Source organism: Streptomyces griseoflavus (genome assembly GCF_014649995.1).
Lineage (GTDB): Bacteria > Actinomycetota > Actinomycetes > Streptomycetales > Streptomycetaceae > Streptomyces > Streptomyces griseoflavus.
Window position 1 is genome coordinate 22817 of the sequence record NZ_BMUC01000019.1, and the last position, 57136, is coordinate 79952.

Annotated in this window: 48 protein-coding genes and 1 tRNA gene (1 of these 49 only partly in view); 22 read left to right on the forward strand and 27 right to left on the reverse strand. The window is 72.1% G+C overall.

Annotation, left to right across the window (positions count from 1 at the left end; all coding sequences use genetic code 11):
- A partial coding sequence (gene manB, locus IE172_RS29825) for a mannose-1-phosphate guanylyltransferase (RefSeq protein ID WP_229886565.1) occupies positions 1-1025 on the reverse strand: 1025 nt, incomplete at its 3' end.
- 95 nt (positions 1026-1120) lie between these two features.
- Entirely contained in the window at positions 1121-2545 is a 1425-nt protein-coding gene (locus tag IE172_RS29830) for a peptidoglycan recognition protein family protein (protein ID WP_190100451.1), read from the reverse strand.
- Positions 2546-2674: 129 nt separating this feature from the next.
- Here IE172_RS29830 and IE172_RS29835 point away from each other — a divergent pair, with 129 nt between their 5' ends.
- From IE172_RS29835 to IE172_RS29850, 4 genes are all read left to right on the forward strand, one after another.
- Positions 2675-3436, forward strand: coding sequence for a TIGR03089 family protein (locus IE172_RS29835; protein ID WP_190100452.1), 762 nt, complete (start codon positions 2675-2677; stop codon positions 3434-3436).
- A 139-nt stretch (positions 3437-3575) separates the two neighbouring features.
- The gene (locus tag IE172_RS29840) at positions 3576-4799 is read left to right on the forward strand and encodes an LCP family protein (RefSeq protein WP_190100453.1); all 1224 of its coding nucleotides are present in this window, start codon (positions 3576-3578) and stop codon (positions 4797-4799) included.
- 242 nt (positions 4800-5041) lie between these two features.
- On the forward strand, positions 5042-6838 hold the full coding sequence (locus tag IE172_RS29845) for an LCP family protein (protein WP_190100454.1): 1797 nt from the start codon (positions 5042-5044) through the stop codon (positions 6836-6838).
- Between the two features lie 352 nt (positions 6839-7190).
- A complete protein-coding gene (locus IE172_RS29850) occupies positions 7191-8765 on the forward strand; it encodes an LCP family protein (protein WP_190100455.1) in 1575 nt (524 codons plus the stop codon).
- A gap of 55 nt (positions 8766-8820) precedes the next feature.
- Here IE172_RS29850 and IE172_RS29855 read toward each other — a convergent pair whose 3' ends face one another.
- On the reverse strand, positions 8821-9858 hold the full coding sequence (locus IE172_RS29855) for a glycosyltransferase family 2 protein (protein ID WP_190100456.1): 1038 nt from the start codon (positions 9856-9858) through the stop codon (positions 8821-8823).
- Positions 9859-9985: 127 nt separating this feature from the next.
- On the opposite strand from IE172_RS29855, the gene IE172_RS29860 reads away from it, so the two are divergent.
- The gene (locus IE172_RS29860; RefSeq protein ID WP_190100457.1) at positions 9986-11461 is read left to right on the forward strand and encodes an LCP family protein; all 1476 of its coding nucleotides are present in this window, start codon (positions 9986-9988) and stop codon (positions 11459-11461) included.
- A 7-nt stretch (positions 11462-11468) separates the two neighbouring features.
- Here the strand turns inward: IE172_RS29860 and IE172_RS29865 are convergent, their stop codons facing one another.
- Positions 11469-12026 carry an acyl-CoA thioesterase gene (locus IE172_RS29865; protein WP_190100458.1) on the reverse strand — a complete coding sequence of 186 codons (558 nt, stop codon included), beginning with the start codon at positions 12024-12026 and terminating at the stop codon, positions 11469-11471.
- Positions 12027-12144: 118 nt separating this feature from the next.
- Here IE172_RS29865 and IE172_RS29870 point away from each other — a divergent pair, with 118 nt between their 5' ends.
- A complete protein-coding gene (locus tag IE172_RS29870; protein WP_190100459.1) occupies positions 12145-13416 on the forward strand; it encodes an LCP family protein in 1272 nt (423 codons plus the stop codon).
- A gap of 65 nt (positions 13417-13481) precedes the next feature.
- On the opposite strand, the gene IE172_RS29875 is transcribed toward IE172_RS29870, so the two are convergent.
- Positions 13482-13844, reverse strand: coding sequence for a four-helix bundle copper-binding protein (locus IE172_RS29875; protein ID WP_190100460.1), 363 nt, complete (start codon positions 13842-13844; stop codon positions 13482-13484).
- A gap of 234 nt (positions 13845-14078) precedes the next feature.
- Between IE172_RS29875 and IE172_RS29880 the strand changes: the two genes are divergently transcribed.
- Together IE172_RS29880 and IE172_RS29885 are read left to right on the forward strand one after the other, a co-directional pair.
- Positions 14079-15242 (forward strand): phospholipase D-like domain-containing protein, encoded by a 1164-nt coding sequence (locus IE172_RS29880; protein ID WP_190100461.1) that lies wholly within the window; start codon positions 14079-14081, stop codon positions 15240-15242.
- Between the two features lie 66 nt (positions 15243-15308).
- Positions 15309-15953 (forward strand): dihydrofolate reductase family protein, encoded by a 645-nt coding sequence (locus IE172_RS29885; RefSeq protein ID WP_190100462.1) that lies wholly within the window; start codon positions 15309-15311, stop codon positions 15951-15953.
- A 67-nt stretch (positions 15954-16020) separates the two neighbouring features.
- On the opposite strand, the gene IE172_RS29890 is transcribed toward IE172_RS29885, so the two are convergent.
- Positions 16021-17178: an acyl-CoA dehydrogenase gene (locus tag IE172_RS29890; RefSeq protein ID WP_190100463.1), complete on the reverse strand. Its 1158-nt coding sequence runs from the start codon at positions 17176-17178 to the stop codon at positions 16021-16023.
- 181 nt (positions 17179-17359) lie between these two features.
- On the opposite strand from IE172_RS29890, the gene IE172_RS29895 reads away from it, so the two are divergent.
- On the forward strand, positions 17360-18703 hold the full coding sequence (locus IE172_RS29895; RefSeq protein WP_190100464.1) for a UDP-glucose dehydrogenase family protein: 1344 nt from the start codon (positions 17360-17362) through the stop codon (positions 18701-18703).
- Positions 18704-18962: 259 nt separating this feature from the next.
- Here the strand turns inward: IE172_RS29895 and IE172_RS29900 are convergent, their stop codons facing one another.
- Positions 18963-19469: a CGNR zinc finger domain-containing protein gene (locus IE172_RS29900; RefSeq protein WP_190100465.1), complete on the reverse strand. Its 507-nt coding sequence runs from the start codon at positions 19467-19469 to the stop codon at positions 18963-18965.
- A 123-nt stretch (positions 19470-19592) separates the two neighbouring features.
- Here IE172_RS29900 and IE172_RS29905 point away from each other — a divergent pair, with 123 nt between their 5' ends.
- Both IE172_RS29905 and IE172_RS29910 read left to right on the forward strand, forming a co-directional pair.
- Positions 19593-19952, forward strand: a complete 360-nt coding sequence (locus IE172_RS29905) for a VOC family protein (RefSeq protein ID WP_190100466.1) — start codon at positions 19593-19595, stop codon at positions 19950-19952.
- A gap of 24 nt (positions 19953-19976) precedes the next feature.
- Positions 19977-20369, forward strand: a complete 393-nt coding sequence (locus IE172_RS29910) for a VOC family protein (RefSeq protein WP_190100467.1) — start codon at positions 19977-19979, stop codon at positions 20367-20369.
- Between the two features lie 21 nt (positions 20370-20390).
- On the opposite strand, the gene IE172_RS29915 is transcribed toward IE172_RS29910, so the two are convergent.
- The 4 genes from IE172_RS29915 to IE172_RS29930 all read right to left on the reverse strand — a co-directional run bounded on the left by IE172_RS29915 (position 20391) and on the right by IE172_RS29930 (position 24490).
- Positions 20391-21518 carry a dipeptidase gene (locus tag IE172_RS29915; protein WP_190100468.1) on the reverse strand — a complete coding sequence of 376 codons (1128 nt, stop codon included), beginning with the start codon at positions 21516-21518 and terminating at the stop codon, positions 20391-20393.
- Positions 21519-21636: 118 nt separating this feature from the next.
- Positions 21637-22815: a dipeptidase gene (locus tag IE172_RS29920; protein WP_190100469.1), complete on the reverse strand. Its 1179-nt coding sequence runs from the start codon at positions 22813-22815 to the stop codon at positions 21637-21639.
- A 14-nt stretch (positions 22816-22829) separates the two neighbouring features.
- The gene (gene purE, locus IE172_RS29925; protein ID WP_190100470.1) at positions 22830-23354 is read right to left on the reverse strand and encodes a 5-(carboxyamino)imidazole ribonucleotide mutase; all 525 of its coding nucleotides are present in this window, start codon (positions 23352-23354) and stop codon (positions 22830-22832) included.
- Positions 23351-24490 carry a 5-(carboxyamino)imidazole ribonucleotide synthase gene (locus IE172_RS29930; protein WP_190100471.1) on the reverse strand — a complete coding sequence of 380 codons (1140 nt, stop codon included), beginning with the start codon at positions 24488-24490 and terminating at the stop codon, positions 23351-23353. The genes purE and IE172_RS29930 overlap by 4 nt, the downstream gene beginning before the upstream one ends.
- Before the next feature lie 154 nt (positions 24491-24644).
- Between IE172_RS29930 and IE172_RS29935 the strand changes: the two genes are divergently transcribed.
- Positions 24645-25136 carry a GtrA family protein gene (locus tag IE172_RS29935; RefSeq protein WP_190100540.1) on the forward strand — a complete coding sequence of 164 codons (492 nt, stop codon included), beginning with the start codon at positions 24645-24647 and terminating at the stop codon, positions 25134-25136.
- Between the two features lie 28 nt (positions 25137-25164).
- Here IE172_RS29935 and IE172_RS29940 read toward each other — a convergent pair whose 3' ends face one another.
- Together IE172_RS29940 and IE172_RS29945 are read right to left on the reverse strand one after the other, a co-directional pair.
- Positions 25165-26439 carry a sensor histidine kinase gene (locus IE172_RS29940; RefSeq protein ID WP_190100472.1) on the reverse strand — a complete coding sequence of 425 codons (1275 nt, stop codon included), beginning with the start codon at positions 26437-26439 and terminating at the stop codon, positions 25165-25167.
- Positions 26440-26486: 47 nt separating this feature from the next.
- A complete protein-coding gene (locus tag IE172_RS29945) occupies positions 26487-27164 on the reverse strand; it encodes a response regulator transcription factor (RefSeq protein WP_190100473.1) in 678 nt (225 codons plus the stop codon).
- Positions 27165-27678: 514 nt separating this feature from the next.
- Between IE172_RS29945 and IE172_RS29950 the strand changes: the two genes are divergently transcribed.
- Entirely contained in the window at positions 27679-29175 is a 1497-nt protein-coding gene (locus IE172_RS29950; RefSeq protein ID WP_190100474.1) for an oligopeptide:H+ symporter, read from the forward strand.
- A 229-nt stretch (positions 29176-29404) separates the two neighbouring features.
- Here IE172_RS29950 and IE172_RS29955 read toward each other — a convergent pair whose 3' ends face one another.
- Both IE172_RS29955 and IE172_RS29960 read right to left on the reverse strand, forming a co-directional pair.
- Positions 29405-29962, reverse strand: a complete 558-nt coding sequence (locus IE172_RS29955; RefSeq protein ID WP_190100475.1) for an ATP-binding protein — start codon at positions 29960-29962, stop codon at positions 29405-29407.
- A gap of 242 nt (positions 29963-30204) precedes the next feature.
- Positions 30205-30582, reverse strand: a complete 378-nt coding sequence (locus IE172_RS29960) for an STAS domain-containing protein (RefSeq protein ID WP_189560621.1) — start codon at positions 30580-30582, stop codon at positions 30205-30207.
- Between the two features lie 259 nt (positions 30583-30841).
- On the opposite strand from IE172_RS29960, the gene IE172_RS29965 reads away from it, so the two are divergent.
- A complete protein-coding gene (locus tag IE172_RS29965) occupies positions 30842-31756 on the forward strand; it encodes an RNA polymerase sigma factor SigF (RefSeq protein WP_190100541.1) in 915 nt (304 codons plus the stop codon).
- Between the two features lie 92 nt (positions 31757-31848).
- Here IE172_RS29965 and hutI read toward each other — a convergent pair whose 3' ends face one another.
- The 4 genes from hutI to hutU all read right to left on the reverse strand — a co-directional run bounded on the left by hutI (position 31849) and on the right by hutU (position 37374).
- Positions 31849-33027: an imidazolonepropionase gene (hutI, locus tag IE172_RS29970; RefSeq protein WP_190100476.1), complete on the reverse strand. Its 1179-nt coding sequence runs from the start codon at positions 33025-33027 to the stop codon at positions 31849-31851.
- Between the two features lie 20 nt (positions 33028-33047).
- The gene (locus IE172_RS29975; RefSeq protein ID WP_190100477.1) at positions 33048-34430 is read right to left on the reverse strand and encodes a formimidoylglutamate deiminase; all 1383 of its coding nucleotides are present in this window, start codon (positions 34428-34430) and stop codon (positions 33048-33050) included.
- Complete coding sequence (locus IE172_RS29980) at positions 34427-35629, reverse strand: allantoate amidohydrolase (protein WP_190100542.1); 1203 nt, start codon at positions 35627-35629, stop codon at positions 34427-34429. Before IE172_RS29980 ends, IE172_RS29975 begins: the two co-directional genes overlap by 4 nt.
- 74 nt (positions 35630-35703) lie before the next feature.
- Complete coding sequence (gene hutU / locus IE172_RS29985; RefSeq protein WP_190100478.1) at positions 35704-37374, reverse strand: urocanate hydratase; 1671 nt, start codon at positions 37372-37374, stop codon at positions 35704-35706.
- A 133-nt stretch (positions 37375-37507) separates the two neighbouring features.
- On the opposite strand from hutU, the gene IE172_RS29990 reads away from it, so the two are divergent.
- Positions 37508-38929: a type III PLP-dependent enzyme domain-containing protein gene (locus IE172_RS29990; RefSeq protein WP_190100479.1), complete on the forward strand. Its 1422-nt coding sequence runs from the start codon at positions 37508-37510 to the stop codon at positions 38927-38929.
- A 105-nt stretch (positions 38930-39034) separates the two neighbouring features.
- Here IE172_RS29990 and IE172_RS29995 read toward each other — a convergent pair whose 3' ends face one another.
- Both IE172_RS29995 and IE172_RS30000 read right to left on the reverse strand, forming a co-directional pair.
- Entirely contained in the window at positions 39035-39619 is a 585-nt protein-coding gene (locus IE172_RS29995) for a hypothetical protein (RefSeq protein ID WP_190100480.1), read from the reverse strand.
- Between the two features lie 100 nt (positions 39620-39719).
- Positions 39720-40562 carry a MurR/RpiR family transcriptional regulator gene (locus IE172_RS30000; protein ID WP_190100481.1) on the reverse strand — a complete coding sequence of 281 codons (843 nt, stop codon included), beginning with the start codon at positions 40560-40562 and terminating at the stop codon, positions 39720-39722.
- Between the two features lie 287 nt (positions 40563-40849).
- On the opposite strand from IE172_RS30000, the gene IE172_RS30005 reads away from it, so the two are divergent.
- Positions 40850-42592: an LCP family protein gene (locus tag IE172_RS30005; RefSeq protein ID WP_190100482.1), complete on the forward strand. Its 1743-nt coding sequence runs from the start codon at positions 40850-40852 to the stop codon at positions 42590-42592.
- An 85-nt stretch (positions 42593-42677) separates the two neighbouring features.
- Complete coding sequence (locus IE172_RS30010) at positions 42678-43100, forward strand: hypothetical protein (RefSeq protein WP_190100543.1); 423 nt, start codon at positions 42678-42680, stop codon at positions 43098-43100.
- Positions 43101-43445: 345 nt separating this feature from the next.
- Here IE172_RS30010 and IE172_RS30015 read toward each other — a convergent pair whose 3' ends face one another.
- Positions 43446-44834 (reverse strand): cystathionine beta-synthase, encoded by a 1389-nt coding sequence (locus tag IE172_RS30015; protein ID WP_190100483.1) that lies wholly within the window; start codon positions 44832-44834, stop codon positions 43446-43448.
- 163 nt (positions 44835-44997) lie between these two features.
- On the opposite strand from IE172_RS30015, the gene IE172_RS30020 reads away from it, so the two are divergent.
- The 3 genes from IE172_RS30020 (at position 44998) to IE172_RS30030 (ending at position 48565) form a co-directional block, all read left to right on the forward strand.
- Positions 44998-46026 carry an SGNH/GDSL hydrolase family protein gene (locus IE172_RS30020; RefSeq protein ID WP_190100484.1) on the forward strand — a complete coding sequence of 343 codons (1029 nt, stop codon included), beginning with the start codon at positions 44998-45000 and terminating at the stop codon, positions 46024-46026.
- Positions 46027-46271: 245 nt separating this feature from the next.
- Positions 46272-47492 (forward strand): acetyl-CoA C-acetyltransferase, encoded by a 1221-nt coding sequence (locus tag IE172_RS30025; protein WP_190100485.1) that lies wholly within the window; start codon positions 46272-46274, stop codon positions 47490-47492.
- A 290-nt stretch (positions 47493-47782) separates the two neighbouring features.
- Entirely contained in the window at positions 47783-48565 is a 783-nt protein-coding gene (locus IE172_RS30030) for a hypothetical protein (RefSeq protein WP_190100486.1), read from the forward strand.
- 49 nt (positions 48566-48614) lie between these two features.
- On the opposite strand, the gene IE172_RS30035 is transcribed toward IE172_RS30030, so the two are convergent.
- From IE172_RS30035 to IE172_RS30045, 3 genes are all read right to left on the reverse strand, one after another.
- Positions 48615-48926, reverse strand: coding sequence for a hypothetical protein (locus IE172_RS30035; RefSeq protein WP_190100487.1), 312 nt, complete (start codon positions 48924-48926; stop codon positions 48615-48617).
- A 246-nt stretch (positions 48927-49172) separates the two neighbouring features.
- Positions 49173-50063: a Bax inhibitor-1/YccA family protein gene (locus tag IE172_RS30040; protein WP_190100488.1), complete on the reverse strand. Its 891-nt coding sequence runs from the start codon at positions 50061-50063 to the stop codon at positions 49173-49175.
- Positions 50064-50461: 398 nt separating this feature from the next.
- Positions 50462-50548, reverse strand: a tRNA-Leu gene (locus IE172_RS30045).
- Between the two features lie 390 nt (positions 50549-50938).
- Between IE172_RS30045 and IE172_RS30050 the strand changes: the two genes are divergently transcribed.
- Positions 50939-51736, forward strand: coding sequence for an ABC transporter ATP-binding protein (locus tag IE172_RS30050; RefSeq protein WP_190100489.1), 798 nt, complete (start codon positions 50939-50941; stop codon positions 51734-51736).
- A gap of 96 nt (positions 51737-51832) precedes the next feature.
- The gene (locus tag IE172_RS30055; RefSeq protein ID WP_190100490.1) at positions 51833-54361 is read left to right on the forward strand and encodes an ABC transporter permease; all 2529 of its coding nucleotides are present in this window, start codon (positions 51833-51835) and stop codon (positions 54359-54361) included.
- 66 nt (positions 54362-54427) lie between these two features.
- On the opposite strand, the gene IE172_RS30060 is transcribed toward IE172_RS30055, so the two are convergent.
- Together IE172_RS30060 and IE172_RS30065 are read right to left on the reverse strand one after the other, a co-directional pair.
- The gene (locus IE172_RS30060) at positions 54428-55726 is read right to left on the reverse strand and encodes a class I SAM-dependent methyltransferase (protein WP_190100491.1); all 1299 of its coding nucleotides are present in this window, start codon (positions 55724-55726) and stop codon (positions 54428-54430) included.
- A 241-nt stretch (positions 55727-55967) separates the two neighbouring features.
- Positions 55968-57136, reverse strand: partial view of an NAD(P)/FAD-dependent oxidoreductase gene (locus IE172_RS30065; RefSeq protein WP_190100492.1) — the 3' portion only. Its footprint extends 217 nt past the window's final position; the window shows 1169 of its 1386 coding nt (coding positions 218-1386); the start codon falls outside the window, past its right edge; the stop codon is at positions 55968-55970.

Below are 57136 nucleotides of genomic sequence, written 5' to 3' on the forward strand. Positions count from 1 at the left end.
CGGACACCCTCCCGGAGTTCGTTGTGGGCGCCGATGGTGGCGCCGTCCCCTATGACCGTGCCGGTGAGGACCGACCGCTCCCCCACCCTCGCCCGCGTGCCGATCAGCGAGTCGGTGACGACCGCGCCGGGTTCGATGACCGCCCCGGGCAGGATCGTGCTGCCGAAGACGCGCGCGCCCTCCGCCACGAACGCGCCCTCGCCCACCACCGTCCCGCCCGCGAGCTTCGCGTCCGGTGCCACGGTCGCCGTGGGCAGCACCAGCCGGTCACCGCAGCGCCCGGGCACCGCCGGGGACGGGGCGCGCCCGAGCACCAGGTCCGCCGAGCCCCGTACGAACGCCGCCGGGGTGCCGAGGTCCAGCCAGTACGTCGAGTCGACCATCCCCTGCAGGTGCGCCCCGGCCGCCAGCAGCCCCGGGAACGTCTCCCTCTCCACCGACACCACCCGCCCCGCCGGGATCGTGTCGATCACCGAGCGCCGGAAGACGTACGCCCCCGCGTTGATCTGGTCGGTGACGATCTCCTCCGGCGTCTGCGGCTTCTCCAGGAAGGCGAGCACCCTCCCCGTGTCGTCCGTCGGGACCAGCCCGTACGCCCTGGGGTCCGTCACCTGGGTGAGGTGGAGCGAGACGTCCGCGCCGGTCGTCTCGTGGGTGCGCACCAGCGCCCGGATGTCCAGCCCCGTGAGGATGTCCCCGTTGAAGACGAGCACCGGTTCGTCCGGGCCCGAGTGCAGCCGGGACGCGACGTTGCGGATCGCGCCGCCGGTGCCGAGCGGCTCCTCCTCCGTCACGTACTCGATGTGCAGCCCGAGCGCCGCCCCGTCACCGAAGTGGGGTTCGAAGACCTCGGCCAGGTAGGAGGTGGCCAGGACGATGTGCTCGACGCCGGCCGCTCTCGCTCTCGCGAGCTGGTGCGTCAGGAAAGGCACCCCGGCCGCCGGGACCATGGGCTTGGGCGTGTGCACCGTGAGCGGGCGCAGCCTCGTGCCCTTGCCGCCGACCAGGAGGATCGCTTCTGTCACCTGTCGTCTCTGCTTCCTGCCGGGACCGGCCGAACTGTCTTTCGGCCGGCCAGTGTATGCAGACCCTTCCCCGGCAGGAGGAGACGCCCGTGGCCTCAGCGTCCCTGGTAGCGGGCCGCCGTGGACCGCACGGACTTGAGCTTGCTGTAGAGCTTCCCCCCTGGGCACGAGGTGTTGAACCCGTCCCGGTGACCGGAGATCACGTTCATTCGTACCTTCTTGCCTTTGCCGTAGAGGTTGCCACCGCCGGACGTCAGGTATGTCTTGCTGCCCGGATTCATGCCGTGGAGGCCGAGCTTCCACGCGGTGAGCCGGGACACCGCCTTCACGGCCTTGCTCGACGGCTTCTTGGACCCGTACGAGCCGATCACCGCGATGCCGGTGGTGTTGCTGTTGAAGCCCATGGTGTGGGCGCCCTTCACCGCCTTGGCCACTCCCCCGGCCCGGCCCTCGTAGATCCTCCCGCACTTGTCGACGAGGAAGTTGTAGCCGATGTCGCGCCAGCCCAGGCTCTTGACGTGGTAGCGGTAGAAGCCGCGGATCAGTGAAGGCGCCTGTGCGCAGGTGTAGTTGTTGCCGGACGCGGTGTGGTGCACGAAGGCGGCCTTGACCTTGCCGGTGTACGGGAAGCTCTTGTCCCGCAGGCTCTCGTCCGCTCCCCAGCCGCGCCGGGTGACGATGGCGGGGCGCGGCCCGATGTACTGCTTGGCCTGCTGTTCCCCGGTCAGTTCGCCCTTGCGCAGGGTGAGGAGTTCCTGCCGGGTCCGTTCGCCGTCCAGCTCGGGGATCTCGGTGGCGCCGAGGCGTACGAGTCCGGCGTTGGCGGCGGAGGCGGCGGTCGCCTCGGCGGTCATGGGCCCGGTACGCCCTTCCACGGCGTCACCGGGCGGCGCGGCGGCGCTGTCGTCGGCCTCCTCGTCCGAGCCCGTGTCCGCGTCGGTCTCCGTGTCCGTGTCCGTGTCCGCTTCCCCGGGGTCGACGAGTTCGAGCCGCAGCCCGGACGGCGCCGCCGGGCCGTCACCGGGTTCGCCGGGCTCCGGCCGCACCCGCACCTCCACCCCGTCGGACTCCCCCACCCACAGCGGCGCGGTGGCGCCCCGCACCCGGCCCGAGTCGGCTTCCGCGGAGCCGGGATCGGCCGCGTGGTCGCTGTAGTGGGTCTCGACGTCCTGCCAGGCGGACCAGCCACCGGTGGCGGCCGCGCGGGTGCGGACCTGGACGCTGTGGTGCAGTCGGGCGGCCGGGTCGTCCCAGACGACGCCGAGGAGGGAGAAGTGCCGTACGGCGCGGGGGGCGAGGCCGAGGACCGCGGCGCCGGAGGCGCGGTCGTGGGTGAGGGGCCGCAGGGGCAGCGACTGGGTGCTGCCGGGCACGTCGGACGGGTTGGTCACCGCCGCGCGCGTGGCCGCTTCTGCCGTCGGGGCCGGTCTCGCGGAACCCGCGACGGCGGGCGGGGCGAGCGGGAGGGCGAGGGCGGCGGCGCAGGTGACACCGATTGAGGAAGCAAGAATTCCACGCATGCCCCTGATCTTGGACATAGTCATACAAATCTGTCCATCGCGGAGTTGACGGGCTGTCGGGGCCGGTTCCCCCGAACCGGTGTCCCGCGCGGACGGTGCGCACGGACGGGGCCGCGTACCCTTTGGCGGGTGAACGCCACCGACCGCACCCCTGCCGACCTGCTGAGTTCCGCGCTCGCCGCGGACCCGGGACGCCCCCTGGTGACCTTCTACGACGACGCCACGGGCGAACGCGTCGAACTGTCCGTGGCCACCTTCGCCAATTGGGTGGCCAAGACGGCGAACCTCCTCCAGGACGAGCTGTCCGTCGAGCCCGGCGACCGGGTGGCCCTGCTGCTGCCCGCGCACTGGCAGACGGCGGTCTGGCTGCTGGCGTGCGCGTCGGTGGGCGTGATCGCGGACGTGGCCGGGGACCCTGCGGCGGCGGACGTGGCGGTGAGCGGTCCCGAGCCGGAGTCGCTGGACGCCGCGCGCGCCTGCCCGGGCCCCCGGATCGCGCTGGCGCTGAGGCCGCTCGGCGGGCGTTTCCCGCAGCCGCCGGAGGGCTTCGCCGACTACGCGGTGGAGGTGCCGGGGCAGGGCGACCGGTTCGTGCCGTACGCGCCCGTCGACCCGGAGGAGCCGGCGCTGATCGTGGCGGGGCGGGAGTTCACCGGGGCGGAGGTGGTCGAGCGGGCCCGGGCCGAGGCGCCGGAGCTCGGTCTGACCGGTCCCGGCTCCCGGCTCCTGTCGGGGCTGCCGTTCGACACCTGGGAGGGTCTGCGCACGGGCCTGTACGGTCCGCTGGCGACCGGCGGCTCGGTGGTCCTGTGCCGGAACCTGGACCGCCTGGGGGACGAGGCCCTGGACAAGCGGGTGGAGAGCGAGCGGGTGACGGTCATCGCCCGCTAGGGGCCGCCGCCCCCCTCCCCCGTTCGGCGTATCAGCACCCCCCACCCCCCGCTCCCCCGGGCCATCGTCGTAGGCAGCGGCACGCACCACGCACCCCATGCCGTCCTGGTCCCGTACGCAGTGAGGGGTGGACCCGGCCATGAGCGACACCGCAGGCACTCCCTCCGGACAGCCGGAGGCAGGGGGCGCCCGCGGCCCCGGGCGCGCCCTGGGCCCGGGGTCGGGCTCCTCACCCACCGGGCGCGGCCGCGTCCGGCGCCGCCGCCGGCGCTGGGCGCGCGGCACGGGGCTCCTGGCCGCCGTCGTCCTGGTGGCCGCCGCGGCAGCCGGGTGGGCGGTGTACATGAAGCTGGACGGCAACATCACTCCGGACGAGGCGGCGGCGGCCGAGCTGAAGCGGTTCGAGGAGGACCGGCCCACCGCGCTCGTCAAGGGCGCCCGGAACATCCTGCTGATCGGATCGGACTCGCGGGCGGGGGAGGAGAACGGCCGCTACGGACGGGACCCGGGGACCGAGCGGTCGGACACGGCGATCCTGCTGCACCTGTCGGCGGGCCGGCGCAGCGCCACCGCGGTGTCGATACCCCGGGACCTGATGGTGGAGGTGCCGGACTGCCGGCGCCCGGACGGGTCCCGCTCCGCACCGGTGTTCGCCCAGTTCAACTCCGCTTTCGAACTGGGCGGTTCCGCGTGCTCGATCCGCACGGTCGAGAAACTCACGGACATCCGCGTCGACCATCACGTGGTCGTGGACTTCGCCGGTTTCAAGGACATGGTGGACGCGGTGGACGGCGTCGAGGTGTGTCTGCGCGAGCCGATAGACGACAAGGACGCGGAACTGAACCTCCCGGCGGGCCGGGTGACCCTGGACGGCGAGCAGGCACTCGGCTACGTACGGGCCCGCAAGACCCTCGGCGACGGCAGCGACACCAGCCGGATGGAGCGGCAGCAGCGGTTCCTCGGCGCGCTCGTCAGCAAGGTGCGCAGCAATGGCGTGCTGCTGAATCCGGTGAAGCTCTACCCCGTGCTCGACGCGGCCACCTCGTCGCTCACCACCGACCCGGAGCTGGCCAGCCTGCGGGGTCTGTACGAACTCGTGCGCGGGCTGCGCGAGATCCCCACGGAGGACGTGCAATTCCTCACCCTGCCGCGGGAGTCGTACACCGGGGACGTCAACCGTGACCAACTCGCGCAGCCCGCGGCGGAAGAGCTGTTCGAGCGGCTGCGCACGGACGCACCCATCGCGGTCCATACGGAACGTGACGAAAGGGCCACGGAAAAGGAATCCGGGGAGCCGTCGGAGAACCCCTCCCCCGCTCCCACCTACTCCGGCAACACCGCCGCCGAGGACACCTGTACGTAAAGGCCGGGCCAAGTCAACTCGCGGGCTACGAACCTTTGTCCAGGGAAATGGGCGGATTGCCCCTTCTGGGGACGTGGAATTCGTCACCGACGTCGCCCGATACCGATCAGGACCGTTAGTGTGAGCGCTCCGGTGCGTCCGTTCCTTCAGGTCCCTCCTGAGTTCCCGCACTGTGTGACCGAGACCCGAGCGCCTGGGAGGGGAAAGGCGCCGCGTGGCCCCGACGGAGGATTCGAGCGACCGTGGACGCGCACAGCCGTGGGCGGGGAGAGAACGTCGATCCCGCAGACCAGTGGGTACTGAATCCGGATACCGGTGAATACGAACTGCGACTGGGTCATTCCTCACCGCAGTCACCGATTCCGGGCCCGCGCGGGCCGCGCCCACCGGGCCCGGGGAAATCCGGCGCGGGAAATCCGCGCGGCCGTTCGGCGGCACCGGGCCGTGCGCCCGGGCAGCCCGGCCGCGGCACCGGACCGGGACGGGAGACACCGGAGCCGGAGGCCCCCGGCCGTGAGGTGCCGCCGCAGCGCCGGCGCCGGAGCACACCGGAGGAGCCGCCGGGACGGCGCGGCCGCCGGCCGGTGAAGCGGAAGGGGAAGGCCAGGAAGGTCCTGCTGTGGGGCAGCGGCACCCTGGCGTTCCTGGTGCTCGCCACCGGCGTGGGCGGCTACCTGTACCTGGAGCACCTGAACGACAACATCACCTCCGTCTCCGACGACGGCGCGGGCACCGGTGGCTTCAGCAAGGACAAGGCGATCAACATCCTGCTGATCGGCACCGACAAGCGCACCGGGTCGGGCAACGAGGGCTACGGCGACAAGGGCAGCGCGGGGCACGCGGACACCACGATCCTGCTGCACGTCTCCAAGGACCGCTCCAACGCCACCGCGTTGAGCATCCCCCGCGACCTGATAGTCGACGTCCCGGACTGCCCGACGGAGCAGGAGGACGGCAGCCAGAAGGTGATCCCCGGCTCCCCCGGCGTCCGTTTCAACACCAGCCTCGGCCAGGGCGGCCGCACGCCCAGCTGCACCATGCGGACCGTGACCGAGCTGACCGGGATCACGCCGGACAACTTCATGGTGGCCGACTTCAACGCCGTCAAGACGCTGACCTCCGCGGTCGGCGGTGTCGAGGTGTGTCTGGCCAAGGACATCGACGACCCGGACTCGCACCTGAAGCTGCCCAAGGGCACGCACACCATCGAGGGCGAGGACGCGCTGGCGTTCGTGCGCACCCGTCACTCGGTGGGCCTGGGCGGCGACCTGAGCCGGATCGGGCTGCAACAGCAGTTCCTGAGCGCGCTGATGCGCAAGCTGAAGTCGAACGACACGCTCACCAGCCCCTCGAAGATGATCAAGCTGGCCGAGGCGGGCACCGAGGCGCTCACCGTCGACTCCCAGCTGGACAACATCAACAAGCTCAAGGACCTCGGTCTGGAGCTGGGCAAGCTCAACGTCAAGAACCTGACCTTCACGACCGTGCCGGTGGTGGACAACCCGGCGGAGAAGGTGAAGGCGACCGTCGTGCTCGACTCCGCGCAGGCGCCCCAGGTCTTCGACCTGATCCGCAACGACGTGTCGTTCACCGAGGTCAAGCAGCAGAAGAAGAAGGAAGCGGCGGCGGTCGCCGCCCGGCTGGAGGGCGAGAAGGCGCCGGCCTCCGAGGTCCGGGTGCGGATCCTCAACGGCGGTGCGGTCGGCGGCAGCGCGCAGGCGACCCTCAGCTGGCTCCAGGTGCAGCAGGGCGTCACCAAGTCGGAGAACGCGGGCAACGCCCCCGCGCCGCTGGCCAGGACGACCCTCGAGTACGCCCCGGACCAGGCCGACCAGGCGCGCCGGCTGGCCGAGATCATGGGACTGTCGGGGTCGGCGCTGAAGCCCGGGGAGAGCGTCACCAACGCGCAGGGCGTGCCCGCGATGACCCTGACCCTGGGCAAGGACTTCAAGGGCGCCGGGGTGTCGCTGACGCCACCGGACAAAGCGCCGGACGACATCAAGAAGTCCACGGCGGACAAGGTGGAGTGCGCCCAGTAGTGACGGACGGGCCCGCCCCCGGGGCGGGCCCGTTTCCCGTGCGGGCCCCGTTTCCCGTGCGGGCACAGCAGGCGCCGCCGGAGGCCGGGGACCGGCCGGAGGACGCCGACGGCGCTGAACGGCTCCGGGACGGGCATCCGCACGGGCATGGACCGGCCCTGCCGCCGGTGACGGACCGCCGCGGCCGGACGGACGGCTTCCGGACACCGGAACCCGCGGACACCGCTCGGTTATTCGCGGAAGTCGCCGCACATCCTGGGGCAACTGACGGGCCCTTCGTGCGTCTAACAGGACGCAGGACGGGCCTGTCGGCCGAAACGAGAGGGTTCCAGGGGTGGGAAGGACGGGGGACGTGACGCAGAACGCCGCGCCGGAGACGCTCCGTGACGAGGAGCGCGAGCCGGGACCTGAGGAGGGCCCGCCCACCGGTGACGGCGGCCCCCGCCCGCGGCGCGCACGCCGGCTGCTGAAGTGGTCCGCCGCGGTCCTCGCCCTGCTGATACTCGGCGCTGCCGGGGCGGGATACCTCTACTACCGGCAGCTGAACGGCAACATCAAGAAGGAAGCCCTCAACCTGGGCGACAGCAAGGTCGCCGAGCCGACGCCGAACGCGGCCGGACAGACCCCGCTGAACATCCTGCTCATCGGCAGCGACGCGCGGGACAGCGAGGAGAACCAGCAACTGGGCGGCGCCCGGGAGACGTTCGGCTCCGCCCCGCTCGCCGACGTGCAGATGCTGCTGCACCTGTCCGCCGACCGCACCAACATGTCCGTGATCAGCATGCCGCGCGACACCCTCGTCGAGATCCCCAAGTGCACCGACCCGGACGACGGGACGGTCTACCCGGCGAGCCGGGGACGCGCGATGACCAACCAGAGTCTCGGTCACGGCGGTCCGGGCTGCACCGTGGCCACCTGGCAGGAGCTCACCGGCATCCACATCGACCACTTCGTGATGGTCGACTTCGCGGGCGTGGTGGCCATGGCGGACGCGGTCGGCGGTGTCCCGGTGTGCGTCGACGCCAACATCCACTCGCGCGACGGCCAGGGACACGGCTCCGGGCTGAAACTGGAGAAGGGCACCCACCCCGTCAAGGGTGAGCAGGCCCTGCAGTGGCTGCGCACGCGCTACGGCTTCGAGGACGGCAGCGACCTGGCCCGCGCCCGGGCCCAGCACATGTACATGAACTCGATGGTCCGCCAGTTGCGGGAGAACGCCACCCTGAGCAACCCGGGCAAGCTGCGCGGACTGGCCGAGAAGGCCACCGAGGCGCTCACCGTCGACCCCGGGCTCGACACCGTGAAGAAGCTGTACGACCTCAGCAACGAGCTGCGCAAGGTGGAGCCGGAGCGCATCACCATGACCACGATGCCCAACCGGTACGTGGGCGCCCGCGTGGAGCCCACCGAGGACGCCGAGAAGCTGTTCCGTCTGGTGCGCGAGGACATCGCCCTCGACGGCAAGGACGCGGCACCCCCGAAGGACGTGGAGAAGCCCCCGTCCGACCCGGCCGCCGCCGACGCCGACATCGCCGTACAGGTCCGCAACGGCACCCGCACCGACACCCTGGCGCCCGCCCGCGGCCGGGCCGGCACGGTCAGCGGGCTGCTGAAGGAGAAGGGCTTCACCGCCGCGACCGCGGACACCGCCGGCGCCCTCAGCGAGGAGCGGACGCTCGTGCGCTACCCGAGCGCCGACCTGGAGGGCGACGCACGGCGCGTGGCCGAGGCCCTCGGTGTCCCGGCGGGCCAGGTGAAGCGGTCCACCGAGGTGTCGGGCGTCACCCTCGTGGTGGGCGCCGACTGGCGCGAGGGCACGCGGTACGAGGCGCCCGAGGACGACGACACCACCCCCGAGTCGGCGAAGGCCCTCAACGGGGCCGACGACCAGGCGTGCATGCACGTCAACCCCGCCTTCACCTGGTAAGAACGCGCAGGGGCCCCCTCCCGGCCGGGAGGGGGCCCCTGCGCGTCGCGGTGGGTCAGGCGGCCGGCGCGTCCGCGCGGACGGCGGGACGCCGGGAGGCGATGACCTTCTTCGCCAGCGAGCGCGGGCTGGTCAGGAAGCCCCAGCCCCACGACATGTGCATGGTGGCCAGCGCCACCGGAATCTGCAGCCGGGCCTTCGGCGGCAGCCCCTTGCCGGCCGGTATGGACCCCGCCACGATGGCCGCGAGGTAACCACCGGGCACCACGAGGCCCCACGGCGTGAGCAGCCCGCCGACCAGGATCCCCGCCGCGATCGCGCACACCGCGGCCGGCGGGGCGAGGTAGCGCAGGTTGATCGAACCGGAGTGGTAGCGGGCCACCACGTGCCGCCAACGGCCGTAGTCCTTGTACTGCTTGGCCAGCGCCCGCACGCTCGGCCGCGGCCGGTAGGACACCTTCAGCTCCGGCGAGAACCAGATCAGCCCGCCGGCCTCACGGATGCGGAAGTTCAGCTCCCAGTCCTGGGCGCGGATGAACTCCACGTTGTAGCCGCCCTGCTGCTCCAGCGCCTCGCGCCGGAACACCCCGAGGTACACCGTGTCGGCGGGGCCCGCCTGTCCCCCGGTGTGGAAGGCGGCGTTGCCCACGCCGATCCGCGACGTCATCGCGGCGGCGACGGCGTGCTCCCAGTCGTTCTCGCCCTCGGCGTGCATGATGCCGCCGACGTTCTGCGCGCCGGTCTCCTCCAGGAGGCGTACGGCGGTGGTGATGTAGTTCGGGGAGAGCATCCCGTGCCCGTCGACGCGGACCACGACCGGATGGCGCGAGGCCTTGATCGCCGCGTTGAGGGCGGCCGGGGTGCGGCCGGTCGGATTGGGCACGGTGTGCACCCGCGGGTCCTCGGCGACGAGTTCGGCGGCGATCTCGTCCGTGCGGTCCGTGGACGGACCGAGGGCGATCACGACCTCCATCTCGCCGGCGTACTCCTGGGCGAGGATCGCGCGGACGGCGCCGCGCAGATGCCGCTCCTCGTTGAGGACGGGCATGATCACGGAAACGGCGGGGAGCCGCACGTCGGGATTGGCGTTCATAGGAGGCTCACGTTACCGCGAACGGGGGACACCGGGCGCGCGCCGGGGGGCTGTGCGCCGGGCCGCAGATCGTATCGGCCTACGGTGCTCACGATCCCACGCACGGCCGTCGTCCGGAGGTGCCCCCTTGCCCACGCCGTCGCGGTCCCCCCGGCCCCGCACCGCACCCCACAACCCCCCGCGGCAGCCCCGCCGGGGCCCGCGGCCGCCCGTGCCCCCGCGCCGGAAGCCGCGCTGGGCGCTGCGCACGGTCACCACGCTGTCGGTCGTGGTGCTGGCCTCCGCCGGGATCGGCCACGCGGTGCTCAGCGGCCTCGACGAGGACATCGCCCGGGTCGACCCGTTCCGCGACATGAAGAACCGGCCCGAGGCCGGCCACGGCATGAACATCCTGCTCGTCGGCACCGACGGCCGCGAGAAGGTCGGCCGTCAGGAGAGGGAGAAGTACCGGCTCGGCGGGGCGCCCTGCCACTGCACCGACACGATCATGATCGTGCACATCTCGGAGGACCGCGACCGGGCCAGCGTCGTCAGCCTGCCCCGCGACTCCTACGCCGAGGCACCCCCGCACACCGACCGGGTGAGCGGCCGACAGCACAAGGGGCACCCCGTCAAGCTGAACGCGGCGTACGCCGAGGGCGGGCCGCAGCTGACCGTGCGCACGGTGGAGAAGATGACCCGGGTGAAGATCGACCACTACCTGGAGGTCGACTTCACCAGCTTCATGAAGACCGTCGACGTGGTCGGCGGGGTGGAGATCTGCACCGACCAGCGGCTGAAGGACAGCCACACCGGCCTCGACCTGCCGGCCGGCCGGCACACCCTCCAGGGCGGCCAGGCCCTGAGCTACGTCCGCGCCCGGCACGTCGACGGAGCCTCCGACCTCGGCCGGATGAAGCGCCAGCAGCAGTTCATGGCCGCGCTGGTGCACCGCGCGACCTCCTCCGGGATCCTGCTGAACCCGATGAAGTTCCGGGACGTGACCCGCGCGGTGCTCGGCTCGGTCCGCGCCGACAAGGGCTTCGGCACCGGTGAACTGCTGGACCTGGGGCGGGCGATGCGGGACTTCTCGCCCTCCTCCTCGGAGTTCACGACGGTGCCGATCGCGAAGATGGGGCACGTCGTCGAGGGCGTCGGCTCGACGCTGAAGTGGGACACCGGGAAGGCGGAGCACATCTTCGACGCGCTCCGCCGGGACCAGCCGCTCGCCGCGCGCCCCACGCCCGACGCGGCGCGGCGGGTGCCGGTCGACCCGCGGCGGATCCGCGTGCAGGTCGAGAACGGCACCCGGACCCCGGGGCTGGGCCGGCGCGTGGACGCGGCGCTCGCGGCGACCGGCTTCGGCACCACCCGCACCCCGGCCAACGCGGCCCGGCAGGACGTGGAACGCACCGTCGTCGCCTACGACCCCCGCTGGGACCGCTCCGCCAAGTCCCTCGCGGCGGCCCTGCCCGGCAGCGAGCTGCGCGCGGTGAAGGGCCAGGGCCCCACCCTCAAGGTGATCGCGGGCGCCGACTTCGTCAAGGTGCACAAGGTGCGCGCCCAGGATCCGGGCCAGGGCGAGCTGGGCGTGGTGCGGGGCGACGAGGTGAGCTGCTCCTGACCGGGTACTAGTCCTCGAACCCCTCCGCGGCCCGCTTCGCCCGCAGTTCCATGATCGCGCGGCGGCGGGCCAGCCGGTGCGTGCGGCGGATCTGCGCCTCCTGGTAACGGCGCTTGTCCTGCTCGGTCTCGGGTATCACCTGCGGCACCTGCCGCGGCTTGCCGTCGGCGTCGACGGCCGCGAACACCAGGTAGGCCGACCCGACCTGGGTGGCGGGCGTGGACTCGTTCCACCGCTCCGCCAGGACCCGCACCCCGACCTCCATCGAGGTCCGGCCGGTCCAGTTGACCTGCGCCTTCACATGCACCAGGTCACCGACCCTGACCGGCTCCAGGAAGGCCATCTCGTCCATGGAGGCGGTGACGGCCGGACCGCCGGAGTGCCGTCCCGCGACGGCGCCCGCCGCGTCGTCCACCAATTTCATGATCACCCCTCCGTGCACGGTGCCGAGGAGGTTGGTGTCGCCGTGGGTCATGATGTGGCTGAGGGTCGTACGGGACGCCGCGATGGATTTGCCCGGGATGCCCGGACGCTCCGTTGCTGCGGCTGGAGCCTGGTCTGTCATGGCCTCTACCTTATGCCGCCGTGGGGTGCGCCCTGTTTTGTGTCGGCTTCGCAACAGCGCCGCTCCGATTTTCCGACGCCCCTGTCTGGCACACCGTCCGGCCTGCACACTGTCTGCCATGAATGATTGGCCCGAGGCATGGTCCGACGAGAACCGCGGCAGCCGTTACGGACGCGGGAGCGCGAGCGCGCAGCCCGAGAGCGCCCGTGTCATGCGGCAGGTCCGCCGCGGCCCGGCGGCCCCTCCCGGGCAGGGCGGGTACGCCGGCGTCCCGCAGCAGCCCTCGTACGTCGACGGCCGCGGGCACGGCGGCGCGGACGGCTACGACAGCGGCTACAACACCGGCCAGGTCTACGGCACGCCCGGCGGTGGCGGTCCCGGCGGTGACGGCCACGGTCCGCAGCGCCCCGCGCCCGACTGGCGCCGCCGCATCAAGTGGACGGCCATCACGGTCGCCACGGTGCTGGTCGTCACGACCGTCGGCACGTACTTCTGGGCCGACTCCAAGCTCAACCGCGAGGTCGACCTGTCGAAGGTGATCGAGCGGCCCGAGAAGGGCGAGGGCACCAACTACCTGATCGTCGGCTCCGACAGCCGCGCGGGCATGTCCGACGAGGACAAGAAGAGGCTGCGCACCGGATCCGCCGAGGGCAAGCGCACGGACTCGGTGATGATCCTGCACACCGGGGACAACGGCCCGACCCTCATCTCGCTGCCCCGTGACTCGAACGTGGAGATCCCCTCCTTCAAGGGCTCGGAGTCGGGGAAGACCTACCCGGGCACCGGCCGGCAGGTGAAGCTGAACGCCGCCTACGCCGAGGACGGCCCCGAACTGCTGGTCCGCACGGTCGAGTTCAACACCGGCCTGCACATCGACCACTACGTGGAGATCGGCTTCGCCGGCTTCGCGAGCATCGTCGACGCGGTCGGCGGGGTGGAGATGGACATCCCGCAGGACATCAAGGACACCAAGTCCGGCGCCGACCTCAAGAAGGGCAGGCAGACCCTGAACGGCGAGGAGGCCCTCGCCTTCGTCCGCACCCGGTACGCGCTCAAGGGCTCGGACCTGGACCGTACGAAGAACCAGCAGAAGTTCCTCTCCGCGCTCGCCAACCAGGTGGCCACGCCGGGCACGGTCCTCAACCCGTTCAAGCTCTACCCGACGATGGGCGCGGGCCTGGACTCCCTGGTCGTCGACGAGGAGATGGGCCTGTTCGACCTGGCCGGCATGTTCTGGGCGATGAAGGGCGTCAGCGGCGGCGACGGCACGTCCATGAACATGCCCATCGCGGGCTCCAGCGGCGGCAACCTGCTCTGGGACAAGGCGAAGGTGAAGCAGCTGGTGAACCAGCTCAACAACGACGAGAAGGTCACCGTCAAGGGCGACTGACGCCCGTACGCGGCCGAGGGCACCCCCGCCGCGGGGGTGCCCTCGACCGTGTGCGGGCCGGGCCCTCACATCGTGCTGCCGGCCATGGCACGGCACATCTCGGAGCAGCGGCGACAGGACTCCGCGCAGCGCGTCATCCCGTCGTCGTCGGGCATCGACATACACGCCTCGGCGCACATGTCGCAGGCCTGCGCGCACATCATGCACATCTCGTTCGCCAGCGGCGAGCGGCGCATCATCATGTCGGCGCACATGCGGGTCATCTCGGAACAGTCGATGAGCGCCCGCATGATCGGCATCCGGGCCTCGCCGCCCGCCTGCAGGCAGGAGCTCATGGTCTCCTCGCACACGCTGTGGCAGGACATGCAGGCGGCGACGCAGTCCTGCGTCTCCCTGCTCATCGGTTCCATGGTGGGCTGCTGGGTCATGGTTCCTCCCGGGGCGAAGGCGGGGGCCGGCGCTCGCCCCCCGCTCCTTTCGTCCTACGCCCCCCGACCCATGAGCACCACAGGAACGGCGGGCCCCCCGGGTCCCCGCCCCGGCGGGCGCCCGGGACAGGTCGTCTGCTTGGAACGACCGGCAACGGCAACAAGAGGTGAGGCGCCCCGGTCGGACCGGCCACGCCAGGAGGGCTCGACGAGCGGCACAGGGAGAGAAGAGACGTGACACCACAGACGGAGAGAAAGCGGCTGCGCAGACGGCTGGAGCGGCTCATCGGCATCGCCGCCACCGAGGGGAACGAGCTCGTCCCCCTGCGCAACGGTGACCAGATCTTCCCCGAGATGCTGGCCGCCGTCCGCGCCGCGGAGCACACGGTCGACATGATGACCTTCGTGTACTGGCGCGGCGACATCGCGCGCGAGTTCGCCGACGCGCTGTCCGAGCGGGCCCGCGCGGGCGTCCGCGTACGGCTGCTGCTGGACGGGTTCGGCGCCAAGGAGATCGAGCCGGACCTGCTGAAGGCCATGAAGGGGGCGGGCGTGCAGGTGGCCTGGTTCCGCAAGCCCACACGGCTGTCACCGATGCGGCAGAACCACCGCTGTCACCGCAAGGTCCTGGTCACCGACGAGCACACCGCCTTCACCGGGGGCGTCGGCATCGCCGAGGAGTGGTGCGGTGACGCCCGCCACCCGGGCGAGTGGCGCGACACCCACGTCAAGGTCAGGGGGCCCGCCGTGGACGGCATAGCCGCCGCCTTCGCGCAGAACTGGGCCGAGTGCCACGACGACCTGTACGACGACCACGACCGCTTCACCTCCCAGGAACAGCCGGGCAACGCCACGGTGCAGGTGGTGCGGGGGTCGGCCAGCTTCGGCTGGCAGGACATGCAGACGCTGCTGCGCGTGGTGATCACCTCGGCGCAGGAGCGTTTCCGGCTCTCCACCGCCTACTTCGCGCCCGACCCCTACTTCATCGGCCTGCTGGCCGACGCCGCGCGCCGGGGGGTGCGGGTGGAGATCCTGCTGCCGGGCCCGCACACCGACCAGCGGGCCTGCCTGCTGGCCGGGCGGCAGCACTACCAGACCCTGGTCGACGCGGGTGTGGAGGTGCGGGAGTACCAGCCGACCATGCTCCACACGAAGATCATCACGGTGGACGGCGTCTGCTCCCTGATCGGCTCCACCAACTTCAACCGCCGCTCCCTCGAGCACGACGAGGAGGTCATGCTGGCCGTGCTCGACGAGGACTTCACCGCGCAGCTCGACGCCGACTTCGACGCCGACCGCAAGGTGAGCGAGCCGATCGACCCGGCCCGCTGGAAGCGCCGCCCCCTGACCGCGCGGCTCGCCGAGGCGGCGGTGACTCCGATCCGGCGTTTCCTGTGACGGCACGCCGATGAGTCCGGCCGGCCGGGGGAGTCTTCCCCTGTCACCGACGGTTCAGGAGGAAGCGTGCCCCAGCTGCTGAGAGTGCAGAACTTCACCGTCTCGAGCGACGGGATCGGCGCCGGTGAGGACCAGAGCCTCGAGCGTCCGTTCGGCCACGTCGATCCCGGCCGGCTGATGGGCTGGGCCGGCGCCACCGCGAGCTGGCCCAACCGCACCGAACCGGGAGGAACGCGGGGGCTCGACGACTACTTCACCCGGGACTTCACCCACAACATCGGCGCCGAGATCATGGGGCGCAACAAGTTCGGGCCGCAGCGCGGGCCCTGGCAGGACCACGAGTGGCGGGGCTGGTGGGGGGACGAGCCCCCCTTCCGCACCCCGGTGTTCGTGATGACCCACCACGAGCGTCCGTCCTTCACGCTCTCCGACACCACGTTCCACTTCGTCGACGGCGAGCCGGCCGCCGTCCTGGAACGGGCGCGGGAGGCGGCCGGGGGCAAGGACGTACGCCTCGGCGGCGGGGTCACCACCGTCCGGGAGTTCCTCGACGCCGGTCTGGTGGACACCCTGCACGTGGCGGTGGCGCCGGTGGAGCTCGGTTCCGGACTGCGGCTCTGGGAGTCCCCCGAGGAGCTGCTCGACCGCTTCCACCTGGAGGTCGTCCCCAGTCCGAGCGGGGTCGTCCACCACCTGTTCTGGAGAAGGTGAGCCGCGGACGCGCCCGGGCAGCGGCAGGGGGCGCCCGGTGACCGGGCGCCCCCTGCCGCGTCCGCCGTTACGGCAGGTTGCGGGCCATCACGATCCGCTGGACCTGGTTGGTGCCCTCGTAGATCTGCGTGATCTTCGCGTCGCGCATCATCCGCTCGACCGGGTAGTCGCGGGTGTAGCCGTAGCCGCCGAGGAGCTGGACGGCGTCCGTGGTGACCTCCATGGCGACGTCGGAGGCGAAGCACTTGGCGGCGGCGCCCTGGAAGGTGAGATCCGCGTCGCCGCGCTCGGACTTGGCCGCGGCGGCGTAGGTCAGCTGGCGGGCGGCTTCGATCTTCATGGCCATGTCGGCGAGCATGAACTGGATGCCCTGGAAGTCGGCGATCGGCTTGCCGAACTGCTTGCGCTCGGTGACGTAGCCCTTGGCGTAGTCGAGGGCGCCCTGGGCGATGCCGAGGGCCTGGGCGGCGATGGTGATGCGGGTGTGGTCCAGCGTCTTCATCGCGGTGGCGAAGCCGGTGCCCTCCTCGCCGATCATCCGGTCGGCGGGGATGCGCACGTTGTCCAGGTAGACCTCGCGGGTGGGCGAGCCCTTGATGCCGAGCTTCTTCTCGGGGGCACCGAAGGAGACACCCTCGTCGGACTTCTCGACGACGAAGGCGGAGATGCCCTTGGAGCGCTTGGTGGGGTCGGTGACGGCCATCACCGTGTAGAACTCGGACTCGCCGGCGTTGGTGATCCAGCGCTTCACGCCGTTGAGGACGTAGGCGTCGCCGTCGCGGACCGCCTTGGTCTTCATGCCGGCCGCGTCGGAGCCGGCGTCCGGCTCGGAGAGGCAGTAGGAGAACATGCCGTCGCCCTTGGCGAGCGGGGTCATGTACTTCCTCTTCAGCGCCTCCGAGCCGGAGAGGATGACCGGCAGCGAGCCCAGCTTGTTCACGGCGGGGATGAGGGAGGAGGACGCGCAGACGCGGGCCACCTCCTCGATCACGATCACCGTGGCCAGGGCGTCCGCGCCGGCGCCGCCGTACTCCTCGGGTACGTGGACGGCGTGCAGGTCGTTCGCGGTCAGCGCGTCCAGGGCCTCCCGGGGGAAGCGGGCCTCCTCGTCCACCGCGGCGGCGTAGGGCGCGATCTTCGCCTCGGCCAGCGAGCGGACGGCGTCGCGGAGCATGTCGTGCTCCTCGGACGGGCGGTACAGGTCGAAGTCAGCCGATCCGGCCAAGGTCTCTCACGCTCCAAAACGCTGCGATGCTGGGCACGCTAACTACCGTTAAGTAACTCAAACTTTATGCCTTCCCCGACGGTGGTGGATAGGTGAGCTTGACGACAGCCGGAAGGTGCCCCTCCCCCGCCCCCGGCTATGCTCGGGCGCGCACTGCATGCCGTTTACCCCTGGAGCACCCATGGCCCTCAAGATCACCGTGATCGGCACCGGTTATCTCGGAGCGACGCACGCGGCGGCCATGGCGGAGCTGGGGTTCGAGGTGCTGGGCCTCGACGTCGTACCGGAGAAGATCGACAAGCTCCGGCGCGGTGAGGTCCCGATGTACGAACCGGGGCTGGAGGAACTGCTGCGCCGGCACGTCGCCGGGATCGAGGGCTCGACCGGGCGGCTGCGGTTCACCATGGACTGGGCCGAGGTGGGCGAGTTCGGCGACGTCCACTTCGTGTGCGTGAACACCCCGCAGCGGCACGGCGAGTACGCCTGCGACATGTCGTACGTGGACTCCGCGATCGCCTCGCTCGCGCCGCACCTGAAGGATCCCGCGCTGGTCGTCGGCAAGTCGACGGTGCCCGTCGGTTCGGCCGACCGGCTGGCCGCCTACCTGGCGGAGCACGCCCCGGCCGGTGAGGACGCGGAGCTGGCGTGGAACCCGGAGTTCCTGCGCGAGGGCTTCGCCGTGCAGGACACGCTGCACCCGGACCGGATCGTGGTGGGCGTGCGCGGCGAGCGGGCGGAGAAGCTGCTGCGCGAGGTGTACGCCACACCGGTCGGGGAGGGCTCGCCGTTCGTGGTGACGGACTTCCCGACGGCGGAGCTGGTGAAGACCTCCGCGAACTCCTTCCTGGCCACCAAGATCTCCTTCATCAACGCGATGGCGGAGCTGTGCGAGGCCACGGGCGGGGACGTCGCCCGGCTGGCGGAGGCCATCGGTCACGACGACCGGATCGGGAAGAAGTTCCTGCGGGCCGGGATCGGCTTCGGCGGCGGCTGTCTGCCCAAGGACATCCGGGCGTTCATGGCGCGCGCCGGTGAGCTGGGCGCGGACCAGGCGCTGACGTTCCTGCGGGAGATCGACTCGATCAACATGCGCCAGCGCGGCCGGATGGTGGAGCTGACGCGGCAGGCTCTGGGCGGCGGTCCGTTCCTGGGCAAGCGGGTCGCGGTGCTCGGCGCCACCTTCAAGCCGGACTCGGACGACGTCCGGGACTCGCCCGCGCTGAACGTGGCCGGGCAGATCCACCTCCAGGGCGGCCAGGTCACGGTGTACGACCCGAAGGGCATGGACAACGCCCGCAGCCTCTTCCCGACGCTGGGGTACGCGGACTCGGCGCTGGAGGCGGTGCGGGGCGCCGATGTCGTCCTGCACCTGACGGAGTGGCGGGAGTTCCGGGAGCTGGACCCGGCGGAGCTGGGCGAGGTGGCGGCCGAGCGGCTGATCCTCGACGGCCGGGGCGCGCTCGACGCCGAGGTGTGGCGGAAGGCCGGCTGGCGCTTCCGCGCGATGGGACGCCCGACGGCCTGAGGGCCTGAGCCGGGGCCCGGCCCTGGCGGGGCGCTACGGGACGAACGGGTGACGCCGGTTCGGCCGAGGCTCAGTCGGCCGAACCGGCGTACCGCAGCATTCTGCCCCACCGGGCACGGGCGCGGTGGGGCTACGCGCCCTTCGGGGACGTCCCGGTGGAGTGGGGCGGCATCCTCACGGGGGGAACCGCGCGACCGGCCACGACCGCGCCGCGGACGACCGGCGACCCGCACGGACCCCCGTACCTCCGGTGGGGCGCTCACGCCTCCTTCGCCCGGTACCGGCGCATCTTGGCGCGGGCACCGCACACCTGCATGGAGCACCAGCGGCCGCGTCCGGCGGGGCTGCGGTCGTAGTACGCCCAGTGGCAGGTGACGGCCTCGCAGGCCTTCAGCCGGCTCCAGGTGCCCGCCGTGACGCCTTCGGCGACGGCGGCGGCGATCCGGGACAGCAGGGGCCCCTCGTCGACCGGTGCGAGGGCGGCCGAGCCGTCGGCGGGATCGACCGTCACCACCAGGGGCGCCCGGGCCAGCAGGTCGCCCAGCGGGGTGACGGCGCGGTGCGGGGGGTGGCCGGCGTGCGCGAGGAGGGTCGCGCGCAGCGACTCGCGCAGTTCGCGGGCGGAGCCGGCGGTGTCCTCGGTGAGACCGAAGGGCGCGCGGCCCTCCGGGGTGTCCAGCGCGTCGACGCCCGTCTCCAGGTCCACCGTGTTGACCAGCGCCTGGACCAGGGCCACCCGCCCGGGCGCGGCCGCTCTCTCGCTCATGTCTGGACGGTACCTCCCGGATCCCCCACTCCCTTGCGGCGTTACCTCCTATGGTGCAGCATGCAGTAACGGTTACCGGTTACCCACCCCTATGGGTAACTCCCGCGCTTCAAGGAGGAAGTCATGCCCGTTGCCAAGGTCGGAGCCGTCGTCCTGGACTGTCCCGATCCGCGTGCGCTGGCCGGGTTCTACGCCGCGCTCGTGGGCGGCACGGTCGAGGGGGAGGGCCGCTGGGTGGACCTGGAGGTGCCCGGCGGTCCGACGCTGGCCTTCCAGGAGGCCCCCGGGCACGTGCCGCCGCGCTGGCCGGAGACGGACGGCTCGCAGCAGTTCCACCTGGACCTGACCGTCGACGACCTGGACGCCGCCGAGAAGGAGGCGCTGGCGCTCGGCGCGAAGCCGCTGGACACGCAGGACCGGTCGCGGACCTTCCGGGTTTACGCCGACCCGGCCGGGCACCCGTTCTGCCTCTGTGCCTGCTGACGTACCTACCTGCCGGGAGAACGCATGACCGCCGTGGCCCGTCTGCGCAATGTCGTCCTCGACTGTCCCGACCCGCGTGAACTGGCGGTCTTCTACGCGGCCGTCGGTGGCGGCACACCGGTGGAGGAGGACGCGGACTGGGTGGTGCTCGACGTGCCGGCGGGCCCGCGGCTGGCCTTCCAGCGGTCGCCGGACCACACCCCGCCCGAGTGGCCGCGCGCCGACCACGGCTCCCAGCAGTTCCACCTCGACTTCGACGCCGGGGCGACCTGGGACGAGGTCGACGCGGCCGAGGCGAAGGTACTGGCGCTGGGGGCACGGGTGCTTGACCGGGAGGACTACGAGACCAAGGACTTCCGGGTCTACGCCGACCCCGCGGGCCACCCGTTCTGCCTGTGCCGGATCGAACAGCCGTGACGGCCCGGCCGGACCGGCGGCTCAGCCGTCCAGGTCGGTGATCGTCGCCGTGGACGGCGGGCGGCGGTGCTGGGCGGTGTGGGCCGTGAAGTCCGCGCCGCGCAGCACCCGCCGTACGTTTCCCCACGTCAGCAGGGTTACGTCGGACTCCTCCCAGCCGCGCCGCAGCAGTTCGGCGATCAGCGCGGGATAGCAGGAGGGGTCGTGCAGCTCCTGCGGGTGGGCGCTGCCGGTGTCGTAGGTGCCGGACAGGCCCACGCACTCCGCTCCGGCGAGGGCGCGCACGTGGTCGAGGTGGTCGGCGACGTCACGGACGGTCGGGCCGCACTGCTCGGCGGTCAGCGGCACCAGGCACACCCCCCTGGCCCGGCCCACCTCGGTGAGCAGGTCGTCGGGCAGGTTGGCCGGGTGGGGGCGCAGGGCGCCGGCGCCGGAGCGGGTGAACAGCACGGGCGCCTTGGACAGGGCGAGGACCCGGCGGGCCGTCGGGACGGAGGCGTGCGAGAGGTCGGCGACCATCCCGACCCGGTTCATCTCCCGGACGACCTCCTCACCGAACCGGGTGAGCCCGCCGGCACCGGCCCAGGACGTGCCGGTCAGGGTGAGGACGCGCAGCCCCAGGGTGTGCAGCGAGCGCAGGACGCTCAGCGAGTCACCGAGGGCGGCGGCACCGGCGGGACCGAACAGGACGGCCACCCGGCCGCAGTTGCGGGCGTCGGCGACCTCCCCGGCGGTACGGGCGGGCCGCAGGCCCTGGTCGTGGGCGGCGACCACCGCCTTCGCCAGGTCCAGCTGCTCCAGCGTCGCGCCCACGGCCCGGTCGCCGCCGTACCCCTCGGGCAGGTGCAGGGACCAGAACACGGCGCCCACCTGACCCTTGCGCAGCCGGGGCATGTCCGCGTCGACGGCGCTCTCCCCGAGGTCGAGGTCGTACCAGGGCAGCCGGCGCAACGCCGCGGGCAGTCCGCTGTAGCCGTCGGCGACGGGGTGCGCGGCGAGGACGGCGCGGGCACGGGTCAGCGGGGCGTCGTCCGGGTCGGAGACGGGTTCGTAGTCCTCCGGCCCGACCACCACCGCCTCCTCGGGAGACGGCTCGTCGACACGGCCGACCTCGGCGGCGGTGTGCAGGTCGTCCTGGAGATCGGCCATCACGGGCTCCGTACGTCGTGACCTCGGCAGTGAGGCCACCGTCGCACGGAGCACCCGGCTGTTTCCTGGTGAACGCGCCGTTCGGGGGTACGCCCCGCTCCCGCCGCCCGCGGAAGGGTCAGGAGTCCAGGGACTCCAGGGTGGCGTGGGAGGGGGCGCGGGTGGTGCGCAGGTCGCGGGAGACGTCCTCCGCGGCGCCCAGGACCCGTACCGCGTTCTGCCAGGTCAGCTTGGCCAGGTCCGGCCGGGACCAGCCGCGGTCGAGGAGCTCGGCGATCAGGTTCGGGTAGGCGGAGACGTCGGCGAGGCCGTCGGGGGTGAAGGCCGTGCCGTCGTAGTCGCCGCCGATGCCGAGGTGGTCGATGCCGGCGACCTCACGCATGTGGTCCAGGTGGTCGGCCACGGTGGCCACCGTCGCCACCGGGCGCGGGTGGCTCTCCTCGAAGGCGCGGTGCACCTTCATTCCCTCGGCCGTGGTGTCGAGGTGGTGGAAGCCGTGCGCGCGCATGTTCTCGTCGGCCGCCGCCGTCCAGTCGACGGCCGCCTGGAGCACGAACTTCGGCACGAACGTCACCATCGCGACACCGCCGTTGGCGGGCAGCCGCTCCAGGACGTCGTCCGGGATGTTGCGCGGGTGGTCGCAGACCGCCCGGGCGGAGGAATGGGAGAAGATCACCGGCGCGGACGTGGCGTCCAGCGCGTCCCGCATGGTCGTCGCGGCGACGTGGGAGAGGTCGACCAGCATGCCGAGCCGGTTCATCTCCCGCACCACCTCGCGGCCGAACGCCGACAGGCCGCCCACCCCGGGCTCGTCCGTCGCCGAATCCGCCCACGCCACGTTGTAGTTGTGGGTGAGCGTCAGGTAGCGCACGCCGAGGTCGTACAACCCGCGCAACGTCCCCAGGGAGTTGGCGATGGAGTGGCCGCCCTCCGCGCCCATCAGCGAGGCGATGCGGCCCTCACCGCGCGCCGCCTCCATGTCGGCGGCCGTCAGCGCCGGTGCCAGGTCCCGCGGGTGACGCTCCAGCAGCCGCCGTACGCAGTCGATCTGTTCCAGCGTCGCCGGCACCGGGTCCGGCTGGTCCGCGCGGACGTACACCGACCAGAACTGCGCCCCGATCCCGCCCGCGCGCAGCCGGGGGATGTCGGTGTGCAGGTGGGCCGACTGGTCGTCGGCGATGTCACGGGCGGCGAGGTCGTAGCGGACCTGTTCGCGCAGCGCCCACGGCAGGTCGTTGTGCCCGTCGACGACGGGGAACTCGGCCAGCAGCGCGCGGGCGTCGTCGAGGGACGTCATGGCACCCACCCCGCTCACTTTCCGAAGCCGAAACCGGCGCCGGACCCCTCGGCCTTGGCCCGCAGCCGCTTGCCCTTCTCGGTGGCCTGGTCGTTCAGTTCCTGCTGGAACTCCCGCATGCGGCCGAGGAGTTCCTCGTCGTGCGCGGCGAGCACACGGGCCGCGAGCAGGCCCGCGTTGCGGGCGCCGCCCACGGAGACGGTGGCGACCGGGACACCGGCGGGCATCTGCACGATGGACAGCAGGGAGTCCATGCCGTCCAGGTACTTCAGCGGCACGGGGACGCCGATGACGGGCAGCGGCGTGACGGAGGCGAGCATGCCGGGCAGGTGGGCGGCGCCGCCCGCACCCGCGATGATCACCTTGAGCCCGCGGTCCGCGGCCTGCTCGCCGTACGCGATCATCTCGCGGGGCATGCGGTGCGCGGAGACGACGTCGACCTCGTAGGCGACCTCGAACTCGTCGAGCGCCTTCGCCGCCGCCTCCATGACGGGCCAGTCGGAGTCGGACCCCATGACGATGCCGACAACAGGACTCATTCGGTGATCGTGCCTCTCAGGTAGCCGGCTGCGTGACGGGCGCGCTCCAGCACGTCGTCCAGGTCGTCGCCGTAGGTGTTCACGTGTCCGACCTTGCGGCCGGGCTTCACGTCCTTGCCGTACATGTGGATCTTCAGCTGGGGGTCGCGGGCCATGCAGTGCAGGTACGCGGAGTACATGTCCGGGTAGTCGCCGCCGAGGACGTTGACCATGACCGTCCACTTCGCGCGCGGGCGCGGGTCGCCGAGGGGGAGGTCGAGGACGGCGCGGACGTGGTTGGCGAACTGGCTGGTGATCGCGCCGTCCATGGACCAGTGGCCGGAGTTGTGCGGGCGCATCGCGAGTTCGTTGACGAGGATGCGGCCGTCCCGGGTCTGGAACAGCTCGACGGCGAGGTGGCCGACGACGCCGAGTTCCCCCGCGATGTTCAGCGCCATCTCCTCGGCGCGCAGCGCCAGCTCCTCGTCGAGGTCCGGCGCGGGCGCGATCACGGTGTCGCAGACACCGTTCACCTGCTGCGACTCGACGACCGGGTAGGCGACGGCCTGGCCGTGCGGGGAGCGGACCACGTTGGCGGCCAGCTCGCGCACGAAGTCGACCTTCTCCTCGGCGAGGACGGGAACACCGGCCTTGAACGGCTCGGCCGCCTCCTCGGCGGAGTCGACGACCCACACGCCCTTGCCGTCGTACCCGCCGCGGACCGTCTTGAGGACGACCGGGAAGCCGTCCCCCTCGGCCGCGAACGCGGCCACGTCCTCGGGGTCGGCGACGATGCGGTGCCGTGGGCACGGCACGCCGATCGCGTCGAGCCTCGCGCGCATCACGCCCTTGTCCTGGGCGTGCACCAGCGCCTCGGGGCCGGGGCGGACGGGGATGCCGTCCGCCTCCAGGGCCCTGAGGTGCTCGGTGGGCACGTGCTCGTGGTCGAAGGTGATCACGTCGCAGCCGCGCGCGAAGGCGCGCAGCGTCTCCAGGTCGCGGTAGTCGCCGACGACGACATCGCCGACGACCTGAGCCGCGGAATCCTGCGGAGTGTCACTGAGGAGCTTGAACCTGATGCCGAGCGGGATGCCCGCCTCGTGTGTCATACGAGCGAGCTGGCCACCGCCGACCATGCCGACTACCGGGAACGTCACGAGCCCAGGGTATCGGCACACGCCACGGTGGCCGATTTCGCGCCCGCCGGCACGGGAGGACCCGCGGTCACCGTCCGCGTCCGCAGGAAGATCACGCGGGTGGGTGGTTAGCATGGCCGGGTTGACGCATTCGACGGACGGGAGCCTGCAGGCGATGGAACGCGGTTCCTCGGGGCTTCGACGGATCTTCCGGGAAGTGGCCAAGTTCGGCGCGGTGGGGGGAGCCGGAGTACTGGTCAACCTGGGCGTGTTCAACCTGGTCAGACAGGTGACCGACCTCCAGGTGGTCCGGGCGGGCGTCATCGCCACGATCGTGGCGATCATCTTCAACTACATCGGTTTCCGGTACTTCACCTACCGCGACCGCGACAAGTCCCGGCGCACCCGGGAGATGTCCCTGTTCCTGCTGTACAGCGCCATCGGCCTGGTGATCGAGAACGGCATCCTGTACGCGGCGACGTACGGCTTCGGCTGGGACAGCCCGCTGCAGAGCAACATCTTCAAGTTCCTCGGCATCGGTGTCGCGACGCTGTTCCGCTTCTGGTCCTACCGCACGTGGGTGTTCCGCGCGCTCCCGGCCCGGGGACCGGTGGCGGGATCGGACCGGCTCACCCAGCGCCGCAAGCCGCAGCAGCGGGTGCCGTAGAGGCGGGCCGGCCCCTGCCGCGGGCCCGTCAGCGCACCGGCCGGCGGTTGTCGTCGTCCCGTGACTTCTGCGGGGGCGTGCGGGAGAGGAACAGACCGAAGACGGCCGGGTTGGCCTGGAGCATCTCCAGGCGGCCGCCGTCCGCCTCCGCCAGGTCCCGGGCCACGGCGAGCCCGATGCCGGTGGAGTTGCGGCCGCTGATGGCCCGCTCGAAGATCCGCGCGCCGAGGTCGGCGGGGACGCCGGGGCCCTCGTCGGTGACCTCCACGACGACCTGGTTGCCGGTGACCCGGGTGCGCAGCGCGACCGTGCCGCCGCCGTGCATCAGCGAGTTCTCGATCAGCGCGGCCAGCACCTGGGCGACCGCGCCCGGCGTGCCCACCGCCCGCAGCTCCCGCTTGCCGGAGGTGACGATCGCCCGGCCCGCGCTGCGGTAGGCGGGACGCCACTCGGCGAGCTGCTGCTTGATCACCTCGTCGAGGTCGAAGGTGACCGCGGAGCCCGTGCGCGGGTCGCGGGAGTTGGTCAGCAGCCGCTCCACCACGTCCGTCAGCCGCTCCACCTGGGTCAGCGCGATCGTGGCTTCCTCCTTCACCGTCTCCGGGTCGTCGGTGAGGGTGATCTCCTCCAGGCGCATGGACAGGGCGGTCAGGGGCGTGCGCAGCTGGTGGGAGGCGTCGGCGGCCAGGCGCCGCTCGGCGGTCAGCATGCGGCCGATCCGCTCGGCCGAGGAGTCCAGCACGTCCGCGACCCGGTCCAGCTCGGGGACGCCGTAGCGGCGGTGGCGGGGGCGCGGGTCGCCGGAGCCGAGGCGCTCGGCGGTCTCCGCGAGGTCGGTCAGCGGGGAGGCGAGCCGGTTGGCCTGGCGGACCGCCAGCAGCACCGCCGCGATCACCGCGAGGAGCGCCACCAGGCCGATGATCAGCAGCGTACGGCCGACCTCCCGGGTCACCGAGGAGCGCGGCTCCTGGACGGTGACCGTCTCGCCCTCCTCACCGGGCGCGGTGGCGCTGATGACGTCGCCGTCCGGCTTGGCGCCGACCTCGATGGGCGGCTTGCCGGGGATGCGGACGACGGCGTACCGGTCCTCGGTGATCTGGTCGTCGAGGACCTCGGCGGTGACCTTGTCCTCGACGAGCAGCCGGCTGTCGACGATGCTGGCCAGCCGGACCGCCTCGGACTCCACCCGCTCCCTGGCGGTCTCGGTGATCGTGCGGGTCTCGACGATCACCAGGGAGACGCCGAAGACGGCGATCACGACGAGGACCACGGCGAGCGTGGACTGGATCAGACGGCGGCGCATGTTCTCTTACCCACTGCTCTTGCCCACTGGCGAACCCCGGGCGGGGTTCAGCTCTTCTCGAAGCGGAAACCCACTCCGCGCACGGTCGCGATGTAACGGGGGTTGGCGGCGTCGTCGCCCAGCTTCTTGCGCAGCCAGGAGATGTGCATGTCGAGGGTCTTGGTGGAGGACCACCAGGTGGTGTCCCAGACCTCGCGCATGAGCTGGTCGCGGGTGACGACCCGGCCCGCGTCCCGCACCAGGACACGCAGCAGGTCGAACTCCTTGGCGGTCAGCTGGAGCTCCTCCTCACCCATCCACGCCCGGTGCGACTCGACGTCGATGCGCACCCCGTGGGTGGCGGGCGGCTGCTGGGGCTCGGTGGAGCCGCGCCGCAGCAGGGCCCGTACCCGGGCGAGCAGTTCGGCGAGGCGGAACGGCTTGGTGACGTAGTCGTCGGCGCCCGCGTCCAGGCCCACGACGGTGTCCACCTCGTCGGCGCGGGCGGTGAGGATGAGCAGCGGAACCGTGTGCCCCTCGGAGCGGAGCCGGCGGGCGACCTCCAGGCCGTCCATGCCGGGCAGGCCGAGGTCCAGCACCACCAGGTCGATGCCGCCCCGCATCCCGGCCTCGAGTGCGCCGGGTCCGTCCTCACGCACCTCGACTTCGTAGCCCTCCCTGCGCAGGGCGCGGGCCAGCGGCTCCGAGATGGACGCGTCGTCCTCGGCGAGCAGTACACGGGTCATGGCAGTGATGGTAGTCCCGTCGCGGTGGGCCGAGGGGTGTGATCGCCGGGCCCGGTCCTTACCCGCTGCCTACCCGTCTCTCACCTTCGCGATCCCTGGTACGGACCAGGCGCTGTGGGGTGCGATCCTGGGTGGGACCTTCGAATGGGTGAGCGCGGTTCCGGTTGCACCTGTGATCCGTGTCTCAAGTCCTTCCATATCCGGCACTGTCCTGCCGTATGGTGAATCCACGCCTGTTGCACCACGGGGACCTTTGGCGCAGTCGACGCCGAGGGTCTCTTTTGCGTGCGGGCCGGTTTTCCGCCGACCCCGTAAGAAATGACCTGTGGCCGGGCCTCACCGCGCGTAGACGCACGGCGGAGGCGTGGATCCCGGTGGTCGCCGTCCGCCGCTCCGTGACCCGGAGCGGCCGCCCCAGGGCGTGGGGTGGACGGTTCCGCACCGCCGGTGCCGGCCTGCCCCCCACCGGGCGCGCTCACGCATCCGCGACGCGTCCCGACAGCAAGGAACGACCATGGCGTCCAGCCTGACGAAGGACTCGGTCTCACCGGGCACCCCCGGTTCCGAGAAGACCTTCTTCGGCCACCCCCGCGGACTGGCCACTCTCTTCATGACCGAGATGTGGGAGAGGTTCTCCTACTACGGCATGAGGGCCCTCCTCCCGCTGTACCTCGTCGCGCCCGGCGGTCTGGGCCTGAGCGCGGGCACCGCTACCGCGATCTACTCGGTCTACCTCTCGCTGGTGTACCTGCTCACGATGCCGGGCGGCTGGTTCGGCGACCGTGTCTGGGGCCCCCGCAAGACCGTCGCCGTCGCCGGCGGCATCATCATGCTGGGCCACCTGACGCTGGCCCTGCCGTCCTCCGGGACCTTCTACGCGGGACTCGGCCTGGTCGCCATCGGCTCCGGTCTGCTGAAGGCCAACATCTCCACGATGGTGGGCCAGCTGTACCAGGGTCCGGACGACCCGCGCCGGGACGGTGGCTTCACCGTCTTCTACATGGGCATCAACCTGGGTGCCTTCGCCGCGCCGCTGATCATCGGCACCATCGGTGAGAGCGTCAACTGGCACCTGGGCTTCGCGCTCGCCGCGGTCGGCATGGGCCTCGGTGTGGCGCAGTTCCTGCTGGGCAGCCGCCACCTCGACCCCCGGTCGAGCGTCGTCCCGAAGCCGCTGTCCGCCCAGGAGCGGGCCTCGACGCTGCGCAAGTCCGCGCTGTGGGCCGGCATCGCCGTCGTCGCGTACACCGTCCTCGGCGTCACCGGCACCTACACCCTGAACTGGGTGCTGGTCCCGCTGACGCTGCTCGGTGTGATCGTGCCGGTGATGGTGATCGCCCGCATCAAGCGCGACAAGGACCTGGACCGCACCGAGCAGTCGAAGATGTCCGCGTACATCTGGTTCTTCGTCGCCGCCGCGATCTTCTGGATGATCTACGACCAGGGCGGCTCGACCCTGTCGATCTTCGCCGACTCCTCGGCCGAGAACAGCGTCTTCGGCTGGGAGTTCCCGGTCTCCTGGTACCAGTCGGTCAACCCGGTCCTGATCATGGCGCTGGCCCCGGTCTTCGCCTGGATCTGGCTGGCGCTGAACCGGCGCGGCAAGGAGCCGAGCACGATCGTGAAGTTCGCCTCCGGCCTGGTGCTGGTCGGTGTCTCGTTCTTCCTGTTCCTGGCCCCGCTGTCGATCGCCGAGGGCGGTCACAAGGCGGCGGCGCTGTGGCTGGTGGCGATCTACTTCGTCCAGACCGTCGGTGAGCTGCTGCTGTCTCCGGTGGGCCTGTCGGTCACCACGAAGATGGCGCCGGCGAAGTACGCGTCGCAGATGATGGGTGTCTGGTTCCTGGCCGTCACCGCGGGTGACGCCACGACCGGTCTGCTGTCCATCGCGGGCGTCGACCTGAACAAGACGGGTGTCGTGGCGATGGAGGCGACGCTGGCGGTGCTCGCCGGTGTCGCGGTGTGGATGTACCGGAAGAAGGTCAAGGCCCTCATGGGGGACGTCCGCTGAGCGGATCCCCCTCGGGCCCGGCCCGTACGGACGGAGGGTCCCGCATCCGATCGGATGCGGGACCCTCCGGGGTTTCGTGGGGGGGGCGCCCATGCTGCTCGCTCGTTGGTTTCGCCCCCGCCGCCCCTTCCCGTCCCGAAACCGGGGCTCCGCCCCGGACCCCGCTCCTCAAACGCCGGAGGGGCTGGATCCGCCGCCACCGGGAAGGGCGGCAGGAGCAGGAGCCGGCTCAGCCGGGCGTTCCGAGTTCTGCCCAGACGGTCTTGCCGGGGACGTCCGGGGTGCGGACGACGCCCCAGTCCAGGCAGAGCCGCTGCACGATGAACATGCCGTGGCCGCCGGGCCGCCCCGCCTGATGCGGGGTGCGCGGGGCCGGCTGCCCCGTCCCCCGGTCGGTGACCTCCAGCCGGATCACCTTGCGGTCGCACATGATGGCCAGGTGATCGGGCCCTTCGGCGTGCAGGCAGGCGTTGGTGACCAGTTCGGACACCACGAGCAGCACGTCCTCGGCGGCGGCCCGCTGATCCGCGCCGGCGGCGGGCAACCAGCCCCACTCGTACAGCGCCTGGCGGGTGAAATCACGGGCCAGCGGGACGACGCCGCTCTGGTCGTCGAAGCTCAGCCGGCGGACGCCGCCGCCGGCCGGGGAGGCCGACGGCGCGGTCGGCGTGGCGACGCCGCCTTCCGGCGCGCCCCCGGCCGCCGGCACCGCGCCCCCGGGCGTCCCGGAAGCGCCGCCGGCCTCCGAACCGCGGTCGCCCGGCGAATAGGGCCGGGTGGTGCTCATCAGCGCTTCACCTCACCGTGTCACCAGTTCAGGCTTCAAAGGATTCCGTACTCGGTTGGTCGCGCCGGTACGGCCCGGCCGGTCCCCGGCACTCTCGCGACCACCGTGTCCAGCCCGTTCAGGAAGTCTCCTGCCCGGGCGGACCGACGGGACACCCCCGTATTCGCACGAAAAGGCGCGACGAATGTGACCGTCCTGTGAGGGATGTGACGGGATCGCCCCGCCGGGCGTGCCCGCCGGGGTCACGCCGAATCGTCGGCCAGCGCCGCCTCGAGAGTGTCGTGCACGGTGAACACCGCGTCCGCTCCCGTGATTTCAAACACGCGCGCGACCACGGACTGCATTCCGGCGAGATGAACGCCGCCCCCCGCCGCCTCGGCCTTCAGCCGGGCGCCGAGCAGCACGTTCAGCCCCGTGGAGTCACAGAACTCCAACCGGGAGCAGTCGATGACAAGACGCTTGAATCCCTTGGCGAGGCAGCCCTCCAGTGGCTCCCGCAACAACTCGGCGGTGTGGTGATCCAACTCACCCGCCGGAGTCACGACGGCACTGGGGCCCTCTTCTCGCACCTCGACCAGAAGCCGGCCCGACTGTGCGCTGCCGACCGTCCCGCGGTCCATGCCGTCTCTCTCTCCCGACGTCGTGGCTGCTGTGGCTGCTTGCTGACGCCCTTGAACATTACGCCTTCCGGCCACACACCGACACTCTAACAATCACGCACAAACAGACATTTGCACACAGAACGCACTTGCGATGTGCTCGCGGAAGCCGATAGGGCTAGTACGACACGTAACCGACACGGCCGGCTTTGGAGGCGCCGCACACCGCAGTGCACGTATCGGCTTCGGCAGCCATATGCCGAGAACGATGGAGGACATCATGTCACCCCGGCTCGACGCTTCGCCTACCCCTGAAGCGACGTCGACACCCGCTCCGGAACATCTGGATCCCATCGAGCAGGACGACCCGGGTGTCGTCCCTGACGACCTACTCGCCGGACTACCGGAGATCCCCCCGTACGACGAGGTGGGCGCGGTCGACGCGCGGGCCCTGTCCAAGACCCTCTTCGAGCGCCTGGAGTCGCTGGCGGAAGGCACCCCCGAGTACTCGTACGTACGCAACACGCTCGTCGAACTGAATCTCGCGCTGGTCAAGTTCGCCGCCTCCCGCTTCCGCACGCGCAGCGAGCCGATGGAGGACATCATCCAGGTCGGCACGATCGGGCTGATCAAGGCGATCGACCGCTTCGAACTCTCCCGCGGTGTGGAATTCCCCACGTTCGCGATGCCGACCATCATCGGTGAGGTCAAGCGCTTCTTCCGCGACACCTCCTGGTCCGTGCGCGTCCCGCGCCGGCTGCAGGAACTCCGCCTGGACCTGGCCAAGGCCGGTGACGAACTGGCCCAGCAGCTCGACCGCGCGCCGACGGTGGCCGAGCTGGCGGAGCGTCTGGGCATCTCGGCCGACGAGGTCGTCGAGGGCATGGCGGCGTCGAACGCGTACACCGCCTCCTCGCTGGACGCCCAGCCCGAGGAGGACGACGCCGAGGGCGCGCTGGCGGACCGGATCGGTTACGAGGACCACGGGCTCGAAGGCATCGAGTACATCGAGTCGTTGAAGCCGATGATCGCCGAACTGCCCTCGCGCGACCGGAAGATCCTCTCCTTGCGTTTCGTCGCCGGCATGACCCAGTCGGAGATCGGCGAGGAACTGGGCATCTCCCAGATGCACGTCTCGCGTCTGCTGTCGCGGACGCTGGTGAAGCTGCGCAAGGGGCTCACGGTCGAGGAGTAGTCCTCACCGGGTGACGTTCGTCCTCCGGGGGGCGGCCCGCGACCGGGCCGCCCCCTCCGCCTGCCGCGGCACCCCGGCGGGCGGCTGCCCGGTCACACCACGCGGACGCCCCGGCGCCACACCCCGGCGACCAGCGGGACACCCGGCCGGTAGGCGAGGTGGACGTGGCTCGGGGCGTCGAGCAGGACGAGGTCGGCGTACGCGCCCGGGGCCAGGCGGCCGACGTCGTCCCGGCGCAGGGCCGCGGCACCGCCCGCGGTGGCCGACCACACCGCCTCGTCCGGTGTCATCCCCATGTCCCGCACGGCGAGGGCGACGCAGAAGGGGACGGAGGACGTGAAGGACGAGCCGGGGTTGCAGTCGGTGGACAGGGCGACCGTCACCCCGGCGTCCAGCAGCCGGCGGGCGTCCGGCCACTCGGCGCGGGTGGAGAACTCGGCGCCGGGCAGCAGGGTGGCGACGGTGTTCCCCCCGGCGAGGGCGTCCACGTCGGCGTCGGTGAGGTGGGTGCAGTGGTCGGCGCTGGCCGCGTCCAGCTCGACGGCGAGCCGGACGCCCGGGCCGTACGAGAGCTGGTTGGCGTGGACGCGCGGACGCAGGCCCTTCGCCCGGCCGGCGGTGAGGATCGCGCGGGCCTGGTCGCCGTCGAAGGCGCCCTGCTCGCAGAACACGTCGATCCAGCGGGCGTGCGGCGCGCAGGCGTCCAGCATCTCGCCGGTGACCAGTTCCACGTAGCCGGCCGGGTCGTCCGCGTACTCGGGGGCGACGATGTGGGCGCCGAGGAAGGTGACCTCGTCGGTGTGACGGGCCGCCAGGCGCAGCGCGCGGGCCTCGTGCCCGGTGGTCAGCCCGTAGCCGGACTTGGTCTCGAAGGTGGTGGTGCCCTGCCGCAGCGCCTCGGTGAGGTAGCGGGTGAGGTTCGCCTCCAGTTCCGCGTCGCTCGCCGCCCGGGTGGCGGCCACGGTCGTACGGATGCCGCCCGCGCCGTAGGGGCGGCCGGACATGCGGGCGTTGAACTCCTCGGTGCGGTCGCCCGCGAAGACCAGGTGGGAGTGGGAGTCGACGAAGCCGGGCAGGACCGCCCGGCCCGCCGCGTCGACCCGGTTGTCGGTGGCGGGTGCTTTGCTTGATTCACCGGTCCACACGACGCGGTCGCCCTCGATGACGACGGCCGCGTCCCGGACCAGGCCGAGGGGAGAGTTGCCGCTGCCGTCCAGGGAGGGGTCGTTGGTGACGAGTGTGGCGATGTCGCTGATGACGGTGCTGCTCATGGTGTCCTCGTGGGTGGTCGTCAGGCGCGCAGGGCTTCGACGGCCCGCGCGAGGGCTCCGGGCACGTCGGGGACGAGCGTGTGCGCCCCGTCGCGCACGACGTGACGGCCCGCCACGACCGTGTGGCGCACGTCCGCCGCGGTCGCGGCGAATACGGCCGTCTCGGCACCGAGCCGGGGAAGCGGTCCCGCTGTCCTGACGGAGTCGAGGGCGAGGGTGACGAGGTCGGCGCGCGCACCGGCCTCGATGGTGCCGATGCCGTCCCAGCCGAGGGCGGCGTGTCCGTCGGCGGAGGCGGCCCGCAGCAGCGCGGCGGCCGTCCAGTGGCCCCGGGTGCGGCTGCGCAGGCGCTCGTTCGTCTCCATCGCGCGCGCCTCCTCCAGCAGGTCGATCACGGCGTGGCTGTCGGAGCCGAGGCAGAGCGGGGAGCCCTCGTTCTGCAGGGCGACGGCGGGTCCGATGCCGTCGGCGAGGTCCCGTTCGGTCGTCGGGCACATACAGGTGCCGGTGCCGCTGCCGCCGATGAGCGAGACGTCCTCGGCGGTCAGATGGGTGTTGTGGACTCCCGTGGTGCGCGGTCCGAGCACGCCGTGCAGGGCGAGCAGCTGGGCCGGGGTGCAGCCGTGGGCCTCCTGGCAGGCGTCGTTCTCGGCGGTCTGCTCGGACAGATGCACGTGGAGCGGGGCCCGCCGCTCCTCGGCCCAGCGCGCCACGGTCGCCAGCTGGTCCGCCGGTACGGCCCGGACGGAGTGGATCGCCGCGCCGATCCGTGCGTGGTCCCGTTCCCGGAGGGCGGAGACGCGTGCGGCCCAGGCGTCCGCGTCGCCGTCGGAGAAGCGGAGCTGGTGGGTGGTGGGCGGCTGTCCGAAGCCGGAGGAGAGGTAGGCGGTGTCGAGGAGGGTGATGCGGATGCCGGCTTCGGCGGCGGCCTCCACGAGCGCCTCGCCCATGGCGTTGGGGTCGGCGTAGGGCGTGCCGCCGGGGGCGTGGTGGACGTAGTGGAACTCGCCGACCGCCGTGATGCCGGCCAGCGCCATCTCGGCGTACACGGCCCGGGCGAGGGCGTGGTAGCTGTCCGGGGTGAGCCGGTCGGCGGTGGCGTACATGATGTCCCGCCACGTCCAGAACGTGCCGGAGCCCACCTGGACGGTGGAGCGCAGCGCGCGGTGGAAGGCGTGGCTGTGGGCGTTGGCCAGCCCGGGAAGGGTCAGTCCGCGCAGGACCTCGGCGCCGGGCGGCGGGGCGGGGGTGCCCGTGCGGACGGCGGTGATGCGGCCGTCCTCCACGTCCACGGCGACGCCCGGCTCGATGGGGGTCCCGCCTGCTCGGGCGGAGCCGGGAGCTTGGGGGAGGGTGCCGAGCCAGGCGTGCTCCAGCCAGTACGTCCGCGGGGTGGCGGTCACGTGCGGACCAGTCCTTCCAGTACGTCGGCGAGGGCGAGGACTCCGGCGACGCAGTCGTCCTCGGTGGCGTGCTCCGCCGGGGAGTGCGAGACGCCGGTGGGGTTGCGCACGAACAGCATGGCGGCCGGCACGCGCGCGGAGAGGATCCCTGCGTCGTGTCCGGCGCCGGTGCCGAGGACGGGGACGGTGAGGTCCGTGCCGCCGCCCAGGATGCGGGCGAGCTCGTCGCGCAGGGCGTGGTCGAACTCGACGACGGGCGTGAAGGACTCGCGTTCGATGTCGAGGTCGACGCCGTGGGCGGCGGCGTGGGCGCGGGCGGCCCGCCGCACCCCTTCGACCACGGCGTCGAGGCGGTCCTGGTCGGGGGCGCGGGAGTCCAGCCAGCCGCGCACCAGGGAGGGGACGGCGTTGACGCCGTTCGGCTCGACGGAGATCTTGCCGAAGGTGGCGACGGCGCCGGCGGTCTCGGCCTCGCGGCGGGCGGCGAGGACGGTCTCGGCGTACGAAAGCATCGGGTCGCGGCGGTCGGTGAGCCGGGTGGTGCCGGCGTGGTTGGCCTCGCCGCGGAAGTCGAACCGCCAGCGGCCGTGCGGCCAGATGGCGGACGCGACGCCGACGCGGTCGCCGGACAGGTCAAGGGCCCGGCCCTGTTCGACGTGGAGTTCGACGAAGGCGCCGATGCGGGCGAGCCGTCCGGGGTCGGCGCCGAGGGCGCCGGGGTCGTGTCCCGCGGCCTCCATGGCCTGCGGGAGCGTGACGCCGTCGCCGTCGGTGAGCCGGTGGGCCTGCTCGACGGTGAGCGCGCCCGTGGTGAGCCGGGAGCCGACGCAGGCGAGCCCGAAGCGGGCGCCCTCCTCGTCGCCGAAGTTGACGATGCCGAGGGGCTTGGCGCAGCGCGTGCCCCTGCGGCGCAGTTCGTCGAGGGCGGCGAAGGCGGACACCACCCCGAGGGGCCCGTCGAAGGCTCCGCCGTCGGGCACGGAGTCCAGGTGCGACCCGGTGACGACCGCGTCGCCCCGCGCGGGGTCCCCGAGCCACGCCCACTGGTTGCCGTTCCGGTCGACCTCGTAGGTCAGCCGCCGGGCGCGCGCCTGCTCCTCGAACCAGTCCCGGCAGTCGGCGTCGGCCCCGGTCCAGGCGTACCTGCGGTAGCCGCCGGAGGCGGCATGGCGTCCGACGGGCTCCAGTTGCCGCCACATCTCGTGGAAGGAGGGCACGGACGGCGGGGCGGGGGCGGGCCCGGCCGGACGCGCCGCCGGGGAGGCTGCGTCGCTCACGCCGGGTCACCCTCCCGCATCGGCACCCGCACGCCCCGCTCGTCAGCGACGGACTCCGCGATGTCGTACCCGGCGTCCACGTGGCGGATGATCCCCATGCCGGGGTCGTTGGTGAGCACCCGCCGGATCTTCTCCCCGGCCAGGGCCGTCCCGTCGGCCACCGTCACCTGCCCGGCGTGCAGGGACCGTCCCATGCCCACGCCCCCGCCGTGGTGGAGGGAGACCCAGGACGCCCCGGACGCCACGTTGACCATCGCGTTCAGCAGCGGCCAGTCGGCGATCGCGTCGGACCCGTCCAGCATCGCCTCCGTCTCCCGGTAGGGCGAGGCCACCGAGCCGCAGTCGAGGTGGTCCCGTCCGATGACGACCGGCGCGGCCAGCTCACCGCTCGCGACCATGTCGTTGAACCGCTCGCCCGCCTTGTCGCGCTCGCCGTAGCCGAGCCAGCAGATGCGGGCCGGCAGGCCCTGGAAGCGGACCCGCTCCCCGGCCATCCTGATCCAGCGGGCGAGGGACTCGTTCTCGGGGAAGAGCTCCAGGATCGCCCGGTCGGTCTTCGCGATGTCGGCCGGGTCGCCGGACAGCGCCGCCCAGCGGAAGGGGCCCTTGCCCTCGCAGAACAGCGGGCGGATGTACGCCGGCACGAAGCCGGGGAAGGCGAACGCCCGCTCGTACCCGGCGAGCTGTGCCTCGCCGCGGATCGAGTTGCCGTAGTCGAACACCTCGGCACCGGCGTCCTGGAAGCCGACCATCGCCTCGACGTGCCGGGCCATGGACTCCCGGGCCCGGGTGGTGAACCCGGCCGGGTCCTTCGCGGCGGCGTCGGCCATGTCCTCGAAGGCGATGCCGGCGGGCAGGTAGGCCAGGGGGTCGTGGGCGGAGGTCTGGTCGGTGACGATGTCGACGGGGGCGCCCATGGCGAGCAGCCGCGGCACCAGTTCGGCGGCGTTGCCGAGGACTCCGACGGACAGGGGACGGCGGGCGTCCCGGGCCTCGGTGGCCAGCTGGAGGGCGTGGTCGAGGGAGTCGGCCTTCACGTCGAGGTAGCGGTGCTCGATGCGGCGTTCGATGGCGCGCGGGTCGCAGTCGACGCAGATCGCCACGCCGTCGTTCATCGTCACGGCGAGCGGCTGGGCGCCGCCCATGCCGCCGAGGCCGGCCGTGAGGGTGATGGTCCCGGCGAGGGTGCCGCCGAACCTCTTCGCGGCGACGGCGGCGAAGGTCTCGTAGGTGCCCTGGAGGATGCCCTGTGTGCCGATGTAGATCCAGGAGCCGGCGGTCATCTGCCCGTACATCGTCAGCCCGAGGGCCTCCAGGCGGCGGAACTCCTCCCAGGTGGCCCAGTCGCCGACGAGGTTGGAGTTGGCGATGAGGACGCGCGGGGCCCACTCGTGGGTCTGCATGACGCCGACCGGGCGGCCCGACTGGACGAGCATCGTCTCGTCCTGCTTGAGCGTCCGCAGGGTGCGGACCATGGCGTCGAAGGAGCGCCAGTCGCGGGCCGCCTTGCCGGTGCCGCCGTAGACGACGAGCTTGTCGGGGTGTTCGGCGACCTCCGGGTCGAGGTTGTTCTGCAGCATCCGCAGGGCGGCCTCCTGCTGCCAGCCCAGGGCGCTCGGTTCGGTGCCGCGCGGCGCTCGGACGGGCCGGGGTCCGGGTGCGGACATGGTGTGCCTCCTGGGGGCTGCGGGCGAGTACGGCGGGTTACTGCAGATATTCACATCCTCGGCCTGTGAATAGGGCTAGTCAAGACGGGGGGGTGCGTCCGCACGGCCGTGCGGGGGATGTTTGGCTGGACGCATGCGCGCGAACATGGAGAACGCCGACGGGACGGGGGACGTGGTGGCTGACGAGGCCGGTCTGACGGACGAGGTGGATCCGCGGGGTGCCGGGCGGGCGGCCCGGCGGGACGAGGCGGTGCGTGCCGCCGTGGAGCAGGGGCTGCTCGACGCCGACGTGCCGCTGGTGGCGCTGCTCGACGTGCAAGGCATCCGGGAGTCGGCGGCGGGGCTGCGGGCCGCGTTCGACGCCGTGACCGCACCCGGCACCCCCGTGCTGCACGCCTTCGCGGTGAAGGCGAGCCCGCTGGTGCCGGTGCTGCGGCTGCTGCGCGCGGAGGGGATCGGCGCGGAGGTGGCGAGCCCGGGTGAGCTGGCGCTGGCGCGTGCGGCGGGGGTGGAACCGGAGCACACGGTCCTCGACTCGCCCGCCAAGACGCTCGCCGAGCTGCGGGAGGCACTGGCGCTGGGCATCGCCGTGAACGCGGACAATCCGCAGGAGCTGGAGCGCATCGACGCCCTGATGGCCGCCTCCCCCTCCCGTTCCCCCCTCGGCATCCGGGTCAACCCGCAGGTCGGCGGCGGTTCCATCGAGGCGTTGTCGACGGCGACGGCGACGTCCAAGTTCGGGGTGGCGCTGCGCGACGAGGGGGCGCGGGAGTGGGTGATCCGCGCCTACCTGGACCGGCCGTGGCTGACCCGGCTGCACGCCCACTCCGGCTCCCAGGGCATCGCGCTGTCGATGATGGCGCGGGGCGTCTCGGAGACGTACGCGCTGGCGGAGGAGATCAACGGGCGTGCGGGCCGGCAGCAGATCGACACCATCGACATCGGCGGCGGGCTGCCGGTCAACTTCGCGTCCGAGGCGAGCAGCCCGACGTACGGCGCGTACGCGCGGCTGCTGAGCGAGACGGTGCCGGGACTGTTCGACGGGCGGTACGGGCTGGTCACCGAGTTCGGCCGGTCACTGCTGGCCAAGCACGGCATGGTGGTCGCGCGCGTGGAGTACGCCAAGAGCGCGGGCGGGCGACCGGTCGCGGTGACGCACGCGGGCGTGCAGGTGGCGGCGCGGACGGTGTACGCGCCGCAGTCGTGGCCGCTGCGGATCGCCGCGTACGACGCGAAGGGGCGGCCCAAGGAGGGGCCGGCGGTCGTGCAGGACGTGGCGGGGCCCGCCTGCTTCGCGGGCGACCTGCTGGCGCAGGGGCAGGAGCTGCCGCTGCTGCGGCAGGGCGACTACGCGGCGGCGCTGGACACGGGCGCGTACTACTTCGCCCACCACTACGCGTACAACTCCCTCCCCCGCCCCGCCGTCCACGGCTTCGTCACGGACGGGACGGGCGCCGTCACCTTCGCGACGGTGCGCCCGGCCCAGACGATCGAGGAGATAGTCGCCGAATCCGGCGCCCCCCACGCCCACACCCTGACCGACCTCACCCCCTGACCGGCCCCCGGCGAACCGCGCCCGAAGGGGCGCGGGGAACCGCGCCCGAAGGGGCGCGGGGAACCGCGCGACCAGCCGGCCCCCCGCGCCCCCGGGCAGCCCCGCTCAGGCCACCGCCGCGACCGCCCGGCGGGAGCCGCCCGGCGCCGCGTCCCCCGCCGCGATCCCCGTCGTGCGGTACGCCTTGACCCGCTTGCCGGCGGGCCGCCCCGCCCCCGCACGGAGCCAGTCGACGCGCACCCACAGCAGCGCCTCGTCGTCCTGCTCCAACCGGCCGATCCACGCCGCCTTCAGCCACAGGCCGGTCCCGCAGCCGGCCAGCAGCAGTCCGCCGGCCGCGGGGGCGGCGAACGCCGAGCCGAGGGCGGCGAGGAAGGCGAGCAGCAGCCACCACCGGTGGGCCCGCCGCCAGTTGCGCACGGTCACCGCCCGGTCCTGGAGCACGTCGTGCCGGCTCGCCCGTACCGCCTGGCGGGCCGGCGCGCGGTACCGCCCCCGACCCCAGTACGCCACGACGGCCGCCGCCACCAGGAACAGCGCCGCACCCGCCAGCACACCGATCCGGCGACCGGTCGTCCCCGGCACCAGTGCCCCCGCTCCGGCGGCGACGACTCCGAGCCACCACAACGGCGCTGCCCCGGCCCGTACGACGACGGCCACCCGGGCCAGTCCATGTCCTCCGCGCGTCACGTCCAGCCTCCCGTCTCTCACGCCAGTGAACACGGGAGGGTAGCGGCGCAAGGTGAGACGAGTCTGAGAACACCCCCGGTCCGAGGAGCCCTCCGGGAGGTCAGTCCACGAACAGTCCCCGCGCGGCCGCCTTCACGTCGAACTCCTCCAGCCGTGCCTGCGCGTCGGGCAGGTCGTCGCACATCGCCTCCAGCAGCACCCGGCCCAGCAGCATCGGCGCGCACGCCGTGTCGAAGGCCAGCCCGGTGCCGACGGCGGCGGGCAGCAGCAGGTCGGACACCTTGGCGACCGGCGCGAACGGGGAGTCGGCGACGGTGACGACGGTCAGTCCCGTCTCCCTGGCGTGGGTGAGGGCGTCGACGACCTCCCGCGGATGGCGGGGCAGCGCGAAGCACAGCAGGGCGCTCGCCCCGGCCCGGGCGGCGGCGTCGATCCGGTCGTGGAGCATCGTGCCGCCCTCGTTGAGCAGCCGTACGTCCGGATGGACCTTGGCGGCGAAGTAGGCGAAGCCGTGCGCCTGGGCCGCGGCGGCGCGCAGCCCCAGCACGGGCAGCGGCCGGCTGTCCGCGAGGACCCGTCCGGCCCGCCGGACGGGCCCGGCGTCGGCCAGCGCCTCCGCCAGGTGCCGCAGGTTCTCGATCTCGGCCTCGACGGCCTGCTGGTACGCGTTGGACGAGCCGGTCTCCGGCGCGGGTCCGACGGGCGCGACCTCGCGCAGGTGCCGGCGCAGGGCGGGGTAGCCGTCGAAGCCGAGGGCGACGGCGAACCGGGTCACGGACGGCTGGCTCACCCCGGCCAGTTCGGCGAGCTCCACACTGGACAGGAACGGCACGTCGGCGGCCCGCCGCACCATGCTGTGCGCGATGCGCCGCTGCGTCGGCGTCAGCCGGTGCCCCTCGAAGAGCGCCTGGAGGCGCGCGGCAGGGCTCTCGGTGCCGCTCATGACGTGACGTCCCCCTCGGACCGCTCGGACCTCGGACCCCTCGGCCCATTCACCCGGCACTGCTTCTGTATGCCGTTATACAACCGCACGGGACATCGTGCCGTACCCGCGTCGTGAGGGGCGGGGGCCACCCCCCGGGCCCGGTCGCGGACAGATCCGGATCTCGACGATTTCGCTACGACCTCCGCGCGTCCCCGAAGGAGCCGGATAACGTAACGCCTCGAACAATTAAGCGCCTTGAGGCCCAGGCGCCCCCCGGGGGCCCCGACGGAAGACTGGTAACGAGCGTGGATGCGCCAAGTCGTGGACAGGCGGACGGGACCGATCCCGCCGACCAGTGGGTGCTCAACCCGGACACCGGGGACTACGAGCTGCGGCTGAACGGTACGCCGGGGCGTCCGGCGGTCCCCCGCCCGCGCGGCGCGTCCCGCTCCGGCCCCGCCGCCCCGTCGTCCGCCCCCTCGTCCGCTCCCGGCCGTGTGCCCGGGCAGCGCGGCCACCGCGCCGCTCCCGCCTCGTCTCCGGCCGCCCCCGACGCGGACGGCACGCGGGACCCCGGCCGGCGCGGGCGCCCGCAGCAGAGGAAGCGCGGCGCCAGGCGGAAGGCGCTGATGTGGACGGGCGGCGCCCTCGGTCTGGTCCTGGTCGGCGGCTCGGCGTTCGCCTACTACTGGTACGACCGCCTCAACGGCAACATCGACACCGTCGACATCGGTGACGTGGGCAGCGACAAGGTCCTGGCCGACGGGCCGGTCAACATCCTGGTCATCGGCAACGACGTCCGCACCGGCGACGGCAACGAGGCCTACGGCAACCGGGACAACGTCACCGGTCACGCCGACACCACCCTGCTCTTCCACGTCGCCGGGGACCGCTCCAACGCGACCGTGGTGAGCATCCCCCGGGACATGATGACCACGATCCCGGACTGCGAGACCCGACAGCCCGACGGTTCGACCGAGGTCGTCCCCGGATCGAAGGGCACCACCAGGTTCAACGAGTCCTTCGGCGTGAACGGCCGTGACCCCGGCTGCACCATGCGGACCGTCGAGGAGATCGCCGGCGTCGAGGTCGACCACTTCATGATGTTCGACTTCAACGCGGTCAAGACGCTGTCCACCGCCGTCGGCGGCGTCGAGGTGTGCCTGGAGAAGCCCCTCAAGGACCTGGACGGCGGAACGAAACTCGACCTGCCCATCGGCAGGAGCACCCTCGAGGGCGAGCAGGCGCTGTCGTTCCTGCGCAACCGGCACGGCCTGAAGAACGAGAGCGACCTCGACCGCATCGAGATGCAGCAGAAGTTCGTCGCGTCGATGATCCGGCAGCTGAAGGAGGACACGCTGGACAGCCCGTCGAAGATGCTCGACGTGGCGGACGCGGCCACCAAGTCCCTCACCGTGGACAAGGGCATAGGCAGCGCCACCAAGCTCCTCACGCTGGCCAAGGAACTCACCAGGATCGACCTGAAGAACATCACGCTGATGACGCTCCCGGTGGTCGACAACCCGGCCGAGCCCACGCCCGTCACCGTCGTGCCGGACCCGGTCAAGGCGCCGCAGGTGTTCGCCATGCTGCAGGACGACGTCTCCTTCACCGAGGTGAAGAAGAAGGAGAAGGACGCCAAGGACAAGCAGGCGGCGCTCCTGAAGGGAGCGCGGGCGGAGGCGTCCGCCGTGCACGTCGACGTCCTCAACGGCGGGGGCCCGGCCGGCGCCGCGCAGGAGACGCTGGTCTGGCTGCGGACCGGCGAGGGCGTGGCCCGCTCCGCCAACCGGGGCAACGCGCCCGCCAAGGCCGACAGGACCCGGCTGGAGTACGCGCCGGAACAGGCCGACCAGGCCCGCAAGCTCGCCGATCTGATGGGCCTGCCCGCCTCGGCCCTGAAGCCCGGCGGCGAGGACTCGGACGCGTCGCAGCCGATGAGGCTCACCCTCGGCCCCGACTTCAAGAAGGCGGGCGTGCCCGTCGCCGCGCCGAAGAAGGTCGACGTCGGGCAGTCCCGGGCCGACGACAAGATGTGCGGCGCGTAGGCGCGCGGCGAACCCGAACCCGAGACGGGGGTTACCCCCAGTGTCAACGGCCCCCCGCCTGCCTACCGTGGAGCGCATGACCGGAATGGACGCGCGGGACGCCGAGCTGAAGAAGGAACTCAACGCCTCCCTGCAGGCGCGCAGGGAACTGGGCGAGGAGTACGAGTCCGCGCTGGTCGACTCGTTCCTGGAGAAGGTCGACCAGCGCATCGACGGCGCGGTGGAGCGCCGGGTGCGCCGGCAGCTCGCCGAGCGGCAGATGACGGTGGCCCGGGACTCGCGGTCGCCGAAGGCCACGGACTCCTGGGGGGAGCGGTTCGGCTTCGGCATCGTCTCGCTGGTGCTGGCGGTGCCGCTGTCCGCCATCGGCGGGGGCGTGGGCCAGCTGCCGGGCCTGCTGGTCACCTGGGCGGGCATCGTCGGCGTGAACGTGGTCCAGGCCGCCCGCACCAACCCGGGGCTCTTCGGCTCCCGCAAGGGCCGCCGGGACGACGACTGGGAGGACTGAGGAAGGGGTTTTGCGCGGGGACCGCCGCACCCCCGTAGGCCGGGGGGCGGGACGACGGCGGTCCCCGCGGGGGACGCGTGCCCCGTCGAGGAGGCCGCGCGTCCCGGGGCGTCCAGGGAGGTCCGGGAGCCGCTCCGGTTGTCCTTCGACGCCGCGTGGTCGCCGGCGGGTCCGGGGAGCCGCTCCCTTCCCTGCCGACACCCACCACTGTGCCGGAGCCGTGTTAAGCGAGTGCTGCGCGCACGTGACGCCCTCGTACCACTTCCGCGAAGTCCACGAAGATCATCCGTGCGGTGGCGGCCGGCCGGTCACGGACGGTTCACGCCCGCTCCGGCCGGCGCCCCGTCACTTCCCGGTCTTGGCGAGGAAGGACAGCAGGTCCTGGCGGCTGACCACACCGGTCGGCTTGCCCTCGACGAGGACGATGGCCGCGTCCGCCTTGCCGAGGACGGCCATCAGGTCCGCGACGGGCTCGCCGGAGCCGACCTGGGGCAGCGGCGCGGACATGTGCTTCTCCAGCGGGTCGTCGAGCGAGGCGCTCTTGCTGAACAGCGCGTCCAGCAGTTCCCGCTCCACCACCGAGCCGACGACCTCGGCGGCCATCACGTCCGGGTGACCGGCGCCCGGCTTGACCACGGGCATCTGCGAGACGCCGTACTCGCGCAGCACCTCGATGGCCTGGCCGACCGTCTCGTCGGGGTGCATGTGGACGAGGGAGGGGATGTGGCCGCCCTCCTTGTCGTTCAGGACGTCGGCGACGCGGGCGCTGGAGCCGGTGTCCTCCAGGAAGCCGTAGTCGGCCATCCACTCGTCGTTGAAGATCTTGCTGAGGTAGCCGCGTCCGCTGTCCGGCAGCAGGACGACGACCACGTCGTCCTCACCGAGCCGGGAGGCGACCTCCAGCGCCGCGACGACCGCCATGCCGCAGGAGCCGCCGACCAGCAGGCCCTCCTCCTTGGCGAGGCGGCGGGTCATCTGGAAGGAGTCCTTGTCGGAGACGGCGACGATCTCGTCGGCGACGTCACGGTCGTAGGCGGTGGGCCAGAAGTCCTCGCCGACGCCCTCGACCAGGTACGGCCGCCCGGAGCCGCCCGAGTACACGGAGCCCTCGGGGTCGGCGCCGATCACCTTCACGCGGCCGTCGCTGGCCTCCTTCAGGTAGCGGCCGGTCCCGGAGATGGTGCCGCCGGTGCCGACGCCGGTCACGAAGTGGGTGATCCTGCCCTCCGTCTGCTCCCACAGCTCCGGACCCGTGGAGTGGTAGTGGGAGAGGGGGTTGTGGGGGTTGGAGTACTGGTCCGGCTTCCACGCGCCCGGCGTCTCACGCACCAGCCGGTCGGAGACGTTGTAGTAGGAGTCGGGGTGCTCGGGCGCGACGGCGGTCGGGCAGACGACGACCTCGGCGCCGTAGGCGCGCAGCACGTTGATCTTGTCGGTGGACACCTTGTCGGGGCAGACGAAGATGCACTTGTAGCCCTTCTGCTGGGCCACGATGGCGAGGCCGACACCGGTGTTGCCGCTGGTCGGCTCGACGATGGTGCCGCCCGGCCGCAGCTGACCGCTCTGCTCCGCCGCCTCGATCATGCGCAGGGCGATGCGGTCCTTCACCGACCCGCCCGGGTTGAAGTACTCGACCTTGGCCAGGACGGTCGCCCTGATGCCCTTGGTCACGTTGTTGAGCCGCACCAGCGGGGTGTTGCCGACGAGGCTGATCATCGAGTCGTGGAATTGCACCGTTGTCTCCGGATGCTTGCAAAAGATGTGGTCGTAGTGGTCGAACCAGCCTAGGCCCTCCCCGCCCGGAACCCGCCGGGGTCGTTCACTGCCCGTTGGGATTGGACCACGGTGCGTACGGGGCAAGCACTGGGTGTACGGCTTCGAGGAGGTGGCGGCGAGCATGACGGGCATGTCGAGGGCACGGGTGGCCCGGCGGATCGCGGCCGGCGCCGCGTACGGCGGCGGGAGCGTCGGCCTGGCCGGCGCGGCGACCGTGGGTCTGCTGGTGGCCCAGGCACAGCTGGCGCGGCGGCGGGTGGGCAACGGCACGGCCGGCTACGTCCCCAACGCGGACGGGCTGTACGGGGCGGCCTACACGGTGCCGGGCGAACCGGCGCTGCGGCTGACGATGCTGGGCGACTCCACGGCCGCGGGGCAGGGCGTGCACCGGGGCGGGCAGACACCGGGCGCGCTGCTGGCGTCCGGGGTGGCGGCGATCGCGGAACGTCCGGTGGGGCTGAGTACGGTCGCGGTGCCGGGGGCCTGCTCCGACGACCTGGACCGGCAGGTGACGCGGGCGCTGGCGGATCCGTCCCGGGTGCCCGACATGTGCGTGATCATGATCGGCGCCAATGACGTGACCCACCGGATGCCGGCCACCCAGTCCGTACGCCATCTGAGCGCGGCGGTGCGCCGGCTGCGGACGGCCGGCGCGGAGGTGGTGGTCGGGACCTGCCCCGACCTCGGCACGATCGAACCGGTGCAGCAGCCGCTGCGCTGGCTGGCCCGGCGCGCCTCGCGGCAGCTGGCGGCGGCGCAGACGATCGGGGTCGTCGAGCAGGGCGGGCGGACGGTGTCGCTGGGCGACCTGCTCGGTCCGGAGTTCGCGGCGAACCCGCGGGAGCTGTTCGGGCCGGACAGCTACCACCCCTCCGCGGAGGGGTACGCCACGGCGGCGATGGCGGTGCTCCCGACGTTGTGCGCGGCGCTGGGGCTGTGGCCGGCGGAGGAGGAGCGTCCGGACGCCGCCCGCCGGGAGGGGTTTCTGCCGGTGGCCCGTGCGGCGGCGGAGGCGGCGTCGGAGGCGGGCACGGAGGTCGCGGCGGCGATGCCGACGGGGCCGCGGGGGGCGTGGGCACTGCTGAAGCGCCGCCGGCGGCGGCGGGTCCCGGCGAGCGAGCCCCAGCCCTCGCCCCAGCCGTCCCCCTGACCTCCTCCCTCCGGGTCGGACTCGGCCGACAGCAGGCCAAGCAAGCGCTTAGACAGTTGCGGTCCATGTCACACCGCGGGAGCAGTGACCGGGACGGTACGGACAGGTAACTTCCCAGGGAGCCCGCACCGACCCCGCGGTATGCCCGCCCGTCGCCCGACCACCACCCCTCAACGAGGCGCTACGCGCCACTTTCGCCCGCCGCCCGACCACCACCCCTCGTGCCTTTCCTCTCTGGAGCCGTGATGCCCGAAGCCGTGATCGTCTCTGCCGCCCGCTCCCCCATCGGCCGCGCCTTCAAGGGCTCCCTGAAGGACATGCGCCCGGACGACCTGACCGCCACGATCGTCCAGGCCGCCCTCGCCAAGGTCCCCGAGCTCGACCCGAAGGACATCGAGGACCTGATGCTCGGCTGCGGCCTCCCCGGCGGCGAGCAGGGCAACAACCTCGGACGCGTCGTCGCCGTGCAGATGGGGATGGACCACCTCCCCGGCTGCACCGTCACCCGCTACTGCTCGTCCTCGCTGCAGACCTCCCGCATGGCCCTGCACGCCATCAAGGCCGGTGAGGGCGACGTCTTCATCTCGGCCGGCGTCGAGACCGTCTCGCGCTTCACCAAGGGCAACTCCGACAGCCTCCCGGACACCCGCAACCCGCTGTTCGCCGAGGCCGAGGCCCGTACCGCCGCCGTGGCGGAGTCGGAGGGCTCGACCTGGCACGACCCGCGCGAGGACGGCCTGCTGCCCGACCCGTACATCGCGATGGGCCAGACCGCCGAGAACCTGGCCCGCCTCAAGGGCGTCACCCGCCAGGACATGGACGAGTTCGGCGTCCGCTCGCAGAACCTCGCCGAGGAAGCCATCAAGAACGGCTTCTGGGAGCGCGAGATCACCCCGGTGACGCTGCCCGACGGCACGGTCGTCAGCAAGGACGACGGTCCCCGCGCCGGCGTCACCCTGGAGGGCGTCCAGGGACTCAAGCCGGTGTTCCGCCCGGACGGGCTCGTCACCGCGGGCAACTGCTGCCCGCTCAACGACGGCGCCGCCGCGCTCGTCATCATGAGCGACACCAAGGCCCGCGAGCTCGGCCTCACCCCGCTCGCCCGGATCGTCTCCACCGGCGTCTCCGGCCTGTCCCCGGAGATCATGGGCCTCGGCCCGGTCGAGGCGAGCAAGCAGGCGCTGTCCCGCGCCGGCCTGACCGTCGGCGACATCGACCTGGTCGAGATCAACGAGGCGTTCGCCGCCCAGGTGATCCCCTCCTACCGCGACCTCGGCATCCCGCTGGAGAAGGTGAACGTCAACGGCGGCGCCATCGCCGTCGGCCACCCCTTCGGCATGACCGGCGCCCGCATCACCGGCACGCTCATCAACTCCCTCCAGTTCCACGACAAGCAGTTCGGCCTGGAGACGATGTGCGTCGGCGGCGGCCAGGGCATGGCGATGGTCATCGAGCGCCTCAGCTGACGTCCGCGGTACCGGCGGCGACCGCACGGTAGCCGCCGGTGCACGGTGTGTGCACCACGAGCCCGGAATCCCGGCCGTCCCGGGGTCCGGGCCGTTTTGTGATCCAATCTCCCCCAGGATGTGACCTATCCCTCCCGCGGAGGGCATCCTCGCAGGTCAGCGCCGCCCCCCTGGCGGACCCGGGACCAAAGAGCTGTCCGTTTCGTGACGTTACGCACTGACAGAAGGTCAGTCCGCCCTTCAAGCTGATGTAGGAAGTCGGGGGTCGACTGTGAACCGGGAGTACGTCAGTGAGCGCCATGCCGATCGCCCTGTTGATCACCACGGCCGCCACCGGCGCCGTGGGCGTCGCCGTTCTGCGCAGCATCATGGTGCTGCGCCGGCAGGTCGCGGCCCTGCACACCGAGCTGGCGAGGATCCAGGCCGCCGACGCGCGCGCACGCGTCCCCTCCGCCCGTGCGGCCGACGCCGACGAGATACGCGCGGCGGTGGCCGACGCGCTCGCCGAGGAGCGGGAGCGTGAGCTCGCCGAGGCGCGGGCCTTCTGGGCCGCCCAGGAGACGCGCGACGCCACCGACGCGCCGTCCCTGCTGGGCGGCCTGGCCGACAGCGAGCTGTTCCTGCCCCGGCAGGCCGACTTCGCGGGCCTGGAGCCGGTGAGCGAGCCGGGCCCCGACATCGAGGAGTACCCCGGGGACTCCCCCGAGCTGGCCGCTGCCCGCCGCCGTCACCCCTCGCACCCGGACTTCGTACCGAACCCCTCGCCGGTGGTGAACGACCACGAGCGCACGGTGACGACTCTGGAGGAGCTGGCCGGCTCCCGTACCGAGCTGACCGACGTCCGCCCGGGCCCGCTGGGCACGCTGGACGTCTACGTGTTCGCCGACGGGACGACGCTGTGCATGACGCCGGGCCACCGCGAGACCGCGGAGCGCCTGGCGGCGGCCCTGCGCGCGGGCGAGACCCCGTTCCTGCTGGGCGGGTCCGGCATCTCGGGCGCGTACACGCTGACCTTCTCCTGCGGCGAGGAGAGCGTCTACATCCTGGCGGACCGCGTCATCGCGTCCCTGTAGCCGCGGGGAGCCACCGGGCCCGGGCGCCGGCGGCCCGCCTCCGGGCCGGCTACACCCCGGCGCGCTCCCGCGCCTCCTCCACCAGCCGTACCGCTTCCCCGACCTCCTCGTCGTCCTTCAGTACGAGGGCCAGGTCGTGCCCGGCGACGGTGATCTGGTCGGCGGCGGCGAACATGCCCGCGTCGGGCATCTCGCGCGGCTCGGTGCCCGGCTCCTCGACGAGCTGGGCGCGCCGCGCCAGCTCCCTGGCCAGGGCGAGCGCCTCGGCGGCCCCTCCCCGTTGCAGCCGGCTCTGCGGCGCGGCCCGCAGACGGTCGGCGAAATGATCCACGGCACGGGTGAAGGGCGTCGTATCAACCACGCGGCGAGCGTACGCGGCCCGGCAGGACTGTCGCCAACGGACGAACGCTCGGGCACGGTGACCTGAAGGGCCGGCTCACACGCCGGCGTCCGCAGGCGCCGATGTCCCGGGGCGATCGTCCACGAGTACGGCCTGGGGAGGGCGGCGCGCAGGCTGCGCCGGCCGCCCCCCGCGCACGGCGAAGGGCCCCGGTGGAACCGGGGCCCTTGCCTGTGCCGTCGGCGGCGTACGGGACGCCTGCCGTCGTCAGTCGCTGCTGTTGAAGATCGCGATGAGTCGCAGGAACTCCATGTAGATCCACACCAGCGTCAGCGTGAGGCCGAAGGCGGCGAACCAGGCCTCCTCGCGCGGCGCGCCGTAGGCGATCCCGTCCTCGACCTGCTTGAAGTCCAGGGCGAGGAAGCAGGCACCGAGGATGATGCCGACGATGCCGAAGACGATGCCGAGCGGGCCGCTGCGGAAGCCGAGGCCGTCACCGCCGCCGATCACCGCGAACAGCAGGTTCACGGCCATCAGGAGGATGAAGCCGAGCGCGGCCGCCATCACGAAGCCGTAGAAACGGCGGTTGACGCGGATCCAGCCCGCCTTGTACGCCACCAGGACACCGGCGAAGACCGCCATGGTGCCGAGCACGGCCTGCATGGCCGCACCGCTGGCGATGTGGGTGTCGACGGCGCTGGAGATCACGCCGAGGAAGACACCCTCGAACGCGGCGTACGTCAGGATCAGCGCCGGAGAGGGCTTGCGCTTGAAGGACTGCACGAGCGCCAGGACCATGCCGATCAGCGCGGCACCGATGGCGATGCCGTAGGACCGGCCGATGTTGGCCTCGTCGACCGGCAGCAGCGCCCAGGAGAGCGCGGCCGTCACGATCAGCAGACCGAGCGTGCTCGCCGTGCGGATGATGACGTCGTCGATCGTCATCCGGCCGGTGGTGGCCGGTGCCTGCGGCGCGCCGAACTGCTGGTCCTGCTGCGCGTAGGGGTTCTGCGCGTACGGGTTGCCCGTCGGCTGCGCGTACGGGTTGGCCTGCGTGGCGACAGCGGGACCCCCGGCCTGCGGCGCGGTGTTGAAGCCCGCGTAGCCGTTGTCGCGGCTGAACCCCCGTCGCGAGAAGACCGGGTTTCTGCTCCTCATTTCACTCCTCCATGGCCACTCGATGCGGCCTTGGCTCAAGAGTAATAGGTAGGCAAAGGATTGACCCTAATGCTTGGGGAGGATCTTTCCCTCGTCATGCTCCGCAACACGCTACGCGGTGCCGTGATTCCCCTCACCAGGAGGGACGCGACCATGACCGACCCGGTACCTGTCCGGAACCGGACGGAGATCAACCACTCGGCGGAAGGCGCGGCCCCCGGTGCCGGAGGCGCACGCGCGGGTCCGTCGTGTCCGCGTCCTCCACGCCCGCCGCCCTGCGCCGCGCGGCGGCGCCGGCGGTCGGGGGTGTGCGCGTTCATGAATGCGATGTGCGCCCACCCCGTGGACGCGAAGGGGATCAGCGGCGGGCTTCCCGCCGATCACGGGAGGAAGCGTGGTGGTGCCCGGAGCCGGACTTGAACCGGCACGCCCGCTCAGGGGCAGCGAGGTTTAAGCTCGCCGTGTCTGCATTCCACCATCCGGGCAGGCCATGGGCTCCGCTTCGCGGCTCCGAGCCTATCGGTGGCCTCCGCGCCGCCGACGGCGGGATGGGCCGATCTTGTCTTATTTTATTGGCGCCTGAGGGTGCATCAGGACTTGGAACGCGCTGTCAGCACATGCCGACAGCCTTGCGGCTGACGCCCCGCCATGGATGCGGAATGACGGAATTTCACCGTCCGAACAAGGGCGCTCCACCCGTTCTCGGCACGTCCGGCTCGGGGTGCGCGGTCCTCCTCAGGTATGACGCGGGGCCCCGCGGTCCGACCCTGGTTGCCCCCCGGAACCGGAGCAGCGGGTGACTACACGGCGGCAAAGCGCCGAAAGGATGGACGACGTCCCCGAGCACACGTCGTCCCGACAGGAGCGTCCATCCCGTGACCACCGCACCCTCCCCCGGACTCCACCCGGGGGGATCCCCGGCCGACCGGACCACCGCCGTGGCCGCGCGCGCCACGGAGCTGTCGAAGATCTACGGTCAGGGCGAGACCCGGGTGGTCGCCCTGGACCGCGTCTCCGTCGCCTTCCGGCAGGCCGAGTTCACCGCGATCATGGGCCCCTCCGGCTCCGGCAAGTCCACGCTGATGCACTGCGTGGCCGGGCTCGACACGTTCTCCTCGGGGTCCGTGCGCATCGGCGAGACCGAGCTGGGCTCGCTGAAGGACAAGCAGCTCACCCGGCTGCGCCGGGACAAGATCGGTTTCATCTTCCAGGCGTTCAACCTGCTCCCGACGCTGTCCGCCCTGGAGAACATCACCCTCCCGATGGACATCGCCGGCCGCAGGCCGGACAAGGAGTGGCTGGACACCGTGATCCGGATGGTCGGACTGGCGGACCGGCTGAGCCACCGCCCCTCGCAGCTCTCCGGCGGTCAGCAGCAGCGGGTCGCCGTGGCGCGGGCGCTGGCCTCCCGGCCCGAGATCATCTTCGGTGACGAGCCCACCGGCAACCTCGACTCCCGCTCCGGCGCCGAGGTGCTGGGCTTCCTGCGCAACTCGGTGCGCGAACTGGGGCAGACGGTGGTCATGGTGACCCACGACCCGGTCGCCGCCGCCTACGCGGACCGTGTGGTGTTCCTCGCGGACGGCCGGATCGTGGACGAGGTGCACGGGCCGACGGCCGACTCGGTGCTCGACCGGATGAAGCGGTTCGACGCCAAGGGCCGCACCAGCTGACCGGCCCGGCGGCTTCGCCGTCCGCCGGCCCGGCGGCCCGGCCGCCCGCCCGCCCGTCCGCACCTCCCCCGTACGTCTGGACTCGAGAAGACTCCCATGTTCCGTACCGCCCTGCGCAACGTCTCCGCGCACAAGGCCCGGCTCCTGATGACCGTGCTCGCCGTGATGCTCGGCGTGGCCTTCGTGTCGGGGACCCTGGTCTTCACCAACACCATCTCCGCCGCCCTGCAGAAGCAGTCCGCCAAGGGCTTCGACCACGTCGACGTCGCCGTCACCCCCGGCTGGAAGGAGGCCGAGGGCGACCGGGTCGGCGAGCCGCGGGAACTGACCCGCGCCCTGGTCGACGAGAGCGCCCGGGTGCCCGGCGCCGAGCGGGCCATCGGGGTCGTCACCGGCTTCACCGCGATCGCCGGCAAGGACGGCGAGCTGATCGGCAGCGGCTTCCAGTCGCAGGGCGGCAACCACTGGGGCGACAAGGACCCCCGCTATCCGCTGACCGAGGGCCGCGCGCCCCGGGGCGAGGGCGAGATCGTCATCGACTCCGAGACGGCGAAGCGCGCCGGGTACGAGGTCGGCGACACCGTGCGGATGTCGGTCGACGGTCCCGTCCTGGAGCCGGTGATCACCGGCGTCTTCACCACCGACGACGGCAATGTCGCGGCCGGCGGCAGCCTCACGCTGTTCGACACGGCGACGGCGCAGAAGCTGTTCGGCAAGGAGGGCGTCTTCGACGAGATCGCCGTCAAGGCGAAGGACGGCGTCAGCGACACCGCGCTGCGGGCCCAGCTGGAGGAGGCGCTGCCCGCCGAGGTCGTGGAGACCACGACCGGCACGAAGCTCGCCGACGACCAGGCGGAGGCGATCGCCTCCTCCATGAGCGGCCTGAAGCAGGGGCTGCTGGTGTTCGCCGGCATCGCGCTGTTCGTCGGCACGTTCATCATCGCGAACACCTTCACCATGCTGGTCGCCCAGCGCACCAGGGAACTGGCGCTGATGCGCGCCGTCGGCGCATCCCGCCGCCAGGTCACGCGGTCGGTGCTGATCGAGGCGTTCGTGGTGGGCGCGGTCGCCGCGGTGGCGGGGCTGGTCGCCGGTGTCGGCATCGGCATCGGCCTGCGCTCCCTGATGGGCACCCTGGACGCGCCCATGCCCGACGGGCCGCTGGTGATCAGCGCGGGCACCGTCGTCTCCGCGTTCGTCGTCGGCATCGTGGTCACCATGCTCGCCGCGTGGCTGCCCGGCCGCCGGGCCGCGAAGATCCCGCCGGTGGCGGCGATGAGCGCCCTGCACGCCCAGGCGACCACCAAGTCGCTGGTGCTGCGCAACACGCTGGGCGCGCTGTTCTCGGCGGCCGGTGTCGCGGTGGTCCTCGCGGCCACGACGATGAGCGGTTCCGACGGCCAGGCGCCCATGGGCATCGGCGCGGTCCTGCTGATCATCGGTGTCTTCGTCCTGACCCCGCTGCTGTCCCGTCCGCTGATCGCCGCGGCCGCTCCGGTCCTGCGCGTCTTCGGGGTCTCCGGCAAGCTGGCCCGGCAGAACTCGGTGCGCAACCCGCGCCGTACCGCGGCCACCGCGTCGGCGCTGATGATCGGGCTCACCCTGATCACCGGTATGACGGTGGCGGCCGGCAGTCTGCAGAAGTCCATCGACAAGATGGCGGCCGACTCGATCGAGGCGGACTACGTCGTCTCCATGGCCAACGGCAACCCGCTGTCGCCGGACGTCGCGAGGACGCTGGAGCGGGCCGACGGCGTCACCGCCACCAGCCCGATGCGCAACGCGGTCTCCCGCATCGACGGCGAGACCGAGTACCTGACCGGTGTCACCGGTTCGACGATCGGCGGGCTGACCGAGTTCGAGATGGAGTCCGGTCGCTTCGAGGTCGGCGGCGCGCGGGTGGTCGTGGACGACGGCACGGCGAAGACGTACGGCTGGCGGGCGGGGTCGGACTTCACCCTCGCCTACGAGGACGGCGAGAAGCAGCGGCTGACGGTCTCCGGTGTCTACGTGGCCAACGAGATGATCAGCGGCATCATGATCGACACCGCGACGCTCGCTCCGCACGAGTCGGAGCCGTCCGACATGGTGGTCATGGTGAAGACCGCCGACGGCGCATCCGACGCGGCGAAGGAGTCGCTGGAGAAGGCACTCGGCAGCAACCCGGGCATCAAGGTCCAGGACCGGCAGGACCTCTCGAACGAGATCGCGCAGATGTTCACCGTGGTGCTGAACATGGTCTACGGCCTGCTGGCGATGGCGGTGATCGTGGCGGTCATCGGCGTGATCAACACGCTGGCGATGTCGGTGTTCGAGCGCGCCCAGGAGATCGGCATGCTGCGGGCGATCGGCCTGGACCGCAAGGGCGTCAAGCGGATGGTCCGGCTGGAGTCCCTGGTGATCTCCCTGTTCGGCGGGGTGCTCGGCATCGGGCTCGGGGTGTTCTTCGGCTGGGCGGTCGGTGAGCTGATGGGGACCACCATGTCGACGTACGAACTGGTCCTGCCCTGGGGCCGGATGGGTGTGTTCCTGCTGCTGGCCGCGGTGGTCGGGGTGCTGGCGGCGCTGTGGCCGGCGCGGCGGGCGGCGCGGCTGAACATGCTCCAGGCGATCAAGGCCGAGTAGCGGGGCGGCAGGCGGTACGGCCGTGACGCGGGCCCCGTTCCGGGTGGAACGGGGCCCGTCGCCGTGTCAGTTCCAGGTGCGGGTGCGCAGGGGGAGGGCGGAGGCGCCGGACTCGGGGGTCCGCACGGCGAGGACCTGGTTGACGCCGATGCGGTTGCGTTCGAAGGCGAGGGCGGAGGCGGCCATGTACAGCTCCCAGACGCGGACCCGTCCCGGGCCGGCGAGGGCCTCCGCGCGGGCCCGGCCGGCCTCCAGGTTCGCCACCCAGCGGCGCAGGGTGAGGGCGTAGTGCTCGCGGATCGACTCCACGTCGCGCACCTCGAAGCCGGCGCGCTCCAGCAGGGACACCGTGGTGCCCAGCGGGGCGAGTTCGCCGTCGGGGAAGACGTAGGCGTCGATGAAGTCGTCGACCCGGTACGACGTCTCGTCGCGATGCGGGCGGCGGGCGATCTGGTGGTTGAGCAGCCGTCCGCCCGGCCTGAGCAGGCGGTGCAGGGCGGTGGCGTACTCCAGGTAGCGCTCCGACCCGACGTGCTCCGCCATGCCGATGGAGGAGACGGCGTCGTACGGGCCGTCGGCGACGTCACGGTAGTCCTGTACGCGGATCTCGACCCGGTCGGTCAGGCCCTCGTCGGCGACGCGCTTGCGGGCGTAGGCGGCCTGTTCCCGGGAGAGGGTGATGCCGACGACGTCCACGCCGTGGTCGCGGGCGGCGTGGACGGCCATGGAGCCCCAGCCGCAGCCGACGTCCAGCAGCCGCTGACCGGGCTTCAGGGCGAGCTTGCGGGAGACGAGTTCGAGCTTGTCGTGCTGGGCCTGTTCGAGGGTGCCGCGCGGGGGCGGGGCGGGCCAGTAGGCGCAGGAGTACACCATCGACGGGCCGAGGACGATCTCGTAGAAGTCGTTGCCGACGTCGTAGTGGTGGCTGATGGCGCGTCTGTCGCTGTGCCGGGTGTGCAGGCCGCGGCGGGGGCGGCGGACCTCCTCCGGGGGCGGGGCGGGCGGCAGCGGGGGGCCGGCGAGGGCGAGGAGGCCGCGCACCGCGGAGCGGAAGGCGGGGTCGCGCAGGCGGGCGAGGGTGCGGGTGTCGCTCTCGCCGCGCTCCCAGACGTGGCCGGCGATCCGGTCCAGGACGGTGTAGAGGTCGCCCTCGACGGTGACGTCGCCGGCCACCCAGGCGCGGGCCAGGCCCAGCTCACCCGGCTTGCGGAGGAGGTGGCGCACGGCGCAGCGGTTGCGTACGACCAGGGTGGGGGCGTCCGGGGGGCCGGCCTGGGAGCCGTCCCAGGCCCGGATGCGGACGGGGAGGGGGGTGCCGGTCAGCTGCTCGAGGTTGCCCTTCAGCCGCGGCGCGGCGTCTGCCATGGTGTACACCTCCGTGACGGGGAATCCCGGAATGTCCTCACCACGTAAACACCTGGGGGGTGGGTTGGCAGTCCCGGCGCGCGTCATCTCCGGGCAAAGGACGGAAACGCACCCGCTGGGACGCACGGAGCCGAGGGGCGCCCCCTCCCCGCCCCGGAGTCCCGGGGCCCCGCCCGCGCACGGCGAAGGGGCCGCCCGCACCACGGATGGCGGGCGGCCCCTTCGACGGGGTGACCTGGGGTCAGGAGGCCTTGGCCTCGGTCTTCTTCGGCTCCTGCTGGGCCGCCGCGGGCGCCGGCTTGGCCGCCTCGTAGAACTCCTCGCGCGGCGACTCGATCGCGCCCAGGGACACGACCTCGCGCTTGAGGAACATGCCGAGGGTCCAGTCGGCGAAGACGCGGATCTTGCGGTTGAAGGTCGGCATCGCCATGCCGTGGTACGCGCGGTGCATGTACCAGGCGAGACGGCCCTTCAGCTTGATCTTCATCTTGCCGACGACGATCATCGCGACGCCCTTGTGCAGGCCGAGGCCCGCCACCGCGCCCTTGTTGGCGTGGCTGTACTCCTTCTGCGGGAAGCCCCGCATGCCGGAGACCACGTTGTCGCCGAGGACCTTGGCCTGGCGCAGCGCGTGCTGGGCGTTCGGCGGGCACCAGGCGTTCTCGTTGCCGGCCTTGCGGCCCACGAGGTCCGGGACCTGGGCGTTGTCGCCCGCGGCCCAGATGTAGTCGGTGCCCGTGACCTGGAGGGTCGGCTGGGTGTCGACGTGGCCGCGCGGGCCCAGGGGGAGGCCGAAGCGGGACAGCGCCGGGTTCGGCTTGACGCCCGCGGTCCACACGATGGTGTTGGAGTCGACCTCGAGGCCGTTCTTCAGCACCACGTGGCCGTCGACGCAGGAGTCCATCGACGTGGACAGGTAGACCTCGACGCCGCGGCTCTCCAGGTGCTCCTTGCCGTACGCGCCGAGCTTGGGACCCACCTCGGGGAGGATCTTGTCGGCGGCGTCGACCAGGATGAAGCGCATGTCCTCGCGGGACACCGTCTTGTAGTACTTGGCCGCGTCCCGGGCCATGTCCTCGACCTCACCGATGGTCTCCGCGCCGGCGAAGCCGCCGCCGATGAAGACGAAGGTGAGTGCCTTGCGCCGGATCTCCTCGTCCGTGGTGGAGTCGGCCTTGTCGAGCTGCTCGAGGACGTGGTTGCGCAGGCCGATGGCCTCCTCGACGCCCTTCATGCCGATGCCCTGTTCGGCGAGGCCGGGGATCGGGAAGGTGCGGGAGACCGCGCCGAGCGCGATCACCAGGTAGTCGAAGGGCAGCTCGTACGCCTCGCCGACCAGCGGCGCGATCGTGGCGACCTTGCGGTCCTGGTCGATGGTGGTGACCCGGCCGGTGAGGACCTCCGCCTTGG

What these genes read in the sequence shown, in the direction of transcription:
- IE172_RS30000 (WP_190100481.1), bottom strand. Translation starts at nt 40,562, where the DNA reads ATGAGCGGCACCGAGAGCCCTGCCGCGCGCCTCCAGGCGCTCTTCGAG.
- IE172_RS29920 (WP_190100469.1), bottom strand. Translation starts at nt 22,815, where the DNA reads ATGACGTCCCTCGACGACGCCCGCGCGCTGCTGGCCGAGTTCCCCGTC.
- IE172_RS29900 (WP_190100465.1), bottom strand. Translation starts at nt 19,469, where the DNA reads ATGAGCGAGAGAGCGGCCGCGCCCGGGCGGGTGGCCCTGGTCCAGGCG.
- IE172_RS29955 (WP_190100475.1), bottom strand. Translation starts at nt 29,962, where the DNA reads ATGAGCACCACCCGGCCCTATTCGCCGGGCGACCGCGGTTCGGAGGCC.
- IE172_RS29940 (WP_190100472.1), bottom strand. Translation starts at nt 26,439, where the DNA reads ATGCGCCGCCGTCTGATCCAGTCCACGCTCGCCGTGGTCCTCGTCGTG.
- IE172_RS29830 (WP_190100451.1), bottom strand. Translation starts at nt 2,545, where the DNA reads ATGCGTGGAATTCTTGCTTCCTCAATCGGTGTCACCTGCGCCGCCGCC.
- IE172_RS30040 (WP_190100488.1), bottom strand. Translation starts at nt 50,063, where the DNA reads ATGAGGAGCAGAAACCCGGTCTTCTCGCGACGGGGGTTCAGCCGCGAC.
- IE172_RS29950 (WP_190100474.1), top strand. Translation starts at nt 27,679, where the DNA reads ATGGCGTCCAGCCTGACGAAGGACTCGGTCTCACCGGGCACCCCCGGT.
- IE172_RS29990 (WP_190100479.1), top strand. Translation starts at nt 37,508, where the DNA reads ATGCGCGCGAACATGGAGAACGCCGACGGGACGGGGGACGTGGTGGCT.
- IE172_RS29910 (WP_190100467.1), top strand. Translation starts at nt 19,977, where the DNA reads ATGACCGCCGTGGCCCGTCTGCGCAATGTCGTCCTCGACTGTCCCGAC.
- IE172_RS29855 (WP_190100456.1), bottom strand. Translation starts at nt 9,858, where the DNA reads ATGAACGCCAATCCCGACGTGCGGCTCCCCGCCGTTTCCGTGATCATG.
- hutI (WP_190100476.1), bottom strand. Translation starts at nt 33,027, where the DNA reads ATGAGCAGCACCGTCATCAGCGACATCGCCACACTCGTCACCAACGAC.
- IE172_RS29875 (WP_190100460.1), bottom strand. Translation starts at nt 13,844, where the DNA reads ATGACCCAGCAGCCCACCATGGAACCGATGAGCAGGGAGACGCAGGAC.
- IE172_RS29945 (WP_190100473.1), bottom strand. Translation starts at nt 27,164, where the DNA reads ATGACCCGTGTACTGCTCGCCGAGGACGACGCGTCCATCTCGGAGCCG.
- purE (WP_190100470.1), bottom strand. Translation starts at nt 23,354, where the DNA reads ATGAGTCCTGTTGTCGGCATCGTCATGGGGTCCGACTCCGACTGGCCC.
- IE172_RS29895 (WP_190100464.1), top strand. Translation starts at nt 17,360, where the DNA reads ATGGCCCTCAAGATCACCGTGATCGGCACCGGTTATCTCGGAGCGACG.
- IE172_RS29980 (WP_190100542.1), bottom strand. Translation starts at nt 35,629, where the DNA reads ATGTGGCGGCAACTGGAGCCCGTCGGACGCCATGCCGCCTCCGGCGGC.
- IE172_RS29915 (WP_190100468.1), bottom strand. Translation starts at nt 21,518, where the DNA reads ATGGCCGATCTCCAGGACGACCTGCACACCGCCGCCGAGGTCGGCCGT.
- IE172_RS30010 (WP_190100543.1), top strand. Translation starts at nt 42,678, where the DNA reads ATGGACGCGCGGGACGCCGAGCTGAAGAAGGAACTCAACGCCTCCCTG.
- IE172_RS29905 (WP_190100466.1), top strand. Translation starts at nt 19,593, where the DNA reads ATGCCCGTTGCCAAGGTCGGAGCCGTCGTCCTGGACTGTCCCGATCCG.
- IE172_RS30060 (WP_190100491.1), bottom strand. Translation starts at nt 55,726, where the DNA reads ATGGCAGACGCCGCGCCGCGGCTGAAGGGCAACCTCGAGCAGCTGACC.
- IE172_RS30020 (WP_190100484.1), top strand. Translation starts at nt 44,998, where the DNA reads ATGACGGGCATGTCGAGGGCACGGGTGGCCCGGCGGATCGCGGCCGGC.
- IE172_RS29865 (WP_190100458.1), bottom strand. Translation starts at nt 12,026, where the DNA reads ATGACAGACCAGGCTCCAGCCGCAGCAACGGAGCGTCCGGGCATCCCG.
- IE172_RS29960 (WP_189560621.1), bottom strand. Translation starts at nt 30,582, where the DNA reads ATGGACCGCGGGACGGTCGGCAGCGCACAGTCGGGCCGGCTTCTGGTC.
- IE172_RS29870 (WP_190100459.1), top strand. Translation starts at nt 12,145, where the DNA reads ATGAATGATTGGCCCGAGGCATGGTCCGACGAGAACCGCGGCAGCCGT.
- hutU (WP_190100478.1), bottom strand. Translation starts at nt 37,374, where the DNA reads ATGTCCGCACCCGGACCCCGGCCCGTCCGAGCGCCGCGCGGCACCGAA.
- IE172_RS30025 (WP_190100485.1), top strand. Translation starts at nt 46,272, where the DNA reads ATGCCCGAAGCCGTGATCGTCTCTGCCGCCCGCTCCCCCATCGGCCGC.
- IE172_RS30055 (WP_190100490.1), top strand. Translation starts at nt 51,833, where the DNA reads ATGTTCCGTACCGCCCTGCGCAACGTCTCCGCGCACAAGGCCCGGCTC.
- IE172_RS29965 (WP_190100541.1), top strand. Translation starts at nt 30,842, where the DNA reads ATGTCACCCCGGCTCGACGCTTCGCCTACCCCTGAAGCGACGTCGACA.
- IE172_RS29935 (WP_190100540.1), top strand. Translation starts at nt 24,645, where the DNA reads ATGGAACGCGGTTCCTCGGGGCTTCGACGGATCTTCCGGGAAGTGGCC.
- IE172_RS29840 (WP_190100453.1), top strand. Translation starts at nt 3,576, where the DNA reads ATGAGCGACACCGCAGGCACTCCCTCCGGACAGCCGGAGGCAGGGGGC.